Origin of the sequence: Robbsia sp. KACC 23696 (assembly GCF_039852015.1) — a bacterium.
Classification (GTDB): Bacteria; Pseudomonadota; Gammaproteobacteria; order Burkholderiales; family Burkholderiaceae; genus Robbsia.
This window is the reverse complement of the sequence record NZ_CP156627.1, coordinates 403,286-460,956: the sequence shown is the minus strand read 5'-3', so window position 1 is coordinate 460,956 and position 57,671 is coordinate 403,286. Positions and strand designations below refer to the sequence as shown.

The 57,671-nt window shown below is 60.1% G+C and carries 48 protein-coding genes (2 of these 48 running past the window's edge); 25 read left to right on the top strand and 23 right to left on the bottom strand.

Translation table 11 applies throughout. The features are described 5' to 3' along the window. Positions 1-397 carry the end of a LysR family transcriptional regulator gene (locus ABEG21_RS16800; RefSeq protein WP_347557787.1) on the top strand. It extends 476 nt beyond the left edge of the window, so 397 of the gene's 873 nt are visible here — the last part of the coding sequence; its start codon lies off the left edge, out of view; it ends in the stop codon at positions 395-397. 141 nt (positions 398-538) lie between these two features. Further along, positions 539-1,417 carry an SDR family NAD(P)-dependent oxidoreductase gene (locus ABEG21_RS16795; protein WP_347557786.1) on the top strand — a complete coding sequence of 293 codons (879 nt, stop codon included), beginning with the start codon at positions 539-541 and terminating at the stop codon, positions 1,415-1,417. Between the two features lie 60 nt (positions 1,418-1,477). Here ABEG21_RS16795 and ABEG21_RS16790 read toward each other — a convergent pair whose 3' ends face one another. From ABEG21_RS16790 to ABEG21_RS16765, 6 genes are all read right to left on the bottom strand, one after another. Beyond that, entirely contained in the window at positions 1,478-2,209 is a 732-nt protein-coding gene (locus tag ABEG21_RS16790) for a putative type VI secretion system effector (RefSeq protein ID WP_347557785.1), read from the bottom strand. Positions 2,210-2,274: 65 nt separating this feature from the next. Further along, positions 2,275-5,142: a T6SS effector BTH_I2691 family protein gene (locus tag ABEG21_RS16785; protein WP_347557784.1), complete on the bottom strand. Its 2,868-nt coding sequence runs from the start codon at positions 5,140-5,142 to the stop codon at positions 2,275-2,277. Positions 5,143-5,229: 87 nt separating this feature from the next. After that, the gene (locus tag ABEG21_RS16780) at positions 5,230-6,057 is read right to left on the bottom strand and encodes a DUF4123 domain-containing protein (RefSeq protein ID WP_347557783.1); all 828 of its coding nucleotides are present in this window, start codon (positions 6,055-6,057) and stop codon (positions 5,230-5,232) included. Between the two features lie 103 nt (positions 6,058-6,160). After that, positions 6,161-8,761 (bottom strand): type VI secretion system Vgr family protein, encoded by a 2,601-nt coding sequence (locus ABEG21_RS16775; RefSeq protein ID WP_347557782.1) that lies wholly within the window; start codon positions 8,759-8,761, stop codon positions 6,161-6,163. 1,084 nt (positions 8,762-9,845) lie between these two features. Then, the gene (locus ABEG21_RS16770; RefSeq protein WP_347557781.1) at positions 9,846-10,994 is read right to left on the bottom strand and encodes an SDR family oxidoreductase; all 1,149 of its coding nucleotides are present in this window, start codon (positions 10,992-10,994) and stop codon (positions 9,846-9,848) included. Positions 10,995-11,283: 289 nt separating this feature from the next. After that, a complete protein-coding gene (locus ABEG21_RS16765) occupies positions 11,284-12,144 on the bottom strand; it encodes an oxidoreductase (protein ID WP_347557780.1) in 861 nt (286 codons plus the stop codon). 280 nt (positions 12,145-12,424) lie between these two features. Between ABEG21_RS16765 and ABEG21_RS16760 the strand changes: the two genes are divergently transcribed. Beyond that, complete coding sequence (locus ABEG21_RS16760) at positions 12,425-13,183, top strand: SDR family oxidoreductase (RefSeq protein WP_347557779.1); 759 nt, start codon at positions 12,425-12,427, stop codon at positions 13,181-13,183. A 27-nt stretch (positions 13,184-13,210) separates the two neighbouring features. On the opposite strand, the gene ABEG21_RS16755 is transcribed toward ABEG21_RS16760, so the two are convergent. Next, on the bottom strand, positions 13,211-14,119 hold the full coding sequence (locus ABEG21_RS16755) for an EamA family transporter (protein ID WP_347557778.1): 909 nt from the start codon (positions 14,117-14,119) through the stop codon (positions 13,211-13,213). Positions 14,120-14,336: 217 nt separating this feature from the next. Between ABEG21_RS16755 and ABEG21_RS16750 the strand changes: the two genes are divergently transcribed. Next, the gene (locus tag ABEG21_RS16750; protein WP_347558059.1) at positions 14,337-15,260 is read left to right on the top strand and encodes a helix-turn-helix transcriptional regulator; all 924 of its coding nucleotides are present in this window, start codon (positions 14,337-14,339) and stop codon (positions 15,258-15,260) included. 80 nt (positions 15,261-15,340) lie between these two features. Here the strand turns inward: ABEG21_RS16750 and ABEG21_RS16745 are convergent, their stop codons facing one another. Both ABEG21_RS16745 and ABEG21_RS16740 read right to left on the bottom strand, forming a co-directional pair. Then, a complete protein-coding gene (locus ABEG21_RS16745; RefSeq protein WP_347557777.1) occupies positions 15,341-15,883 on the bottom strand; it encodes a chromate transporter in 543 nt (180 codons plus the stop codon). Continuing rightward, positions 15,880-16,488, bottom strand: a complete 609-nt coding sequence (locus ABEG21_RS16740) for a chromate transporter (RefSeq protein ID WP_347557776.1) — start codon at positions 16,486-16,488, stop codon at positions 15,880-15,882. Before ABEG21_RS16740 ends, ABEG21_RS16745 begins: the two co-directional genes overlap by 4 nt. 113 nt (positions 16,489-16,601) lie before the next feature. On the opposite strand from ABEG21_RS16740, the gene ABEG21_RS16735 reads away from it, so the two are divergent. Further along, a complete protein-coding gene (locus tag ABEG21_RS16735; protein ID WP_347557775.1) occupies positions 16,602-17,492 on the top strand; it encodes a transcriptional regulator GcvA in 891 nt (296 codons plus the stop codon). 19 nt (positions 17,493-17,511) lie between these two features. On the opposite strand, the gene ABEG21_RS16730 is transcribed toward ABEG21_RS16735, so the two are convergent. Next, positions 17,512-18,276 carry a substrate-binding domain-containing protein gene (locus ABEG21_RS16730; RefSeq protein WP_347558058.1) on the bottom strand — a complete coding sequence of 255 codons (765 nt, stop codon included), beginning with the start codon at positions 18,274-18,276 and terminating at the stop codon, positions 17,512-17,514. A 395-nt stretch (positions 18,277-18,671) separates the two neighbouring features. Between ABEG21_RS16730 and ABEG21_RS16725 the strand changes: the two genes are divergently transcribed. Next, on the top strand, positions 18,672-19,199 hold the full coding sequence (locus ABEG21_RS16725; protein ID WP_347557774.1) for a hypothetical protein: 528 nt from the start codon (positions 18,672-18,674) through the stop codon (positions 19,197-19,199). A 50-nt stretch (positions 19,200-19,249) separates the two neighbouring features. Here ABEG21_RS16725 and ABEG21_RS16720 read toward each other — a convergent pair whose 3' ends face one another. The 5 genes from ABEG21_RS16720 to ABEG21_RS16700 are packed head-to-tail and all read right to left on the bottom strand — an operon-like array spanning position 19,250 to position 27,882. After that, positions 19,250-20,137: a DUF2135 domain-containing protein gene (locus tag ABEG21_RS16720; RefSeq protein ID WP_347557773.1), complete on the bottom strand. Its 888-nt coding sequence runs from the start codon at positions 20,135-20,137 to the stop codon at positions 19,250-19,252. Beyond that, complete coding sequence (locus ABEG21_RS16715) at positions 20,134-20,583, bottom strand: DUF2300 domain-containing protein (RefSeq protein ID WP_347557772.1); 450 nt, start codon at positions 20,581-20,583, stop codon at positions 20,134-20,136. The genes ABEG21_RS16720 and ABEG21_RS16715 overlap by 4 nt, the downstream gene beginning before the upstream one ends. Beyond that, the gene (locus ABEG21_RS16710) at positions 20,568-25,457 is read right to left on the bottom strand and encodes an MG2 domain-containing protein (RefSeq protein ID WP_347557771.1); all 4,890 of its coding nucleotides are present in this window, start codon (positions 25,455-25,457) and stop codon (positions 20,568-20,570) included. Before ABEG21_RS16710 ends, ABEG21_RS16715 begins: the two co-directional genes overlap by 16 nt. Beyond that, on the bottom strand, positions 25,454-26,182 hold the full coding sequence (locus tag ABEG21_RS16705) for a DUF1175 family protein (RefSeq protein ID WP_347557770.1): 729 nt from the start codon (positions 26,180-26,182) through the stop codon (positions 25,454-25,456). Before ABEG21_RS16705 ends, ABEG21_RS16710 begins: the two co-directional genes overlap by 4 nt. Then, positions 26,155-27,882, bottom strand: coding sequence for a DUF2138 family protein (locus ABEG21_RS16700; RefSeq protein WP_347557769.1), 1,728 nt, complete (start codon positions 27,880-27,882; stop codon positions 26,155-26,157). The genes ABEG21_RS16705 and ABEG21_RS16700 overlap by 28 nt, the downstream gene beginning before the upstream one ends. Positions 27,883-28,095: 213 nt before the next feature. Here ABEG21_RS16700 and ABEG21_RS16695 point away from each other — a divergent pair, with 213 nt between their 5' ends. The 3 genes from ABEG21_RS16695 to ABEG21_RS16685 all read left to right on the top strand — a co-directional run bounded on the left by ABEG21_RS16695 (position 28,096) and on the right by ABEG21_RS16685 (position 31,178). After that, positions 28,096-28,413 carry a cupin gene (locus ABEG21_RS16695; RefSeq protein ID WP_347557768.1) on the top strand — a complete coding sequence of 106 codons (318 nt, stop codon included), beginning with the start codon at positions 28,096-28,098 and terminating at the stop codon, positions 28,411-28,413. A 398-nt stretch (positions 28,414-28,811) separates the two neighbouring features. Next, entirely contained in the window at positions 28,812-30,449 is a 1,638-nt protein-coding gene (locus ABEG21_RS16690) for a methyl-accepting chemotaxis protein (RefSeq protein ID WP_347557767.1), read from the top strand. A 273-nt stretch (positions 30,450-30,722) separates the two neighbouring features. Further along, positions 30,723-31,178: a response regulator gene (locus ABEG21_RS16685; protein WP_347557766.1), complete on the top strand. Its 456-nt coding sequence runs from the start codon at positions 30,723-30,725 to the stop codon at positions 31,176-31,178. A 19-nt stretch (positions 31,179-31,197) separates the two neighbouring features. Here ABEG21_RS16685 and ABEG21_RS16680 read toward each other — a convergent pair whose 3' ends face one another. Further along, the gene (locus tag ABEG21_RS16680; RefSeq protein ID WP_347557765.1) at positions 31,198-32,160 is read right to left on the bottom strand and encodes a DMT family transporter; all 963 of its coding nucleotides are present in this window, start codon (positions 32,158-32,160) and stop codon (positions 31,198-31,200) included. A gap of 216 nt (positions 32,161-32,376) precedes the next feature. Here ABEG21_RS16680 and ABEG21_RS16675 point away from each other — a divergent pair, with 216 nt between their 5' ends. The 4 genes from ABEG21_RS16675 (at position 32,377) to ABEG21_RS16660 (ending at position 35,970) form a co-directional block, all read left to right on the top strand. Further along, positions 32,377-33,276 (top strand): LysR substrate-binding domain-containing protein, encoded by a 900-nt coding sequence (locus ABEG21_RS16675; protein WP_347557764.1) that lies wholly within the window; start codon positions 32,377-32,379, stop codon positions 33,274-33,276. A gap of 92 nt (positions 33,277-33,368) precedes the next feature. Further along, the gene (locus ABEG21_RS16670; RefSeq protein ID WP_347557763.1) at positions 33,369-34,361 is read left to right on the top strand and encodes a UDP-2,3-diacylglucosamine diphosphatase; all 993 of its coding nucleotides are present in this window, start codon (positions 33,369-33,371) and stop codon (positions 34,359-34,361) included. A 32-nt stretch (positions 34,362-34,393) separates the two neighbouring features. Further along, positions 34,394-35,425, top strand: coding sequence for a glycosyltransferase family 1 protein (locus ABEG21_RS16665; RefSeq protein WP_347557762.1), 1,032 nt, complete (start codon positions 34,394-34,396; stop codon positions 35,423-35,425). Continuing rightward, complete coding sequence (locus ABEG21_RS16660) at positions 35,425-35,970, top strand: diacylglycerol kinase (RefSeq protein ID WP_347557761.1); 546 nt, start codon at positions 35,425-35,427, stop codon at positions 35,968-35,970. Before ABEG21_RS16665 ends, ABEG21_RS16660 begins: the two co-directional genes overlap by 1 nt. On the opposite strand, the gene ABEG21_RS16655 is transcribed toward ABEG21_RS16660, so the two are convergent. From ABEG21_RS16655 to ABEG21_RS16640, 4 genes are all read right to left on the bottom strand, one after another. Further along, complete coding sequence (locus tag ABEG21_RS16655) at positions 35,967-37,118, bottom strand: porin (RefSeq protein WP_347557760.1); 1,152 nt, start codon at positions 37,116-37,118, stop codon at positions 35,967-35,969. The genes ABEG21_RS16660 and ABEG21_RS16655 overlap by 4 nt on opposite strands. 102 nt (positions 37,119-37,220) lie before the next feature. Next, the gene (dctA, locus tag ABEG21_RS16650; protein ID WP_347557759.1) at positions 37,221-38,585 is read right to left on the bottom strand and encodes a C4-dicarboxylate transporter DctA; all 1,365 of its coding nucleotides are present in this window, start codon (positions 38,583-38,585) and stop codon (positions 37,221-37,223) included. A 78-nt stretch (positions 38,586-38,663) separates the two neighbouring features. After that, positions 38,664-39,563, bottom strand: a complete 900-nt coding sequence (locus tag ABEG21_RS16645) for a hypothetical protein (protein ID WP_347557758.1) — start codon at positions 39,561-39,563, stop codon at positions 38,664-38,666. A 14-nt stretch (positions 39,564-39,577) separates the two neighbouring features. Then, positions 39,578-40,432: an amidohydrolase family protein gene (locus tag ABEG21_RS16640; RefSeq protein ID WP_347557757.1), complete on the bottom strand. Its 855-nt coding sequence runs from the start codon at positions 40,430-40,432 to the stop codon at positions 39,578-39,580. Between the two features lie 265 nt (positions 40,433-40,697). Here ABEG21_RS16640 and ABEG21_RS16635 point away from each other — a divergent pair, with 265 nt between their 5' ends. Next, positions 40,698-42,179, top strand: a complete 1,482-nt coding sequence (locus tag ABEG21_RS16635; RefSeq protein ID WP_347557756.1) for a LysR family transcriptional regulator — start codon at positions 40,698-40,700, stop codon at positions 42,177-42,179. Here ABEG21_RS16635 and ABEG21_RS16630 read toward each other — a convergent pair. Continuing rightward, the gene (locus ABEG21_RS16630; protein WP_347557755.1) at positions 42,176-44,905 is read right to left on the bottom strand and encodes a TonB-dependent receptor; all 2,730 of its coding nucleotides are present in this window, start codon (positions 44,903-44,905) and stop codon (positions 42,176-42,178) included. The genes ABEG21_RS16635 and ABEG21_RS16630 overlap by 4 nt on opposite strands. Before the next feature lie 980 nt (positions 44,906-45,885). Between ABEG21_RS16630 and ABEG21_RS16625 the strand changes: the two genes are divergently transcribed. The 9 genes from ABEG21_RS16625 to ABEG21_RS16585 all read left to right on the top strand — a co-directional run bounded on the left by ABEG21_RS16625 (position 45,886) and on the right by ABEG21_RS16585 (position 55,008). Continuing rightward, complete coding sequence (locus tag ABEG21_RS16625; protein ID WP_347557754.1) at positions 45,886-46,497, top strand: MotA/TolQ/ExbB proton channel family protein; 612 nt, start codon at positions 45,886-45,888, stop codon at positions 46,495-46,497. Between the two features lie 55 nt (positions 46,498-46,552). Next, positions 46,553-46,972 (top strand): biopolymer transporter ExbD, encoded by a 420-nt coding sequence (locus ABEG21_RS16620; RefSeq protein ID WP_347557753.1) that lies wholly within the window; start codon positions 46,553-46,555, stop codon positions 46,970-46,972. Beyond that, positions 46,969-47,769: a TonB family protein gene (locus ABEG21_RS16615; RefSeq protein WP_347557752.1), complete on the top strand. Its 801-nt coding sequence runs from the start codon at positions 46,969-46,971 to the stop codon at positions 47,767-47,769. Before ABEG21_RS16620 ends, ABEG21_RS16615 begins: the two co-directional genes overlap by 4 nt. A 125-nt stretch (positions 47,770-47,894) precedes the next feature. Continuing rightward, positions 47,895-49,535, top strand: coding sequence for a peptide ABC transporter substrate-binding protein (locus ABEG21_RS16610; protein ID WP_347557751.1), 1,641 nt, complete (start codon positions 47,895-47,897; stop codon positions 49,533-49,535). Positions 49,536-49,613: 78 nt separating this feature from the next. After that, positions 49,614-50,534, top strand: coding sequence for an ABC transporter permease subunit (locus ABEG21_RS16605; protein ID WP_347557750.1), 921 nt, complete (start codon positions 49,614-49,616; stop codon positions 50,532-50,534). A 43-nt stretch (positions 50,535-50,577) separates the two neighbouring features. After that, positions 50,578-51,465, top strand: a complete 888-nt coding sequence (locus ABEG21_RS16600) for an ABC transporter permease subunit (protein WP_347558057.1) — start codon at positions 50,578-50,580, stop codon at positions 51,463-51,465. Positions 51,466-51,470: 5 nt separating this feature from the next. After that, positions 51,471-52,460 carry an oligopeptide/dipeptide ABC transporter ATP-binding protein gene (locus tag ABEG21_RS16595; protein WP_347557749.1) on the top strand — a complete coding sequence of 330 codons (990 nt, stop codon included), beginning with the start codon at positions 51,471-51,473 and terminating at the stop codon, positions 52,458-52,460. After that, positions 52,453-53,445 carry an oligopeptide/dipeptide ABC transporter ATP-binding protein gene (locus ABEG21_RS16590; protein ID WP_347557748.1) on the top strand — a complete coding sequence of 331 codons (993 nt, stop codon included), beginning with the start codon at positions 52,453-52,455 and terminating at the stop codon, positions 53,443-53,445. The genes ABEG21_RS16595 and ABEG21_RS16590 overlap by 8 nt, the downstream gene beginning before the upstream one ends. A gap of 306 nt (positions 53,446-53,751) precedes the next feature. Beyond that, on the top strand, positions 53,752-55,008 hold the full coding sequence (locus ABEG21_RS16585; protein ID WP_347557747.1) for an MFS transporter: 1,257 nt from the start codon (positions 53,752-53,754) through the stop codon (positions 55,006-55,008). Between the two features lie 62 nt (positions 55,009-55,070). Here the strand turns inward: ABEG21_RS16585 and ABEG21_RS16580 are convergent, their stop codons facing one another. Then, positions 55,071-55,892, bottom strand: coding sequence for an SDR family oxidoreductase (locus ABEG21_RS16580; RefSeq protein WP_347557746.1), 822 nt, complete (start codon positions 55,890-55,892; stop codon positions 55,071-55,073). A gap of 29 nt (positions 55,893-55,921) precedes the next feature. Between ABEG21_RS16580 and ABEG21_RS16575 the strand changes: the two genes are divergently transcribed. Both ABEG21_RS16575 and ABEG21_RS16570 read left to right on the top strand, forming a co-directional pair. Further along, positions 55,922-56,056 carry a hypothetical protein gene (locus ABEG21_RS16575; protein ID WP_347557745.1) on the top strand — a complete coding sequence of 45 codons (135 nt, stop codon included), beginning with the start codon at positions 55,922-55,924 and terminating at the stop codon, positions 56,054-56,056. A 29-nt stretch (positions 56,057-56,085) separates the two neighbouring features. Beyond that, positions 56,086-56,466, top strand: coding sequence for a DUF1090 domain-containing protein (locus tag ABEG21_RS16570; RefSeq protein WP_347557744.1), 381 nt, complete (start codon positions 56,086-56,088; stop codon positions 56,464-56,466). A gap of 47 nt (positions 56,467-56,513) precedes the next feature. On the opposite strand, the gene ABEG21_RS16565 is transcribed toward ABEG21_RS16570, so the two are convergent. Beyond that, positions 56,514-57,671, bottom strand: the 3' portion of a protein-coding gene (locus ABEG21_RS16565; RefSeq protein WP_347557743.1) for a trypsin-like peptidase domain-containing protein. 249 nt of this gene lie beyond the right edge of the window; 1,158 of the gene's 1,407 nt are visible here — the last part of the coding sequence; its start codon lies off the right edge, out of view; the stop codon is at positions 56,514-56,516.

Genomic DNA, 57,671 nt, shown 5'->3' with positions numbered 1-57,671 from the left:
CACGATGCCGTTTGCGGTATACGCCAGTCGCGACTATTCGGCGGCGACGGATCCGGCGACATGGGGTGTTATTGCCTATGATGCGCAATTTGCCGATATGCCGCATCAGAAATGGCTGCTTGCGATCGCCGCCAAGCGTCGAATCGTGTGTGAGCTGAGCGACATCACCACGCAGCACATGGCAGCGCGCACCGGCGTGGGGGTGGCGGGCTTGCCCGTATTCATCGGCGACAACGATCCCGTGCTGCAGCGTCTGCCATTTGATGGCGAGCCGTTTCACCGTGAGATATGGCTCGTCGTGCATGCTGACCTAAGGCATACGCCTTTGATACGCACGGTCATCGATTTCGTCTCCGAAGCGGTCGGCAGGACCTTTAACGTGGAGGGGCAGGCGTAAGCACCGCGTAGCGCTTCAGGCAAGGTGTCGGCGATGTGGCGAGCGGCCGACGATTTGTGGATCTGCCGGAAGGCGGGGGCTGCTAGACTGCAAAGACCTGCCGACAACGTGCCCATCGCTGCTTACCTGGAAAGCCACATTATGGCGTCACCCCCTCGCATTGCAGTGCTGACTGGTGCCACCGGTGGGATTGGCCGGTGGATCGCATTGGGACTGGCGCGCGCTGATTATCACCTGGTGGTTATCTGTCGAGATCGTTCCCGCGGCGAGGCGCTGACGCAATGGCTGGTACAGCAAACGTCGTCACCTGTGACGCTCGATATCCGACTTGCCGATCTGTCATCGTTGGCGGAAACACGCCAGGTGGGCGAACGAATCGCGCGCGACTATCCGTCGATCACGCTGCTGATCAACAATGCCGGCATTTTTCGCGCGGATTGGCGTACGACATCGGAGGGCCGCGAAGACGTGCTGGCGGTTAACCACTTATCGCCGTATCTGCTGAGCGATGTCTTGGAGGATGCGCTGCGAGCAGGGGCGCCGTCGCGTATCGTAAATGTGGGTTCATCAACGTCCGATAGCGGGCGCCTGGATCCGCACCGGCTCGAACGCGGAAAAAGTGCACGCTTTGCGATATGGGATAGGGTCCGCGCGTATCGCGAATCGAAACTGGCGATGATGCTCGCTACGTTCACGCGAGCGGAGCGCCTTCAGGGCAGCGGTGTAACGGCCAATGTCGTGCATCCCGGCATGGTCGCGACGGGATTGATTCGCGAGCGTGGCGCGATCGGCCTGGCTTGGAAAATCATGGCACCGTTTTGCTTGAGCGAAGAACAGGGGGCAAGGACACCCGTGTTCGCCGCCCTCGACCCAAGCTGGGCTGCGCTGACCGGTAAGTATCTTAAAAAATGCGCTGTTGCGCGCCCCAATCCTTGTTCCGCGGACGCACCGCTGAGGGATGCAGTGGAGGTGGCAACGCGTGGGTTGATAGCGGAGACGGTTGGCGCGCAGGCTCGCTGATGGAAAGTGCTTCGGGTGCGTCCGGGGCGTTTTTGTCGCTACTGATCGTTGTTGCTTGCGTTACTTCTTAGGGAAATATCGGAATAGCGACACGCCGAAAGACGGCGGGTCTCCTTCGCGCTTCATTTTCTTGACGCCACTTCGGAGGTCGACCCACTTCGGATTGGGCCAGCCGAAGGTGGTGAAAATACGTTCCGCCATGCGGACGATTTTATTGAATTTCCACGCGCCTCGAATGGCGAAAAGGGAAGTGAGACCCAATGCGACAGGCGCTGCCATCATGCCAAAGCTGACGACCTCGGCCCAAGAGTCGGTGGTTGGATAAACGACTATCATTAGAAACGCATACGATATGAACGCCACAACAAATGTCCACATCACGCAAGCCTTGACGTGTGCAAACATCCCCCGTGTACAGTGCGGATAAACCGCAGTGAGTCCGTCGGCGGGGCGGTGTATTGCATATCCTGTCCATTTCCCTTGGATGTTCTCTGCAACCACCCAAACCTCATCGCCCTCGACGAAATTCGACGCCCATACGCATACCTGGACGCTTTTACCGTCCAACTCAAAGTTGAGTATGTCCGCTCTCTCCGTCGTGATATCGGACATGCTCGACAGCGACGCTCCGATACCGTCATTACCAGAGATAAAGTCCGCTAGAACCGCAAGCGACAATTTGCGCTTCTGTTCGTCAGAAAAGAGAAAATCTGCTGATCCTCTCCTTTGCCTAAGTTTGGAAATCGTACCATGGAGGAGGGCCGTTGTTGAAGTCGGTGATATTTTGGACATAGTTAGCTACTTTTGTCGTTTACCTACAGAGGCAATGCAGAAAGCTTTGCAAGCTACGCGTCTAATTAGGTTACAGACAACGCTTTCTCAAAATTTTTATGGGAAATGGTAACTTCCTCTGCGGGATTCTTAGGGGAGGCTCCGAACGGACACTCTATCAACCAAGCCTGAAGATCGTCGTTTTTGAAATAACTGTAGAGGACGCTAACGACTGTTACGGCGATAGCGACTTCCCAGCCGGCAGCGAAGAGAGCTATTCGCGCTATCAGCATGCCTGCCCCATCTGCGGCGACGACTTCCACGCCCAGGCCAGTTGCTGCAACTCGCGCGGCTGATTCGCCCGCGTATGAAATTGATTCTTTTTTCGCAATGTTACTGAGCCCCTCGCCGGCCGAGCCTGCCAGCTTTTTCGCTGCCGCTGCCTTCGCGCTGGCGCTGGCCATTGTGACGTGTGCTTTTGCAAGGAATGCCATCCGGCCAGGTCCTACTACTGACAGTAGATATGGCGCTGCATAACAGAATGCAGTAACCAAGGCTGCTCCCGTAGTCCATCCGGCGAGCATTATTTTTGTGGCAAAGATTGCCCCGGCTGCTGGATTATGCGCAGTGTCTTTCTTTCGATGACTTACATCTAGCACAACCGAGATAACCGCAGATATGCTGCCCAAAAATCCCGAAACTGCCTTCATATTGGAAATAGAATATTTTACGGCATCCCCGAATCTTGCCTTCATTGCATCCGTCGGCACTTGAAGCAAGACGGATATAGTTGCCAGGCTACTGGTCACGATCATCGCATAATCTTCGCCGGTCTTATCGGCCTTCGCCGTTGCACATAGCAGCGATATGACCTGAAATATCGCCATGAGCCCAGCCATCTTGATCGCAAAGCGGGCTTTCTCACCATCGCTCGAATAAGTGAGATGCAGCTCTTTTTGCTTCACTAGATCCGCATAGTTTTCGTCACTTTGCACCGTGGCTAGCGCCGTGAAATAGGCGGTCTTTGCAGGGATGCCCCGGGCTCGCATAGGTTTGTAGACCTTGTTGAATCGATCTAATATCGTCGCGTCATATTTCATTGCATCCTTGATGAGTCCCACTGTGTCTGCAGAGGTCACACCGATACGTAATACTGACGCTGCTTGGAGGATATAACCACCCACTGTGGCACCGGCGAAGCCGGCACCCGAAAATTTAATGATGTCCGGACCTAGCGTAACCGCGAGGCGATCGATGCCAATCGCTCCAGTCAATCGTTCTGAAAGTGTGATTCTTTCCTTTAACGCATCCCGTTCGGCCGCGTCCTTCACCGCCTTAACGAACGACGTCATCTTGTCGACCGCAGTTTTAATCTTCGTAACCGCCGGGGCTAGCTTTTCGAGCTCTGGATCGAGGCTATCCGTTTTGCTCGCTTTAGCAGTCGACAACAGATCTTTTAACTCTATCTTTGCTGGTCCCTGATTTAGCGCGAAGGCACGCCAAAGTAGAGAGTTATCGTCGGTCGGATCCATATTATTAAAGTATGCCGATACGATTGCCGCGCCTGTTGGTTCCGACGGCATACCCAGGAACGCTTCGGCGATGACTCCTTCGAATGCTCGTCCGTCGCAGATGTCGTTGTCTCTGTAGTCGTTCAGTGTGGCTAAAAAAACCGGCGCCTTTAACCACTCGCCGACGTCAGCAGCGCGATCGCTTTGCAGATTGATAGTCATGGTTTGAAGAAGCTTGTAGTGCGTTTCGAACGCGTTCATCTTCGTCCGATCAATCTCCTTCTCATACTTAGGCCAGGCAGCATCGCCTAGCTTTTTCGCCTCTGATGGGCTGATCACCCCTGCGTCGGCTATACGCTTCTCCGTCGCCGCGTCCTCTTCGGGCGTGGTTGGGGGCGGTGCTACGGGAATCCCATCCATGCTTCCCCCGCCAGAACTGAGAAATGCTTCCCATCCAGCCCTCAAGCTTGATCGCAACTGGCTTTTGCTTTCGACCGCACCGGCACGCACGGCGTTTTCCGCCGCAGAGATACATCCAATCGTGTCGATTTGCGTTGCATTTTCCGCCATATAATGCGTCAGCATCCCTGCTGCATCGTTACGGAAGCCATTCAGTTCGTGCACGTTGCCAACGCCGTCCCACAGAGCGAGCACCATTGGGGGACGCGGGGTGCCCTGCGGATTTTGGCCCGCGTCGGTCATGACCTGTAGCAGTTGCTTGCTAGCCTCGAGTGGGGTCATTTGACGAATTTGTAGCGGATAGCGCGTATACACAGCGCTCACCCCGTTCTCATCAAAGCCACCGCGGTCGTCAGTCGATATTTTGTAGGGGTTTTGCGGTTGTAATCGATTCGCGTCGAATCCGGGATTGTATTCCAGCACTCTCTCGATTGCCCCCGTACTTGCCCGGATGGCATGGCCACTGGCGTCGCTGCCGAACGAAATCCAGTCGGCGGGATGGATGGACTGCATCCGTTTGCCGCGTAGCGCTGTGTCGTTTTTGTAATTATCAAACGTTCCTGCGTGCCATTGAAATTCTGAGAAGGCAACCCAGACTGTCCCGCATTTCTCGGGGCGTTCGATTACGATGATGTCGCTACGATTAGGTGATGCGCTAGTGTCGCAAGCGTCGGGCGTGGGCGGATTCAGCGCACTAACGGCTAATGGCATCGGGCACTTGCGGAATCGGCCCTTTTGCGAGATCGCGTAAGCTTCCCAATAGTTTACGCCTCGTGCGCCTTTTTCGTAAAACAGGTATAGCCAGCCCTCGCGCATGATGCGAACGCCGTACGAGCTGCGTGCCAGCGCAACATCGGTTATGCCTTTTCCGGTAATTCCAGAGGGCAACTGTCGCGGCACCGTTTTCGGAAACACCGTGTAGCGAATCGGAAAGATCGGCAGCCCGGTTACTTTGCACGCTTCGCAAGGGGAATGTGAGGTCATGAATATGTTGGAAATGGGTGCGTTGTAGGTTGGTCAATAGGCCTTAGCCTGCGTGACGATTAGCCGATTTCAAGCGCTAATGACCCGTCACAGCGAACTCTGCCGAATAGCCGAGATATCGCTGTCGCTCAGGACACTCAACGCCTCACTGTAAAACGTATCAGGACCGATGGCGCGCATTGCATGTCGTACGACCGGATGCATATCGAAACGGGGGTGCCACGTGAGCGCGTGCAAAATGAACAACGCTCTATCCGCCGCATCCTCGATGTCGTAAGCCTCGTATCGCTGCGCAGCCTCGACAGCAATTTCGATATCGCGCGGCAATGGTTGACGTTGCTCGTCCAGCATCATTAAACCCAACGCGCGGTTGATGTGTTCGTGTGCGCGGATTGCTTCCCATTGTGTCTCCTTTAACTGGAGATGAGCGTGCAAAGCGACGCCTCCCTGATAGACACAAGGCCTCGCGCATGCATCCAGGGTGTGCCACGTTCCCACGGGGCCCAGCAATACTTGACGCTGCCCATCGCTTAGTAACGGCCACAGCAGTGCTATTGAGCGGCTATCGTAGAACCGTAATGCATATGCGCGCTCTCTTTTGTCGTATTGAACGATCATCGAGGCCCAATAATTCGCGAGTTCCGATACGTCTGCCGCTGTCGCGATCCATCCACCAATCCGTTGTCCCATGCCGCTAGCCACCCGTTCGGGCGAGCGATCTTCAAATGCAAGTTGCACGCTGTTATAAAACAGCTTGGCATCGCGCTGCTCGTTGAGGTTAAGCACCGCAAGACGGGGCGCGTGCTCAGCGGGGAAGGATGCATGCGGCACCGGCAAAGAAACCCAATCGAGTTCATCGAACCAGGGGCGCTGCGTTGTTTCGCCTTCTAATGGCGAAGTTGACGGATCGGTCATCAGGATACATCGACCTTCATGTTGGGCCGTGTACATTCTGATCAACGATCTTGCGTGCGATAGCGCGTCTGAATCGGATAAAGCCATTGTTGCATCGTCCTCTCTAACTCAATGCGATGACCGAGGCGCTGCTCGCCGCTGCCGCTGTCGTCCGGGTTGTACACGGCACATCCACGGTGTTGATTGGGACCGGGATAATCGCGGACGCTTGGCCTTCGACGGTGAACGCCCCGCATTTTTCGAGGATCGTGCCAGGCGTGCCCGATTCGATACCGTTTGCATTTATTTTGATATAAGAACCCTTGGCGCCGATCCAAATTTCGTTTGCGGCAGTGAGCACGATTTTTCCATTGGCACTCGAAATGGTAAGGTCCTTAAGTGCATTGAGGGCCATCTCGTCACTTTGTGCTTGAATCTCGACCTTGCCCTTTGCGGCGAATAGCTTGATCCCGGCGTTTTGTACAAACAAACTTATTTTCTCAACGACGCTTGCGACTAATGACTTGCCCACCGCGAGGTGCGTGCTTTGGCCGCTGACCAAAGTGATCTGTTTGTTCGCGGCGACATGCGTCGAATCATTTGTCGCTAGAGCGATTCCTGAGGCGCTGCCCATGAGCATTACGGGACTTGAAAAACCGTTGGCGCTTCCGGTGCCCCCGCCCGCTGTATTTCCCCCGGTTCCTGTTCCGCCCGCCACGCCGTACTGTGTCGCGTTATTAAACGTCTTCAATGCGTCTTGCCCGGCCTGCAAGGTCTCCGCTTGATTAGAAACACTCGCCTGCGACAGCCGCTCGATCAATGTCTCAGCGCTTGCCAACTGGTCGGTCGAATCCGATACGGCCAGCGGTTGCGACGACGACGTCGCGTGGGTCGTGAGATATAGACCTTGCGCGGCTCGTATTGCGCCGTAGGCGTCCGATTTCAGATCAAATCCGCTTCCAAGATAGGCGCCACGCGCATTGCCTTCGTGCTCGACAAGATACCCAAGATGGAGATGCGAATTTTCCGAGCTCGAATACAACTGCGTGCGGTTTTGTCCTGTCGCATCATCCATGACGAGTTGGTTATAGCCCGTCCCGCCGTATTCCTTCGACCGATATCCTGATAAAAGCCCGTTTGTATGCCATTGCGGCGTAGCCGAGCCGTTGTACAGTCGCGCAATGATGACCGGACGATCGATATCGCCGCCGATGTAGTCAATCAGCACTTCTTCGCCAGCACGCGGTTGTTGGACGTGTCCATAGCCTGTACCTGCGTGGGATTGGGCGATACGCACCCAGCAGGAACCCGTTTCATCCTGGTTATTAATTCGATCCCAGGGAAACAAGACGCGGACACGATTCAACGAGTCAGTGTAAACCTCCTGACCGGCTTGCGTTACCACGATGGCGGTTTCGAGGGTAGCGGGTGGCTTAGGATGTTCGAATGGGCTACGGAAGGGAACTGATGTTCGTTGCGCTTCTATTTCGACAAAGTAAAATCCATCCGAACCGTTTCCGTCACCACCCCTAGCCTTGCTCAACGCCGACGACATTGCGCGTCCAAGAGTCGCAGCGCTTTCCGTTCCTGGCGTCGACTCCTGACTAGCACGTGCTGTAGCGATGGCCTCTTGTAGGCTATGCGGATAGTCTGCTCCGGTCGTTCCGACGGAAAGGTTATTTTCTATCGACCAATGCACGTCAATGATCGCAAATTCTTTTGTTCCGCTATCGTCGGTATCATGGACCGGATGATCGCGAAGGGTAAATCGTTTTCCAGCGTCCACGCCTCGTACTGCCCCTGACCCATAAAATCGCTTGGCACGGGATTCCCATTCCTCCATTCGAATACGAGATAGCGCATCGCCGCGTGTTTGAGCGGAATACGTGTAACTGCCGGTGTATTCGTAGACTTCGGCCTGCGAGGGCAGGGCGCCCTGAGTAGGAAGTGTTGGGGTTTGCGTCCCTTTTGCGCCAGTTCGCACGGCAGGATTCTTGTAATCGAAGGTACGGGTGGTGTAGGTCGTACTCTGCAAGGTGCGCGTACCGGACCACTGTGTGAAGGCATTGACGTCGGCGTCGATATCAGCACGATAGAAATTGACCGACTCGGGCGTTAGCGAATCGATACTCGTCAAAGTGTCCGTAATCACCAAGGTATGGCCGCTGCCGTCAGCAGCTTGTTGCCAAAAGCCGAACCATCCCTCGTGCTCCATCGTGCGATGGACGAAATTCCAGTCCGTTTCGTTTTGCCGGCAGTAGGATCGATTTGGTATCTCACGACTTAATGCGAACCGATAACGGCCGGCTGCTTCCGGATGCTGATCGAAAACGTCCGATAAAATATCCACCACACTTCGGTCATTCCACGTCCGCTGATCGCGTCGGAATTTAAGGAAATGCATCCAGGAAGCCGCGGTTATTTGGTATGAAGTGAGCGTGCCATCTGACCCAAGTCTTCGTGCCGTATGAACATAGCCATGCAGGGCTTGATAAGCGTTCTCTGGCATTTGAATGCCAAGGCTGATGGGTTGCGCAATGAGCGTTTTCAACGGAACGTCGGGTGTCGTCGAGACCAGATCGATCGTGAATTCGAACTGGCGCCCAAGCCGGGAGTGTCCTACCATTCGTTCAGGAATGAGTACGCCGTCGCCGAGCGGCGTCGTCAGTACCAGTAACCGTTCCTGTTGCGTTAAGGCCCCGGTCAGGTCGTCAAGTATGCTCATTGTTGCTCCTCTGCGCGTTACTTATGCTACCGCTCACTAGTTCGATGCTCAACTTGTGCGCCGTCATGGCGAATTTATACAGAAATGTATTATAGCGCGTAGTGGAGTGAGACTGAAATGTCTCTCGGGCCCGCGTATCTTCAAATATTATTCATCGTGTTTCCGTGTGGAAATCTTCCAAGTGCCTTGCACATAGGACTTCCAGCAGCAATGAAGGCAGGTAGGAGCAATGCAGGCGGTCTCGAGTGGTGTTCGAGATGGCATTGGATATTCCAGAAGACGACCCAATTTATCGCGCTGGCAGTACAGGCGGTGAGCGAGATACCGTCAGTTCATGCCGCTCATCACTATCTATTAGGCATTCGGATTGTAGAGTGTGAGGGGCCGATGTTATATTTCTCTGCATGGCACGATCGTAGGTTCATTACGCTCGTCGATGTAGTGACATACATATCCGTACAATTTTTCCAGGTGATGATGCTGTGCTAGGGAGTGGGATAAATCCCCTAAGCGAACGGGGGTGTTATTGAGATTTGAGAATGCAGGGAAGAATTTTCTACAAATTATAATATCCTCGATTTCGGTATAATCGAGGAATATATTAAGCCGCTGAAATAGCATTGTCTAACACGGTGCGATCCAGCGTCATTTATGTGCTCTCAGCGATTTGGCCAGTTTGGTCAGTGCGGAAAGGCATGGGCATTCTGACGCAGATACCCATAAAATCCTGCAAATGGTTATCGGGTCGGTAGGCGCGTCCGAAGCCATTTTCGGTTTGGTCGGCGCGGCGGCAGCGCTGCTGATCTATCAGCGTATCAAGTAGTACTAGCGGCCGCTTTCTTCGGTATTAGAGAATGTGGATAGAAGCGTCGTCGCTCGTATCGCCTCAAGGCTGGTGCGGCAAATTCGTCACGTTAAACCTCAAGCGTCGCTATTGTCGATGAAAGATCATGGGGATTATCGCGAGGGCCCGGTCAATTTAAGTTCATCAATAAAAGTAAGTTGCTTCCTTTAGATGAGAAAGGCTACGACCGTTATCGCTGTAAATATGACGTCGACGGCGGCGACCGTAACCAGAGGCCCCCTACTGCAACTCTGCCACCGCAGGTGACGCCTCAGTCGTTTTCGTCGCGACGGAATGGGGCGACGGTGTCTGCATCGACGCTACGTGCTTCCCTTTAGGGACGGTAGGCGCCCCCGCCGATCGCGCGGTCCGCTCAGAGTCCAGCGATCTGACTTTCCCGAAGCGTGCAAACCACCGCAACAAACTCACCTGCGTACTACTATCGCGCGAGATCGCATCGAAGGCGCCGCGCGATGAACAGGCCGTCTCGGACGGCGCAAACAACGTTGGCCGATGACGCGCCTTCGCGGCGCTATCACTTGCGAGCTGTCCCGCGTATCCCAATCGATGAATCGCGCGTCGCACGAGCGCGGGTACCAGCCGAACAGCAAAAGCAAACGCCGTCGTCGTGAAGCTGATGCGCATCTCGTGCCGTGCGGTCGTAGCCGCGAGATAAATCGCCTCGGCGATAACCTCGGGTTGATACACCGGTGCCATCGGCCTGCCCGGCGACGGCATATGCGAGACCGCGTGATCAAAGAACGGTGTATTCACCGCAGGAGGAAACACCGTGGTCAGGCGCACCTTGCTGCCATCTTGCGCCAGTTCAGCGCGTACAGCCTGGTCGAAGCCACGAAGCGCGTGTTTGGCCCCAGAATAGGACGCCAACAACGGCATGCCATGAAATGCCACTGCCGAGCACACGTTGACGACGCAGCCTTGATCACGCGGCAGCATCGATGTCAGGGCGACGCGCGTGCCATTCACGGCACCCATATACGTGACATCGGTGACGCGTTTGAATTCGGCGGGAGAGCTGTCGAGAAATCGACCGAATGTTCCATTGCCCGCGCAGTTCACCCACACGTCGGGTGCCCCTAGCGTCCGCTCAAGCTGCATAGCGGCGATCGCTAGCGCTTCAGCGTCACTCACGTCGGCGGGTGCGGTCGCCACCGCGATGTCGGTATCCGGGGTGTCCGATACGTCGATCGGCATTAGCGCATGCTTGACTGCTTCCAGACCCACCGCCCCGCGCGCAATGAGCCCGACGTTCCAGCCGTGCGATGCGAAAACCGCCGCCGTGCTTCGACCAATCCCCGATGAGCCACCGGTAATAAAGACGATCGGGCGACGGAACGGAGCCGCATCTACAGACGTTGGTCTTTGCATAATGAAGGTGTCGATGAGAGGCGATACGCGCCGTGTTGCAATGCGCTGGGCGACGCTTGATGAGCAATTTGCGAGCGAAGACCTCGCACGGTACGAAGGAGGGGCATTTGCAGCCTATCACCGGCCGATCGCGGTCCTGACACGGCGGTTCGCGCGGCGTGCCGAGCCCGCGTGTTTGTCTGCGAACGCGGGCCGGATCGACCGCGACGCGTCGATATGTGGAAGCCGGTGCTTGCCGCGCACGTTAGCGAGATAGCGGCGCAGAAATAACAAGCACGGGAAATGCGCCTTACGGCAACGTACCTTCGATTGGAAAGTCGCTTGCGAGCGTTGCGGTTTCCCACGTATCGAAGTCGTTTTTCAGAGACACGAGCTTGCCGCGTGCGATTTCCAACGCGGCTTTGCCCAGCACCAGACGCAGCGGCGGTTTCTCTGCTTCCACTGCCTGGATGATGGCTTGCGCCGCGCGCACGGGGTCACCCGCCTGGTTGCCGCTACGCGCTGCCGTTTGCGCACGACGCACACCCGCCGTGGCGTCGTAGTCGTCGATACGAATCGCCGATTGCTTGATCGACGGACCCGCCCAGTTGGTGCGAAACGGACCGGGTTCGACGATGACGACATTGATGCCGAGCGGCGCGACTTCGAGGGAGAGCGATTCCGATAACCCTTCCACCGCGTACTTGGTCGCGTGGTAATAACCGGTGGCCGCAAAACTAGCCAGTCCGCCAATCGACGAGATATTGACGATCGCGCCACGTCGCGCCGCGCGCATCGTCGGAAGCACTGCATTCGTCATGGCGACCAAGCCGAAAAAGTTCGCTTCGAACATGGCGCGGACTTCGTGATCTTCGCCTTCTTCGATTGCCGAAAGGTATCCGTAACCGGCGTTGTTTACCAGCACGTCGATGCGGCCGAATCGGGCGAGAGCAGCGCGCGTTGCCTCGGCGACTTGATCCGGCTTTGTCACGTCGAGCTTGAGCGCCAGCGCGCGGTCTTCGTGCCCTTTGACCAAATCCGCGACCTGGTCGGGGTTACGTGCAGTGACGACGGCGCGCCATCCGCGGTCGAGCACCAACCGGGCCAATTCCCGACCGAATCCCGTCGAGCAGCCCGTGATGAACCATACTGGATCAGCGGCGATAGTCATGCGATTCCCTCCCAAGTAGCAGTATGTGGCGCAGAATCGTTCGCAATGAAAGCAAAACGTATAGCCGTGCTGCAAGCCATGCGCCAGGCAGATAGCATTTTTAGTCTAGCGTGAATAAGGCGCACGCGTCGCTTGACCGCGGTTTTGGCTGCGCGCTTCGCACGAGGAAGCGCGGTATTGTCTAGTGATGATGCGGCGGATGATCGGCCGCAAAGGCATCGATGCCTATTGGTTCACCATACGGTGCATCGACAAAAACGCACTACATTAACGAAAACCTATGAATCAGATCAAAGTCATTCTGACCGGTCACACACGCGGATTGGGTGCATCGATCGCCGAACAATTGCTGGCGCGTGGCGTCCATGTGCTGGCGCTGTCCCGCAAGACTCATCCGACGCTGGCCGCGTCAGCGCCTGGCCATTTCGAGCAAATCGCCTTGGACCTGGGGGACACCGCCGCGTTGGCGGCGTGGATTGCCTCGGAGCGCTTGTCGCGCTTTGCAGAAGGGGCAAGCCAGATCGTGCTGATCAACAATGCCGGAACGGTGCAGCCTATCGGACCGTTGGAGACGCAGTCGTGCGAGAGCATTGCCGGCGCGGTGAGCCTGAACGTCACGGCGCCATTGATGCTGTCCGCCGCACTGATGGCGGCGACATCGACGCCCGCTTTCGCGCAGACGGATCGACGGATCATGCATATCTCGAGTGGGGCGGGGCGGAACGCGACGGCTGGCTGGAGCGTCTATTGCGCAACGAAGGCCGCGCTCGATCATCATGCGCGCGCGGTTGCGCTTGATCAGACCTTGCCTTTGCGAATCGCCAGCGTTGCCCCCGGCGTGGTGGATACCGATATGCAGGGTGAGATCCGCAGCACAGGCGTGGAGAAATTCCCTGCTTTAGGGCGTTTCGAAGCGCTAAAGCGCGAAGGCAAATTGGTCACCGCCGCAGATACGGCACAGAAGCTTCTGGACTACCTCTTCAGCGCCGAGTTCGGGGAGTCGGTGATTGCCGACGTACGAGAACTCTCGACAAAGTGATCGCACTTGATAACGCACGTCCACCTTTCACTGCACGCTCACGGCGCCTCGCCTATACGCCATGATTTTTCTTGGCGCGTCGAACGCGACGAGGTTGCCGAGGACGACCAGCGCCAAGCCGATCACGGCCAGCAGCGACCATTGGTATCCCTCGAAGACCGATGAAATGGCCAGTGCAACAAAGGGAAACAACACCGTGCAATACGCTGCCCGGACGGGGCCGATTCTGCCTACCAGGGTCAGATAGGCGGTAAAGCCAATCACCGAACCGGGAATGGCGAGATACACCAGTGCGCCGACGTAGCGCGGATCCGACGACGGCGCGAAAGGCAGGCCGGCGATGGCACTTCCAGCGGTCAGAATCGCCGCGCCGATCAACATGGCCCAGCCATTACTTTGCAAAGGATGCAAGCCCTTGGCCTGCATGCGGCTCGACAGCAGGTTGCCGGTCGAGAAGCAAAGGGTGCCCAGGCAGGCCATACCCAGGCCGAGCCAATCGCCGGACTGAGCCGACGGCCCGTGCAATTGATGAAATGCCAAGCAGGCGATGCCGACCAATCCCAATAAAGCGCCGGCGATGGCCGTGGGCTGCAACGGTTTGGACATGAAAATCCGGCCGTTGACCGCATTCAACAGCGGCGCGACGGAGAAGATCACGGCGACGAGCCCGCTAGGAACCGTGCGTTCGGCGTAGTAAAAACACAGGAAGTTCAGGCAAAACAAGGCCAATCCTTGCGCGAACAGCAGCGGCCAGGCGTGACGCGGGGGCATCAGGGGGCGGCGCATGACCCGCAGGATCAGCAAAATCACCAGCCCGGCAATCCAAAAACGCCAGGCGATCGAGACCGGCGGCGGAATCACGCCTAATTGCCATTTGATCGCGATCCAGGTGCTGCCCCAGATTAAAACGGTGAGGATATAAAGTGTCAGATTCATAGCGTCGAAAGGGTGATGGTGCGTGCCCGCAACGACGCCAGAGTCCTTGTTCGGCAAGGGCGAAGCGGGTATTGGCCAACTATGCCGCGCTTCGGCTGTCCCTGTTTGTCTGAAATTGCGCATTGTGTGTGCCGAGACTGCCGTACGGCACTGCTGGAGATTTATACTGACGGCATCGACTACGACCGGTACGGTGCCAATCCGTATCGCTGCCAGCGTGATCCCATCCAATAGTCCATTCGCCAAGTCGTCCGCCCAAACCTCGTTCGGCGTGCAGTCGGTCATCCAGACCCTGGGCAAATCCGAGGCGACGCTGGAGCGCTTTGCCTGGCTCGGCGATCAGTTCGCGATTGCCGAATGGACGCGTGCGACCGACGAGGCGCAGACGGCATACGATAAGCCCGGGCACCACACGCTATCGTGTTATCTGCAAGGGGGATATCGGACCGAACGCCAGAAGGTGCCGGGTCGCTACGGTGCCCCCACTTTTCTGTGCGCGCTCCCGGGAGAACATGAATCGCAGTGGTGGGTCCGTGGGCGTATGCATTTCCTGCACCTGTATTTCCTGCCGGATCACTTCACCCGGCGCGCGGTGCGCGAGCTCGATATGGAGCCGCGTGAACTGACGCTCGCCGATCGCACCTATTTTCAAGATGAGCAGATCGCGCAGCTCTGCCAGTCGTTACTGCATTTCGACTGGGAGGATCGCGACGATCTCCTGCGGATGAATGAGGCCGTGCATCAGACGATGTCGCTCTTGCTGCGCTCGCAAGGCGTTCGGAAGTCCGGCGTGACGCCAAAGGGCGGCCTGGCCGTCGCCACGCGTCGACGTCTCGCCGACTATATCGATTGTCATCTGACGGATACGCTGACGCTCGCGACGCTTGCCGACGTCGCATCGCTGTCGGAATTCCATCTGGCGCGGATGTTTCGCACCTCGTTCGGGATGCCGCCGCACGCGTGGATTGCGTCGCAGCGCCTCGATCGCGCCCGGGGCCTGTTACGCAGCAGTCGTTTGCCGATTTCCGATATCGCCGCCGAGTGTGGGTTCGCGAATGTCAGCCATCTCAGTCATCGCTTCAAGGATGCGCTGGGCGTCTCGCCGCAAGGGTTTCGGCAGATTATCGGGCTCGATTTGTGAGATGGCGGGGCGAGCGTCGTGCTGCACAGACGCGATGACGCCTTCCTCGCGAAAGCACGTCGCGCCTTTGCGTCACACGATCACACGAAGGGCAGTACCAGCAGGCCTGCCAGCGCGCCGCCGCCTAGCAGCCACAACGGATGGAGCCGGAAGCGGCTGGGCGACATCAGCGACAGCGACGCACAGACGGCAGTGATGATCCAGGCAAACCACGTGGTATCGGAGGCCTGCGCGATCAATAGCGCGCTTGCGCCGACCAGACCGGCGGTGACCGGAACCAGCGCTTTCTGCGCGATCTTGCGCCAGGGCCGATCCTTGTAGCGGTTCCACGCATGCAGCGTGATCAGCGTCACGATCGAAGAAGGGCCGAACTTCGCGAGTGACGTGACGAGCACGCCCCACCAGCCGGCGACATGCCAGCCGACCAGCGTCACGATCATCATATTTGGCCCCGGCGCCGCTTGCGCCAGCGCGAACAATGCACTGAATTCCGTGGCCGACATCCAGTGATGCACTTCCACCACCTGTCGCTGCATCTCGGGCAGGATCGTGTTGCCGCCGCCAAATGCCAGCAAGGACAGTTGCCCGAAAATCAGGGCCATCGATAACAAGGTCGCGATCATTTCGGCACCGCCACGGCACGTTCGCGCTTGGCCATGAGCCAGGTCGCCAGGAAGCTGGCGGCGGTCAGGACGATCATCGTCGGCAGCAGCGGCAGGCGCATCAGCGCGATCGCGACAAAACCCAGGCCAGCGATGAGCAGTGCGAGCGGCGATGTGCGTAAAGGCCACAAGACCTTGATCGACATCGCGACCAGCAAGCCAGCCGCGGCGGCGGCCAGGCCGGCGAACAGATGGGCGACGAGCGGATTGCCCTGCGTCCGTTCGTATATCACCCCCAACCCGATCACGATCAACGATGGCCCGGCGATCAGTCCGACGATGCAGGCAAGGGCGCCACGCAATCCACGGAACCGCATGCCCAATGCCACCGACAGATTGATCACATTGCCGCCTGGCAGAAACTGACAGAGGCCGAGGAGTTCGGTGAACTCGGCGGCCGATAGCCATCGGCGTTGTTCGACCACCGTCCGTCGGGCAAGCGGCAAGGCACCGCCAAACGAGGTGAGACCGAGCGCGAGGAAGCCGAGGAACAGGTCCTGCGTGGTGGGCGTCGGCGCAAGATCGGCGGCGTCGGAAGGGGGAGCGTGCGGCGAGGGGGAGGTCATGAGGCGATGTCTATTATCTGTTTCGGCGTGTCACGCAGCTTGCAAGCGTAGCGCGCTTCCCCCACCGCGCAAAACGATTTCTGGGCGCGCCTTTGTGACGTAGAATCACAAGCATGAACCGACGACTCCCGCCCTTCCATGCGCTACGGGCCTTTGAAGCTGCCGCCCGCCACGATAGTTTCACCGCTGCGGCGACCGAGCTCCATGTGACTCATGGTGCGATAAGTCGGCAGGTGGCCGCCTTCGAGAGCTGGATTGGCGTGCCGGTCTTTCATCGCCACGGCAAGCGCGTACGCTTGACCGACGCCGGTCGAGACTACCTGTCGGCGGTCAAGGCGGCGTTCGACGATATCGCCACGGCGACGGATCGCCTGCGCGATACCGGCGTCGTGCATGTCCTGCGGGTGAATGCGCTGCCGACCTTCGCGATGAAGTGGCTCCTGCCGCGCCTGTCGCAATTCCAGCGCATGGTGCCGAATGTCGAACTTCGTCTGGCGACGTCGAACGCCTCCGTGGACCGGCTCGACGACTTCGATGTCGCCGTGCGTCGGGGGCCGGCGCACTGGCCGAACTGTGCGAGCGGGTATTTTCTGGAGGAGCGCGAGCTACCGGTCTGTAGTCCGGCGTTATTGGACCGTTATCCGATTCGCACGGCGGACGACCTCGCCAAACATGTGCTGCTGCATTCCGATACGCGCCCGGACGCCTGGTTGCATTGGCTCAATGCGGCGGGGGCGAAGACGAAAGGCCGCAAACGACAGTCCTTCGATCATTTCTATCTGACACTGCAGGCGGCCGTCGATGGCCTGGGCGTGGCGCTGGGGCCGTTGCCCTTGATCGACGACGAGCTGGCCTCGGGGCGCCTGGTAGCGCCCCTCGACGGACCCTGTCTGGATGCGCGGGGCTATTGGTGGGTCGCCCGCCGCGAGGTGGCGGACGCACCGCTCGTCGTTCAGTTCTGTCAGTGGCTGGAAACGCAGGCGCGACAGCCGGCATCGCCTTGAGCGAGCCGGCGTCGATTACTTACTGTCCGGTGACCGCATCCATGCCGGTCTTGCGGATCACCGGCTGGGCTTCCGGGGAGGCCAGATAGGCTAGCAAGGCGCGTGCTTCCACCGGATGTGCCGACTCGCGCGGAATGGCGGCGGCATACCGGGTCACCGACTGGTCTTTTTCGGGAATACGGCCGACGAAAGTCACGCCCTTGACCGGCAGCAGTTCGGCCACCTGTTGGAAGCCCAGTTGATACTTGCCGGCAGCGACGGATTCCGCCACCGGCGTGCGCGGGATCATCGTCGCTTTGCCGGCGACTTGATCCGCGATGCCGAGCTTCTTGAACAGCTCATCCCGAATATAGACACCGCTGGCGCTGTCGGAATACGCGATCGACTTCGCGTGCAGCAACGTCGCCTTCAGTTTCGGCTCGGTGGAGATGTCCGGCGACGGTGCCCCTTCGCGGACGACCAGTCCGATGCGCGAATCCCCCAGCTCGACGCGCGAGCCCGGGACGATCAGTCCTTTCTTGATCAGGTCGTCGAGCGCATATCCGACCATGATGACGACGTCGGCCGGCTCGTGGCGCGCAAGGCGTTGCGGAATGGCCTGCGGGGTGGCGCCCATCGACGGCCCGAGGATCGTGTCCAAGGCCACGCCGCTATTCTGCGTAAAGGACGGGCCGAGCGCTGTATACGCTGCGGTGAAACCGCCGGACGTCAGGACGTGCAGCGTGGTGGGCGCGGCGTCGTCTGCCGCCGCCGTCGCAGGCTCGGCCGTTTGCGCGTACGCCATGCTCACGCTCAGACCCGAGAGGGCGACGGCGCACAGCACGGCACGGGCACGTCGATTAAACAGCCGTGCGGCCGGGGAAAACGTGAGGGGGGCGACAGCCAGGTCGGCAGCGCGCGCCGACTGCTTGCTTGCAGGGGAGGCCAATCGCAGCATTCCAATCTCCAATATTGTTTTTTGAGAAAACAATGATACGGCAATTATTGCTGCGGAGAGGTTTCGCCTGTTTTTTTGACGCGCCGATGGCGGACTGCGGATTACCCGAGCGCTCAATCACTTAGCGGGCTTGTTGGGTATTTACCCACACCCTTGCCAACAGAAATTGTGGATAACTTTTCGGGGTTGGATCTTCGTAAAAACCGTATATACTGTTTATATCGTTTAATGAGACTTTGAACATGACGCCTGTCAATAAAACTGCTGAGACGCCCAGCGACATCGATCCGACCAGCCCGATCCCGACGAAAAAGGCGGCCGCAAAAAAGGCTGCTCCGAAAAAAGCGCTGAAGGCGGCGCCGACTAAGGGGGCGACGAAAGCGCCGACAAAGGGCGCGACGAAGGTGCCAGCAAAAGCGCCGAAGGCTGCTGAAACGCAGGCCAAGCCGGCGCCGAAGTCGAAGGTCAAGGATGGAAAGGCGGCATCGGTAGAAGCGCTCGCGGAAGCGGCGACCGAGGCGACGACGAAGGCGAAACGGGCAAAGAAGGAAAAAGTCGTTCGCGACAGCTTCACGATGCCGAAGTCGGAATACGCAAAGTTGGCGACGTTGAAGCAGCAATGCCTGGATGCTGGCGTGGCGGTACGAAAGAGCGAACTGTTGCGCGCCGGGCTGGCGGCGCTGGCCGCGATGCCGGCCGCCGAACTGGTCGAGGCGGTAAAGGCCTTGGAAGCGGTCAAGACCGGCCGTCCGGCCCAAACCGGCGCCTGAGGATCGGCGAGCGCCTTGACGGCGCTTCCCTAACCCCCCAGCGGCAGTCGTCAGTAGGTGAAGCTGGATACCAGCGTCAGCTCGCCAGGGCGGCGCATCGGCACGACGAAGGTCTGCTTTTTTTCATCGACGGTGTTCTCATTCGTGATCACCGTCACATGCGCGACGGTGATCACCGCCGGTTTGCCGTCCGCCGAAGCGCCGCTGCCGCCGTAGTAATTGACGTAGACGAAATAGCGTCCGTGCTGCGCCACCGGCGTCTCGAATATCTCCGGACCATAGCCGTCGGTGACGTCGACATCCAGCGCGCCGCCATCCGACAAGCTGCGATTGCCGTACCAGCAGTGCTCGCCGCTCGGCGTGATCACATGCAAATCGAGGTCGGTCTGATCGGTGCTCCATCCCAGAATGACGCGGATCTTGGCCGGCGTTTGATTGGGATTGGCTTCGTAGAATTGCGCGCGGGCGTCCTGCTTGCCGTCCGGACTGCGAATCTCGACATTGTTCGCGCCGGGACCGAAGACCCAGGGGCGTGAAAAGTTGCCGCTGTCGTCGACCTTCAAAGGCATATCGATGCCGTTCACGATCAAGGTGTGCGGTGCCTGGCCCGCGTTACCAGAATTGTCGGAATCGCTGTTTTTCGCCTTCGGCGCGAGGCGGATCTGCCCGGCAATGGTCGCCAGCCGACTTTGCCCGGCGCGCGTATTCACATCGGACGACGGGTAGTGCACGTCCTGCATGAAGTTCTGCGCATTGTTGTCGAGTGCGCTGTTACGCCAGCCCGATGTCGGCGAATCGAGCGTGATGCCGGCGGCGGTGCTGTCATCGGCGGCCCATGTCGTCGACGCGGGCAGCAGTGCCATGCAGAGCAGCGTCGTCGTCAGGCGGCAGCGCCGCAAGGCAAGCAGACGGAAGGAAGCGGAACGGGAAGGGTTCATGGATGAGTGGCGATCAAGCGTCGCGCGGTACGTTCGACGTATCGTTCATCGTGACCGCTGGGAAAATGTTGAAACGCGATATGCACGTATTCGTGTGCCAACGTGATCTGGTCGTTCGTCGAATCGAGGCCTCGGACATAGACACGGTTCGTGCGATTGTCGGCAAACGGTAGGGATCCTTCCAACACACAGACGGTGACACGGTCCGGACGCTGATAGCCGCGCTCCTGCGATAGCACCGGGTCCCAGAGCGCGATATGGCGATCGAGCCAGGTCTGCGCGCCGGGCAACGGCGTGCAATGCGCGGGTCCGACACCGATATGCGCTTCTGCCGGTACGCCGACGCCGCAGCCCAATAGGGCGGCCAGCAGCGTCACCGTATGTGCCGCCGCGCGCGCGCCTGTCGTCTGCGTTATCGGCGAATAGGCGCTCATTGAATCGTCCATGCCGTGGCGCCTGCGGCGTCATACGCTTTGCTGGCCGGATCATAAACGCGGTAGTAGCGCGCGGCCGGCATGACGAAGCGCCCCGCCTGGCCAAACCGCAGCAAGTGCCGGATGACGATCTTGCCCTGAAGGCGAGACACCGGCACGAGGTAATACCCGTCGCGCGCCTCGATTTTGTCCTGGCTCAACACGCCGAGACTGTTCAACATCGGCGTGCCGTCGTCGTTCACCGGTGCGTCGTCGAGGCCATTGTCGCTGTCGCCATGCGTGCTCGACGATTTGGCTTTGAGGTCCGGCAGTCCATCCACTTCGAAGCCGTAGCGTTGCGATTCGTTCGACGCCCCGCTCGGCAGCGGCACCTCGATCACCCCTTCCCGGAAGACGCGCTTCGCATCGCTTGGCGTCAGCGTGATTTCGTCGACATAGAGTCCGTTGGCATCGAATACGGAGCCGCTCTTCGATGCGGAGAACAGGCCCGGCTTATCGCCGGCCGTCAGTTGATACACGGTGCGCGTCAGCTTCACCGGGAGCGTCGACTGTTCCGCCGCCGCGGCCCGGAAATCGATGCGCAGCAACGTGGCCGGATCGGGCACACGCGCGAACGTCAGCGCCGTCGGCACCAGGTGCGCCGCGTCGCCGCGCCATTGCCAGTTGCCACCCACGGCGTCGTCGACAAAGTGCCAGGGAGCGGCCAGGCCAAGATCGCGTGTCGCGATCGGTGCCGTCTCCTTCCGCTTTGCGGCGTTCTCCAAGGCAAGCAGTGCCATCGCACGGTCGAACGTCGGCGTGCCGTTGTCGAGCCGACCCAACAGCGCGGGCAGACGTTTCGCCAGCGCGTCGCCATCGCGCGTGTCATCGCCGCTCAGACCGAGCGCGAGCGAGGCCAATACCGGGTTCGGACTGGCGGACAAGGTGCGCGCGGCATTGTCCATCTGCGTGCCGATTGCCGACGGCAGCGCCGCACCGGCGTCGTTGCGCCCGGCATGCGCCCGGATATCGCGGAAGAGCAGCAGCGTCAGGTCGTTGTTGCTGCCCTGCGATGCGGTATTCATCAGCACGCTGCGTCGCCGATCGTCGTCGCCCGGTACGGCGGCGGTCTGGGGCGTGGCGCGGACGATGTCGTTCTGCAGGCCGGCGAGCAAGGTCTTCACCGGCAATTGCATCTGCTGCATCAACCAGATCGCCAGGGCGCGGTGCAACAAGGGCAGCGTCTTGCCCTCACGCTGATACGTGTCGAACACCCGCTGCCAGTGATCAGGCGAGGTCGCGATATGCAGACGCTGCGTCGCGCGCCAGTCCGCATAGTAGACGTAGGCGGTCAGCATCGGATCCGCCTTGGTCTGGTCACCCCACCAGGCGAAGTCCGCATCGGGACCGGCCAGGGACATCAGGCGGCCTCGCGCGGTTTCCAGCGCCGCCACCAAGCGGTTGCGAACTGCCGTGTCGGCATCGTCGCGTGCGCCGCTGCCCGATCCGGAAAGCGCGTCGAGTGCCATCGTCAGCGAGATCATCTGGCTGGCGGTTTGTTCGGCACTGCCGGAGGGCGTCGCGATCAAGCTGTCCAATACGGACCGGAAGGCTTGATTCGCGCTGGACACCGGACGCAGGGTGATTGCGCTGGCATCGGCGGGAAGCGTCAACGGATCTGCGGGATGCACGACGACGCTGTCCGGCGCGTTCCAGCCGGGCGGATCGACCTGCAAAGGCACGTGAAGACGATCGAGCATGCGTTGGCCGTCCTTGAGTTGCAAGTCGACAACCGTGTCGTGGCTGGCCGTGAACGGCAGATCCAGGTAGTTCTCGCCGGGCCGCAGCGTGACGGTCCGGTCGAGGGCCGTCGCACCGAGATTCCCCCCGGCGTTGGCCACACCGGTCGCCCCGACAGTGGAAGCGCTCGATGCCGTCGCTACCGCGCTAGCCCTATTTGTGGCGGGTGAAGCAGCTAAAGCAGTTGCCGCGGTTGCAGTACTTGCGGCGGTCGGTGCACTGGCCGCGTTCGAGGCGACCGTTGCCGCGCTTGCCGCTGCCGCGCCGACACCGCTTGCCGTGACGCTCGGATTCGCCGTGGCGGCCGCGTTCGTCGCGGGTCGACCCGCATCCAAGCCGCCGATATGCAACTGCGCCGACACGGGCGCCGTGGTGTGATTCACCACCAGCAGCCCGACATGGGGCGCATCGCCGGCCCGCCAGTGCGTGGGGCCGCTCCATCGGAGATAGACCGGCTTGCTCGACGTGACCGAGGCGGTCTGCTGTCCCACCACGCCTTCGGACGTCATGCCGCGCGCGGTGATCCGCCAGCGCGACAGCGAGTCCGGCATGATGAAGCTGAAGCTGACCTTGCCGTCGGCGCCGGTGTGCAAGGTAGGTTGCCAGGCGGCGGTATCGATATTCTCACGACGCGGCCGCGTCAAGACCTTGAAGGCGCGCTGGTTGTAATCGAACTTCGCGCTGTTGGCGACATTCGGCGCCCAGGCCAGGTCATAGCCGTAGAACGTCAGGCTCGCCGTGGTCCGCACATTGTCGCGCCGCGGATGGTAGAAGAAATCGAAGATTGACGGCGCGACTTCCGGTTGCAGCGTGAACACCATTTCGTCGACGACGGCGGCACTGACGATCGCGCTGACCGGTTTGCCCGACACGCGCGTCGTCAAGTCGACGGTCACCTTGTCGCCCGGTTGATAGTCCCGTTTGTCCGTGCGGATCGCGACATCAACTGACGGGACGACCACTTGCAGTCCGGCATTCTGGAAATTGAAATCGCCTTGCTTCACGTACAGCAGCGAGAACGTGATATTCGGGCCATAGCTTTCCTTGACCGGAATGTCGGCCTGCCAATGCGTGCCATCGACGCGCCGCAATGTCAGCCAGTCGGCGCCTTGGCGCAGCAGCGCGCGCGCCTCGACCTTATCGCGCTCCAGCGTCAGCAAGGCGTCGTCAACGGCATCCGGCAGCGTGATCGCGAGATGCGCGATGTCGCCCACCTGATACTTGGGCTTGTCGAAACGCAAGCCGATGGCGCCTTGCAGCGCGGGCTGCGCCTGTTGCGTCGATGCGGGCGGCGCCGATCGATTCGCTTGGGTAGGGTTGGGTGCCGGTCCGCTAGCGGACGGGGTCGCGTTTGTCGTGGCGGACGTTGCCGTATCGGCGGGCTGGACCAGCGTTTCCTGGTTTGCGCTGACCGGGAAGACGCCGTGGTCGCTGGCGACGGCTTGCAGGAAGTAACGGCTTGCCACGGCCGCTGCCGGCAACGTGAAATGTACGACGCCTTGACTGTCGGCCTTATAGCTTTTCGACAGCAACTGGCGCGGGAAGGTATTGCCGTAAGCACTGTCGCCATTGCTGGCCGCCAGTGCTTGTCGCTTGACGTCGAGCGCGACTGTCGCATTCTTCAGCGGCGAGCCGTCCGGATAATGCAAGGCCACGCTGCCGCTCAGCGTTTCGCCGACAACGAAGGTCCGATCCAGATGAATCGCCACGTCGAATGCCGGCTTTGCGTAATCGGCGACGCGGAACATCGCGCTGTATTGCGCGCCCGCGTAGGCGAATTGCAGCGTGTAACCGCCCGGGTAGGCATTCGCGGGGAGCGTGATCGACGTGTCGCCGCCGGTACTCGCGTCGATCGACAAGGGCTGCGAAACCAGCACATTGCCGGCCGGGTCGATCAGTTGGACCTGTGTGCGGGCCGCGTCCACCGGATGCGAATGGCGCGCGTCGTCGAAGGCGCGGCCGTACAGCTTCATCCGCACCGTGTCACCCGGCTTATACAGGGGCCGGTCGGTGAACAGATAGAGCTTGCTGTTGTAGATCTCGCTGTCGTAATAGAAGTTTTCCGATACGAAGACGCCGCCCTTCTGATCCTGACCGATCGTATAGCTGCGCGAGGGCACCGCCCGATCCATCGCGACAAAACCGTCCGCGCCGCTGCTGCCGGTCTGCAAGGTGCCGTTGCCGTCGGTCCAGGCGATGTCGACGCCCTTGACCGGTGTCCCGCTGTCGCGTTGCACGGCCCAGACCAATACGGATTTGCCGGACGTCTTACTGACCGCCACCGTGTCCGAGACGAATACCAGCGTGGTGGCGCGATGCGCGCCGACATAGGCCTCTACCAAGTAGAGGCCGGGCGGCAACTTGCCCAGCGGCACATAGACGTCACCCTGTTGCGGCGCGATAAAGTCACTGCTGCTGCCGGCAAGATGGAGATCCGAAGGCGGCGCAATCGGTTTGCTGTCCGCGATCGGATAGCGGAATCGTTGCAGCAGGGTCAATTGCTTCAGCGGCCGGTATTGCGGCGATGGGCGGAACGTCGTCGCGTAGCTCGCCGGTGCGGCCTGCTTCATCGCCGGCGCGACGTTGGTTACGGCGCTGCGGGCGCGCTCGGTGAAGATCTGCTGAAACACCATGCGGGACTTCTTGAACCAGGTGTCCCAGAGGAAATTGACGGTGTTCTGCAGACCGTCACCGCTGTAATTGCCGTCTACCTGAATGCGGTGCAGGTCTTTCTGCTTTTTCAGGAAATCGAGCGGATGCGGAATCTGGTACAGCACGATATCGACGCCGCCATATTCCGCGAAGGCATCGGGATCGCCTTCCACGCGCACCCGCGCCGTCTGGCTGCTTGTGAAGCCGCTGTCGGCGAGCAGGAAGAACGGTGCGCCTCGAACGGGACCGGTATAGCCGCTCTGCAGCATCTGCGCCGATGGCGAGGCGTTGGCATCTTGCGCTTCGCTGGCAGCCGTGGTCGCGCTGGCGGCGTCGTCGGCGGCATAGGCCGGTGCGACCGAGCCGATCGTCATGGCCAGCGCGACAGCGATCGTCAGCGGCGCGGCGCGATGCGGGCAGTGCGGGGTGGGGACAAGCGGGGTCGCTGGGTTCATCGCGTCAGGTAACGAAGGCGAAACACGCCGATAAAATTCGGATTGTCGATGCGTGGTTGCCACCGAACGTCGCTCCATGTCAGTAATTGTTGTACGCCGACTGCGCGCAGTCCGGTGTCGTCTTCACGGCGCGTGCCGTTGTGATAAGCGATGTAGTCGCCCATCCAGATCATCAGATGCTGATCGTCGCCCTGGTCGTAGAACAGCAGATCGCCGGGGCGGGCCATATTGATATCGCGCGAGACCAGGGCGCTGTTTTCCTGCACCAGCACGCTCGCCGTGACGAATGCCCCTTGCGAGCCATCCAGCCGCGTCCAGCGCTGGCGCCAGGCGGCCTGTGCCGGTGTCAGGATCAGCGGCGGCGGCAACCGGCGCGTCGTCAGGCCATTGGCCCGACGCCAGGCAAAGTCGTGCGGCCGCAGTGTTTCATCGACGGCGAAGCGCACCAGGCCGGCGCAGTCTCGGTGATACCACCGCGGATTCGGGCCGCGACGCAATTGCTCCGAGACCAGCAGTACGAACCACGCGCGGAAACGCGCCGACTGTTCGCTGTCCAAAGCAGGCGCGTCGCTGTCGGCGGCCGCCGCCGTTGTCGTGTCATGGGGCGGGTGCGACGTGCCAGCCTGCGCCCAGACCCTGCGTGAGAGCGCCAGGGAAGACACGCCGACGGCCAATCCCGCGCGGGCGGCCGTCCGCATCAATGCGCGTCGCTGAGCGTTTGCCATTCGATCGGTTGCCATGTCCGGGTAGAAGGAACGCTGTTGGCGAGATTGTCCGGCAATATCAACGCGACGGGCGGGAAGTCCGCGATGGCCTTGATGCGCGGCAGCAGGCGGTCTTGCGCGGCCGCGCGGAGCAACGGTTCCTGATGCTGCGGCAGATCGCCGAGCACGGCCTGTTGCAACAGCACGGAGAGCGTGCGCGGCGTGATGACCATTTCGGCCATCGGTCGGTCCGACGGCACCGTATCGGCGAGCGCCGGCCGTTGCTTCGCCCAGACGGCAAGCGCATTGTCCACCAAGGTGCCGCGCGGCGAGAAGGCGAGCCAGTCGCCTTGCCGCGCCAGCGTGACGTTGAAGCCGCCGAAGTCGGTGCGCACCGTGCGCTGCCATTGCCGCGCGGTCGCGTCGGCGCTCGATTTTGCCTTGGCGTTGGCCTTGGCCGCGCCGCCGCCCAGCGCGCTGACATCGCTCGGATGCGTCTTGTTGCCGATGGCATCGGTGAACAGATGCTGCAGCGCTGCATCGACGGTGTCCGGCGCGCCGGTCTGGCCGTCGCCGCGCAGGTGGGCGACCAGCAGCGGGCTATACAGGCCACCGTCCGGATACCAGCACAGCGCCGCGGGGGCATCCAGCTGCCGGGTCAAGGCGCTCGCCCAGTCTTGCACGGCGTTTTGATCGTTCGCGGTCTTGCCGCCGAAAGCGCGCATCAGTACCGGCGTCAGGCGTGCCGGATCCACCGGCATCGCGCTGCAGAAACTTGGGGCCGCCGGCACGTGCTGCCAGAGGTGCCGCGTATCGAGCACCGACGGTGCCGTGCCGCCCGCAACGCGGACATAACTGGTCCAATCCTTGCCGTCGAAGTCGAAACGAAGCGCTTCCACCGACGGGAAGAAATGCTGGTAATGGAACGACAGATAGGCGGTCTCCCCGACGATGGCATGCTTGCCCGTGAAGTCGCCAAGACCGAAGTGCCGACGCAGTGGACTGACCTGCCAGTGGCTATCGAGCAGCGCTTGCCAGACTTTGTTCCGCTCGGCCGGGTCGCCGTAGGTCGGATCCTTGGCATCGATCATGGCGAGATCGGAGAACACGACCAGTTTGTCGCCCTGCCCGGCAAAGTACAAGGTGCGGCCGGCCCCATAGCGCAAGGCATAAACCGGGATGTCTGCGGTGGACGCGGCATTGGCGTGCAGGGTACCGGCCAGCGTCAGTTGCGTATCGCTCGCCACCACTTGCGCCGCCGTCTGCAACAGAGCCGTCACGCCGGAGCGTTGCGCATTGATCATCCAATGCGCGAGTCTGCCACTCGGGTCTTGCCACAGCGCGATATCGGCCGGTTGATCCAACGCCCATGCGATGACTTCGTCGCCGAGCGTCAGCGCGTGTTCGTAGGCGATGCGCCGCAACGTGCCTTTCAAGCCGAGCAGGCCGTCGTTGTCGTCGTAATAGAACACAAAGTCTTCGGTCGCCAACGCTTTCAGCAGCGGAACCGCCAGCATGTCGCGCGGCAAATCGCGCAATCGCGTGCTGACGAGCATCGCATCCGGTTGCGCGAGGCGGATCGGCGCGATGTCATAGAGCGCGGCCGGAATCGGCTTGCCGATACGCTGCCGATGCGCGATGGCGTGCCAGGCAAAATAAGCGACGGCGCCCAGTGCGATGACGGTGATACCGGTGATGACCCATTTTGCCAATGACGACATCACGCCTTTTTGCCGCTGTTTTTTTAAGAATGGCATGCTCGCCCGTAAGCACTTGTCTGGCTGTGGTGCCGCCATTAGAAAGGAGGTGCAAGGCAAATGTCAATGAGAATGCCCTGTCTCGAAGAAACAGGGGCGCCTGCAGGCGTTGCCGGGCGGTCCCGCTTGGCTAGGCGATGCCGACCAATGGCGACGTTTGGGCCGGCGTAGAATGGCATGGCGACCAGATCGCCCCTGCAATCAACCCTTTGTCCTTTTTTTCGCATGCAACAAGACGCTTTTCTCGCCCTTTTGGCCCAGGACGGTTTCGCGCAGACGGTCGTCGTCGAGCGCGAGTCCAATGGTACGCTGGACTGGCACGCGCACCCCTTCGAAGCGAAGGCGCTCGTGCTGGAGGGCGCGCTGACCATTGAAACCGACAGCGACTCCCGCACCTATGCGGTGGGGGACATCTTCCATCTTGCGAAGGACGTGCGTCACCGGGAGTGGTTCAGTGCCGCAGGGGTGCGCTATCTGGTCGGGCGAAAGCCCTGACGCGCTCTGAAAAATTGCCTAGGCAGTTTCATGCGGCCGGCGCATTCGATCTCTGCCTGATATATCAACGTCGCACCATAAAGGAATGGCGCGATTTATTCGAATGTTTGTTCAGTGTTCGCGAGAATAATGGTCGGTTATAAAAACAGTGAAGGATGAATAGAACGGAGCGCCGGGATTTCACGCGCTACAAAACCGTCGACCCGTCATGTCGATGACGGCTAATCCTGTTGGCAGGTGTTGTTTGCCGTCACGTAGTCGGGGCTGGGATCGCACATCGCATGTCGATCGGGAGCGCCGTGCGCGGCGCACGCCTGCTATCGACATTCGAACCGAGGCCATCGATGCAGCCATTTGCCATTCCTCAAACGTCCGCACGGGGGCAGCACGCGGACGCCATGCCGTCATCTCTTGGCGCGAAACCGCCACAAAAACCCGCTCAACGAGGAAAGCAATCGACGCGGCGTGACGGCGTCACCGTGAAAACCTTGTTGCGCTTTGCCTTTCTGCTCGTTTTGTTGGGCACGCTCGCCATCGGCGCGATGTCGATCTGGCAGGTGGGCCGCCTGAATCAGGCGGTAGGCGTGGTGTATGAGCAGGGGCATCTGGCAACGCGATCGGCCGAGGAATTACGCGGCGCGGTGCTGTCCGCCAGCCGCTCGCAGAAGATGCTGCTGACGGCGACGACGGCGAACGAACGGTTGGAACTCGGCAACGACATCGAGAAATCGCTGGCGATCATCGCCACCGAGCAGACCGCGCTGCAACAGTTCTCCGCCGGCGATAAGACCTTGGTCGATGCCCAGAAGACGCTCGGCGACGCCGTCTCTGCCTGGCGCGATCACTTGCATACCTTCGTCAAGCTGGTCCAGGCGCAATCGCTCGATCTGTCGCAGATGAATTGGCAGGTCGGCACGCAGGACGTCGCGCTGTTGCTGGAAACGGCGAAGCTCGAAAAACAGGTTGGCGTCATCGTGACGCATCAGGGCGATTTGGCGAAAGCGACGTTGGGCGCGGCCAATACCGTCTATCGTTCGTCGTATGTGACGCTGATCATCCTGACGATCGCGATGTTGGTGGTGGCCTTCCTGGTCAGCGAATGGGTCGTTCGCCGACTGGCGAAGCAATTGGGCGGCGAGCCGGCCTATGCCAAACAGATCGCCAGCCGGATCGCGACCGGGGACTTGTCGGAATCGGTCGCGGTCAAGACGCGCGACGAGAGCAGCATGCTGCGCGCGCTGTCGAATATGCAGACCGGACTGGTCACGACGGTTGCCGGCATTGCAACCAGCGCTGAAGCGATCACTGTCGCATCCGGTGAAATCGCGATGGGGAACGCGCATCTCGCGACGCGCACCGAGCAACAGGCCAGCGCGCTGGAGCAGACCGATGCCAGCATGCAGCGCCTGACCGCGGCCGTGCGTCGCAATGCCGAACATGCGCAGCAAGCCAGTGCGCTCGCCGACGAGGCATCGCACGTGGCGCAGCGTGGCGGCGAGGCCGTGCAACGCGTGGTGACGACGATGGAGCGCATCGCATCCAGCGCGCAGGATATCGGCACGATCATCGGCGTCATCGAGGGGATTGCGTTTCAGACCAATATCCTCGCCTTGAACGCCGCCGTGGAGGCAGCGCGGGCGGGCGAGGAAGGGCGCGGCTTTGCGGTCGTGGCCGGAGAGGTTCGCAATCTGGCGCAGCGTTCGTCGGCGGCGGCGAAGGAAATTAAGACGCTGATCAATGCGTCCACGTCGTCGGTTTCCAGCGGTTCGTCGATTGCTGGCGATGCGGGCGCGACGATGCACCATATCGTCAAATCGGTGCAAGGCTTTGCCGATATCATGAACGATATCGCCGCGGCGTCGCAGGAACAGCGCGCCGGAATCGATGAGGTTCACAGCGCCATGCAGCGGATGGAAGAGGGCACGCAACAGAATGCCGCGCTGGTGGAACAGGCCGCGGCCGCGGCGCAGTCGCTCGACGATCAAGCCAAGGCCTTGAAGGACATGGTGGACCGGTTCCGTCTGACGCCGCATTGAGGCGTGCGGTTGCATCGAGGGCGATGGCGCGTCATGCGTCGGCCGGTGACCACGGGCTATCGCCGGATTGCGGTGCGTTACAACGGCTTGGAATTGAAAGAATAGGCATCGGTGCGGATATCGGTCCGTCCGACGCCGTGCCGTCAGTGCCCCAGTAATTACGGGGCCCAGTGCAATGAAACAACGCTCTTGGACTGCTGCGTATCAAGCAGGTACGGGACTTGCTCTATTAGCCTCATGAAACCCGCGCCCTCACAAACGCTTGAACGTTTTATGACAGTCATCCACCGGTTCCCGAACAAGGCGACGATTCTCGTCGTCGATGACGAGTATTCCGTGCGCGATGCGCTGGTCGGCATGCTCGAAATCGAGGGCTATTCCGCACTGTCCTGCGAGAACGGGCAGGCGGCGCTCGATCTGATGCAGCAGCATCGGCCGGACATCGTCGTGACGGACTTCATGATGCCGAGAATGTCCGGCCTTGAGCTCGCGGTCGAAATGAAGGCGCGCCGTGCGCTGCATGATATCCCGGTGTTTCTCGTCAGCGGCGCGCATGCCGCCCTGGCCGAGCGGCAATCTCCGCTCTTCACGGCCATCCTCGAAAAACCCTATCGGGCCGAGACGCTGCTCGCGTTGATCGCGCGTCATCTGCGCGCCGATGCCAGTGCCAGTGCCGATTCAGCCGCATCCCCGCGCCGTGCGCCATTGCAGGCGGCGCGAAGCTCTTAACTGCCGGCATTTGCGTGGACTACGCGGTGCATCGACGCCGCCGCAGGGGCAGGCGAAAACGCCATCCCAAACGGGATCCGACGGTCGCCACGCCAATCAATCCCAAGCCGATAAAGTCCGCGACAGACAGCGGGTGGTGATAGCAGGTCCAATCGATGACGATCGCGACCAGCGGATAGAGAAAGGCGATGCCGCTGATAATCGGCGCGCTCAGTTTTGGGTAAGCGGAATACGTCAGCGTGTAGGCAATGCCCGTGTGGATCACGCCCAAGCCCACCAGCCAGCCGAGTTGTTGCCACGACAGCGCGTGATGGAGCGTGGCAAGCGGTGCGAGCAACAGCACGCCCAGCAAGGACTGGCATAAGGTCGTGAACGGCGGTGGCGCCAGCACACCACGCGACAGCATGATGCCGGCGGCGTAGGCGAGGGCCGCGCCCAGGCTCAGGCCGATACCGAGCAGATGCGCATGGCGAGCGCCGGTATCGTGCGTCGCGCCGCCGGTGCCGCTCGCGAGGATGAGGCCGACGAAGGCGACACCAATCCAGCCTAGTTGCGCCATCGGAATACGTTCCCGCAGCACGACGGCCCCGATCCCCAGTATCAAAAAAGGATAGACGTGATAGACGATCGTCGTCGTCGCCAGCGTCGTATAAGAGAAACTGGCGAAGAACGCGACCCAACTGACGATCTGACAGAGGCTGACGGCCAGGATCCGGCCGCCCTGAGCGGGCCGGGCGCGGATCAAGGCGACGCCTGCCCGGAATTCACCGCGCGCCAGCGTCCACACCATCAGGAAAAGCGCGCCAAAGACGCAGCGCCAGAATACCGAGGTCACCGCGTCCTGGCCTCCTTCGATGGTGAAGGCGCCCACCGTTCCCAGAATGGCCATTGCAGCGGCCAGGCGAAGTGCCGGCCCGCGAGGGGACTTTTCGGCGGCCTCAGCACGGACAAGGGTAGGTGAATCGATTCGATGCTCTGCCATGGTGGCGGCTTCCAAAAGAGTGCGACGGGACGACCGTTCATCGCCGTTGCCTGGCCGCGCCCGGTACGCGCGTCATGCGTGCATCAGGAGATCGGCTCGTTGCAACGGTTGTCGACGGCATCGGCATAGCGAGGCGTCGATGACAGTGTCGGACTTGCTGGAGGTTCAAGCAAACGAATAGAATTGAACTTATCTATTCGATTTGTTGATATGGCGATGAACACTCCCTTGGATCTCGATCTAGTGCGAACCTTTGTCGCCGTTGCCGACACGGGCAGCTTCACGACGGCCGCGCTGCGCGTGCACCGCAGCCAATCGGCCATCAGCATGCAGATGCAGCGACTCGAGCAGACGGTAGGAAAAACCCTGTTGGATCGCAGTCCGCGCGCGGTCAAGGCGACCGCGACCGGCGAGGCCTTCCTGGTCTACGCGCGCCGACTGCTAAAGCTGTCCGACGAAGCGTGGGCGAGCGTCACGCGTCCAGAGGAGACCGGCTCGGTCCGTTTCGGTGTCCCTGACGATTACGCCGCATTCGTTCTGCCGGGCGTGCTGGCACGATTTGCCGCCGCCCATCCGCTGGTCACCGTCGAGTTGATCTGCGCGCCGTCGGTGAAGTTGTTGCGCGCGATGGACGAGGGCAAGATAGATGTCGCCGTGGTGACGCGACTGCCGACGCAAGCCTTCGCGGTCTCGCGGTATGAACCGTTCGTCTGGGTGGCCTCGCCGCAGTATGTCGATTGGGACGCCGACCCGTTGCCGATCGCCTTGTTCGATGGCGGCTGTGCGGCACGACGCAACGTGGTGCAAGCGCTGGGCGAGGCCGGACGACAGTATCGCAGCACCTATTCCAGCGAGAGCCTGCTGGGACTGTCCGCAATCGTTCAAGCGGGGCTGGCGGTGGCCGGCCTGGCCCGTTGCAGCGTCCCGCCAACATTGCGGATCGTTGGTGAAGCCGAGGGGCTGCCGCCGTTGAAAGCGCTCGAACTGAGCGTCGTCAAACGGGAGGAGTCCGAAGGGGCGGCCACGCAGCGACTGGCCGCATTCCTGCATCGCAATCTGGCGGGGCCGCCGCGCGATATCCCCTTGCCGGGCTCGGTCAATGAAGCGCGCGTGTGATATGTGCGCGTGTCATCGTTTCGACTTGAAATTGCCATGACCCTGACGCACGCAAGTGGCGCAATGCGGGTACTGCCACTCGAGCGCGCGCCATGGAACCGAAATCGTTCGCGGCATCCTTGCTGGGACCGCATATGCGTGTCGACAGCCTTATCGATGCCCCCATCGCCGCACGCACCGGGGACGTCGTCCCCGACGCCTTCGGCAGAACATCACCGGACGCGATCGCCGCCCCGCCGCGGCAGCTTCGCGATCCGGATCATGGCATCGCACGCCCGGAAGCGCCACCGGAAGAGGCGGACCCGCCGCTGCATCACTATCGCACGATCTGGCTCTCCGACATCCACCTCGGATCCAGCGGCTGCCAGGCGGACTACCTGCTGGATTTTCTGAAGTACAACGAATCGGAAAGCCTCTATCTGGTAGGCGACATCATCGATGGATGGCGTCTCAAAAAAGGCTGGTACTGGCCGCAGGCGCACAACGATGTCGTGCAGAAAGTGCTTCGCAAAGCACGCAAGGGCACGCATGTCGTCTACGTCCCGGGCAACCACGACGAGATGGCGCGGCAGTTCTGCGATATCGCCTTCGGCGACATCCTGGTACGCCAGGAGGCTTTCCACACGACGGCTGCCGGCAAACGGCTGTGGATCGTTCATGGCGATCTTTTTGATGGCGTGATCCAGCACGCGAAGTGGCTGGCCTATCTGGGCGACACCCTGTATTCGGCGATCCTCGTACTGAATCGCTGGTTCAATCGCATCCGCAACAAAATGGGCTTCGGCTATTGGTCGCTGTCGCAATACCTGAAGCATCAGGTAAAAAACGCGGTGAATTTCATTTCGGCGTTCGAACAGGTCATGACCGATGAAGCGCGTCGTCGCGGCTGTGACGGCGTGGTGTGCGGGCATATTCACAAGGCCGAGATTCGCGATATCGATGGCGTCTTGTATTGCAACGATGGCGACTGGGTCGAAAGCCTGTCGGCCTTGGTGGAAACGTTCGAAGGGGAGCTGAAGATCGTCTACTGGACCGTCAAGCACTCGCCTGAAGCAACCGTGCATGCCACGCAGGTGGCGGCGTGACCTTGAAACCGCGCGTAGAGGATGCTGAGTCGATGAAGATCATGATCGTGACCGATGCTTGGGAACCGCAAGTCAACGGGGTGGTGCGTACGCTCAAAAACACGACGCGCGAGTTGATCGCGCAAGGCCATCAGGTCGAGCTACTGACGCCGCTCGAATTCCGCACGATTCCCTGTCCGACCTATCCCGAAATCCGTCTCTCTTTATTTCCGAAGCGCCGGCTCGAAGACCGTATTCGACGTTTCGCGCCGGATGCGCTGCATATTTCCACCGAGGGCCCGCTGGGAATGGCGGCGCGTCGGTACGCATTACGCAACGGCCTGCCGTTCACCACCGCTTACCACACGCGCTTCCCGGAATACGTCCATGCGCGTTTCGGGATTCCGATCGGATGGACGTATCGCTTTCTGAGCTGGTTCCACGGGCCGTCGGAGGCCGTGATGGCGCCGACCCCGGTGGTGGTCCAGGACTTGGAAAATAACGGTTTCCGCAACGTCGTGCTGTGGACGCGCGGCGTCGATCTCGATATTTTCCATCCACAGGACGCGCATGCGCTGAACACGGCCCATCCCATTTTTCTGTATGTGGGCCGCGTGGCGGTGGAAAAGAATGTCGAGGCGTTTTTAAAACTCGATTTGCCTGGGTCGAAATGGGTGGCCGGCGACGGACCGGCTTTGGCCGATCTGAAGGCGCGCTATCCGCAGGTGAACTATCTCGGCGTGTTGTCGCAGCCGGATCTGGCGAAGGTCTATGCCAGTGCCGATGTCTTCGTCTTCCCCAGCCGTACCGACACCTTCGGCCTGGTCTTGCTCGAAGCGCTCGCGAGCGGCACGCCGGTGGCCGCTTACCCGGTAACGGGGCCGATCGATGTGCTCGCCGACGGCCCCGCCGGGGCGATGCGCGAGGATCTGCGCGAGGCGTGTTTGGCTGCCGTGGCGATCGATCGATCGACGGCGCGTGCCTGGGCGGAGCGCTTTTCATGGCCGGCGGCCTCGCATCAGTTTGCATCGCATCTGAAGCCGGTCGCTCCGACGTCGCCACATGACGTGCACCAGGCAGCCTGATGCGCAGCGTGCATCGCGGACCGCCGCGTGACAACGAGAAGGCGTCCGGCGCGCCGGGAACGGAAACGGCCGATGCGCCGCGCGTGCCACCGTCGACGCCGACGCCGCTGCCCTTCAATCCGTACAAGGGAAATCGCGGCCTGACGCGCGCCTGGCACGCGATGAAAAATTCGATTGCCGGCGTCAGGGTGGCGATTCGCGAGGAAAGTGCTTTCCGTCAGGAGTTGACGCTGGCCGCCATCCTGCTGCCGATCGGCGTCTTCCTGCCGGTGGAACCGATCGCGCATGTGCTGTTGATCGGCTCGGTCCTGCTCGTGCTGATCGTCGAGTTGCTGAATTCGGGCGTGGAAACGGCCATCGATCGGATCTCGCTCGAACATCACGAGTTGTCGCGGCGGGCAAAGGATCTGGGGAGCGCCGCCGTGATGTTGGCGCTGGGTCTGTGCCTGATGACCTGGGGTGTGCTGGCGGGGCCGCTGCTCTGGCATTGGTGCCGTGAGTGGGGGAGCGATAGCGTGCTCGCCCGCCTCGCGGCGCGGTTTTAGAACATATGATCGATGCCGACGGTGGCGCCGATCTGCGACTTCTTACCGCTCGTGTTCAACGTGGAGACCACGCTGTGCTTGAAGCGCGTGTAATCGCCTTCTGCATAGACTGTCGTCCGCCGCGACAATTGGTAGGCCAGCGAGGCGATCGACAAGGCGCGGCTCGACGCGCGATCGTTCGAGACGTTCGTCTGGTAATAGCCGGCGGTGAAGGAAAGCGCATTCGTGAAGTGATAGCTCGCGCCGCCGAAGGCATTGCGGGTCACCGTATGCGTGGTGGTCGGATTGGCCTGACTCTCCGCCATATAACCGCCCGTCACTTCGAACTTGCCGAACTTGAACTTTGTGCCGGCCATATAGTAATCATCGGATTGGTAGCTCGTGCCTACCAGCACGGTACGGTGTTCGACCAAGCCGCCGGCGGAGACCGGTCCCTGCGAGTAGCTCAGCCCGAGCCCGCGCGCGGCGCCGCTGCTGAAGGAGCCCGCCACGCCGCCGAAGGAATTGTCGGCCTCGACGAGCATCGGCCCGAATCGGCCCTTGTATTTCGCGTCGTTGTTGAAGCGCGTGCCGTCGGCCGCCGTTGTCAACGGAATCAACGGCGTGAAGTGGAAGTGGAACGGGTCGTAATACGAAATGATGTCATGGGCGATCGTGTACTGACGGCCCAAATCGATGCTACCCCATTGATTGTTGCCCAAACCGACAAACGCCTGCCGGTTGAATTCGATGCCGGTCGTGTTGTCGTAAGCGCCGTTGGACAGATTGAAGCCGTTTTCCAAGGTGAAATGTGCATTCCAACCACCCCCCAAATCTTCGCGTCCGATGAAGTCGATCTTGTTCGAGCTGTAATAACCGTTCGAATTCATCGTCACGACATTGCCACCCGTCGTGTTGCCGTTCGTCAGATAGCGAATCCCGCCATCCACGGTTCCTGACAGCGTGACCGACGACTGGGCATAAGCGCCCGAGGCGAGGCACAACATTGCCACCACCGAGACGGGCCGTGCCGCGAAGCGCAGCGCGCGCACGGAGGGACGCATGCCCGCGCGTGTCAGGCCGGGCGTCGTGATATCCGTCATGGCGCTGGGTACACGGCTTCGTGTACGCGCGCTGGACGAGTCGGGAAAGAGTGCGATACGGGTCATGACAGGTCTCCTTGGGCGTGCCTTTCCCTTGCCGATCGCTGGAGTGCGATGCGGCCGGGTCGGCTTAGTGCTTGGTGTATAGGTACTGCGGTACAGGCCGGATTAGTGGCCGATAGGGTGCGTCGGACGATCGAAACCTTGCGCCTCTGCTGCATCGGGTGCCAGCGGTTTATAGCCCCGATTCAGTTCATCGGCGAGCGTCGTGCGATTCAGTGCCTTTTCCCACGCGGCCACGACGATGGTGGCGACGCAGTTGCCGGCGATATTCGTGAAGACGAAGGCGGCGGACATGGCGCGATGGATGCCCAGGATCAGGGCGATCGACGCGACGGGAATGGTATGGCTGGCAGCCAGCGTCGCGGCCAGCACGGCGATGGCGGCACCGGACACGCCTGCCGCGCCTTTCGATGTCAGCAACAGCACGGCGAGCAGCAGCAGCTGGGCGTGCCAGTCCATCGGCACGTCGGTTGCCTGGGCGAGGAAGATCGCCGCCGCGGCAAAGTAGAGGCAGGTGCCGTCGTGGTTGAACGTATAAGCGGTGGGAAGCACCAGACCGACGACCGATTTCTCGCAGCCGAGGCGTTCGAGTTTGTCGATCAATTGCGGGAAGACCGTTTCCGATGAACTGGTCCCGAGCACGAGCAGCAACTCAGCCCCCACATAGCGCATCATCTTCCACAGGCTGAAACCGGTTACGCGCGAGATCGGCCATAAAATGAGCAGGAAGAACAAGCCGCAGGTCAGATAGAACTCGAGGATCAGCCGTCCGAGCGACAGCAGCGTGCCGAAACCGAATTTACCCACCGTGAACGCGATCGCGCCGAATGCCGCGATCGGCGCCACCTTCATGACCAGGCCGATGATCCAGAACAGCACTTGCGAACAGCTGTCGATGAAACGCAGTGCTGGTTGCGCGCGTTCGCCGATGGCGGCGAGGCCGAATGCGAACAACACCGAGAAAAACAGCACTTGCAGGATATCGCCGCTGGCGAACGCGTTGAACGCGGTGTGCGGAATCACATTCAGCAGGAAGGCGCTCGCGGAGACCGGATGCGCGGCCTTTCCGGCAATCGCATCGCTGCTGGGCAGGCTGCTTACGTCGACGTGCATGCCGACGCCCGGCTTCATCACGTTGATCGTCACCAGACCGATCACCAAGGCCAACGACGTCACTACTTCGAAGTAGATCAACGCCTTGACCGCGACGCGTCCCACCTTCTTCATGTCGTGCGCGCCGGCGATGCCGGTACAGACCGTGCAGAAGATGATCGGTCCGACCAGCATCTGAATCACGCGAATAAAGGCATCGCCGAGCGCTTGCATCGACACGCCGACGTTCGGGAAGAAATAGCCGAGCGCAACGCCCAGCACCATCCCGGCAAAGACCTGGAACGACAGGTCGCGGTAAAAGGGCTTGCGCCGCGATGATGCGGGCGCCTGCTTCTTGTGAATATCGGGCAATGTCATGACGTCTCCTATTTACTGCCGATGCGGCGCGGATACGTTGTCCACGCCTGCGTTTTTTATAGGTACTTTCGAAACCGATCAGGCGAGCCCGTCGAGCAGGGCGCGGCTTTCGGCGAACAGTGCTTCGACGGTGATGGGTGCAGGCAACAAGCGCTGTTCATCGCAGAAGGCGAGGATTTCACGCATCGGGCCGGTCAACGCGTCGATTCCGATCGGATAACGATCGATACCGTCGGCACGCGGGGGCGCCGCTTCCTTGCCGCGCTTCAACAGCGCGTACACGGCGCGATACGCTTCCGGGTTTTCATGCGCGATATCGCTGCGCATGACGACCATATGGTTGATCGGCACATAGCGATGCGTTGCGTACCAGTCGCGGTCCGCTTGTGCGGCATCGGCGATGACCGGTGAGAACGTCGGATCGTCCGGCAGATCGTTGCCGTAGATCGCGGCGTCGAGCGTGCCGTCGCGCAGCATCTCCAGCATGTCGGCTCCCTTCGGCGCGCGCGTCACCCACGCGGGATCTTCGTATTCCTGCAAATGGGCCGGCTCGAATGTGACCCATTCGATTGACTGCAGATCCACGCCGTACGTCCCGGACAGAATCGCGCGAATCCACATGCCGGTGGTCTGGGTGTAGGCCCGTACGCCGATACGGCGACCACGCAAGCCGGTGACGTCGAACGGACGATCGGTACGCCGGATCAAACAGCCTTGCTGGAAACGCGCCGCGACGACTGCCGGGAACAATACCAGCGGCTTGCCGTATGCCTTGGCTTGCAGATAGGTAACGATCGCCATTTCACTGACATCGAACGCCTGCTCGCGTGCCATCGGCGCGAACGCCCGGTGAATCGGCTCCACTTCCTGGATGTCGAGCGATACGCGCGGATCGTGCAATCGCCCTTCCTTGATGCCGGCGGTATGCGGATACGTCTTCAGCGCGATGCTGAGGCGCGGCTGCGAAAGGTTTGTCATGGCGTCACTCCGAATCAACGTGCGGCCAGTGCCGGATACAGCTGCTGGGCGGTGCCGCCGAACAGCGCTTCACGTGCTGCGGACGGAACGGCGGCGGTATCGGTCTCGGCTTCCTCGCGCAGCGCGGCCAGCGTCCCTTCGGCCGCCGGGAAATTCGAGCCCCACGCGACGCGGTTCGGGCCGAAGCTCGCCAGCAGCTTTTCCAGGAAAGCGGCCGGCGTCGACGCCCCACGTTTGGCTTCCGCCAGCGTACGGTTCGTCAATTTGAGATAAACGCCGGGGAAGGACGCCATGTCGAACAGCGGCTGCGCGGCGGCGTAGGGCGCGCCGTCCGACAGGTCCGGCCGTGCCAGATGGTCGAGCAGGACGCTGATTTCCGGGAAGCGCTGCAGCATGCCGCGCAGCGCCGGCAGCCCTGCCATCGTCATCTGCAGGCAGATTGGCAATTGTGCCTTTTGCGCGTATTCCCAAGCCGGGAAAACACGCGGATCGTCGAGCCAGTCGGCCTGGCCGGGCATCGTCGTGCCCGTCATGAAGAGCCGCAGACCGCTGAGGCCTTCGTCTTGCCAGTGCTTGATCTGATCGACGGCGTCCGGTGCGAGGACATCGACGGAAAACACGCCGATGAAGCGATTCGGATGCGCGCGGACGGCATCGACGACGAGGCGATTGTCATGGCCGTAGACGGTGGAAGCCTGCACCACGACGGCGCGGTCCACGCGCGCTTGCTCCATTTCGGCGAGGAGACCGTCGACGTCGACGGGCCGCTTCGACGACCATTCCGAGCGATGTCCACCGATCGGTCCCAGCGGATAGCGCGTGGTGTCCGATGCGATCACATGAGTGTGTGTATCCACGACGAGTGACATTTTTGATGCTCCGGTTTCGAGATAAGGCGTGAATGCGGCGTCGTTTCGCTTGTCGCTGTCAGGTTGCGCGACCGTTGCAGCGGTGACATCGCCGTCGATAGCGCACACTGTAAGCGTGGCTCGGGCGTCGCGCGTCATACGATTTGCGTTGTCGGCCATTCATTTTGGTAAAGCTGGTGGTTAACCTGGATGCCGTAATGCAAATGAGGCGCGCAGAATCCGGTTGACCCGAGGGATACGCCTTCGCCGAGAGGAAAATGCAACGATGGCCGAGCCTTCCACCCCGCAGAACGGCGCGCCGTTTCACTGGCGCCAGTTACTGGCTTTCGAAGCCGTATGCGAGGCCGGTGGCATCGGACAAGCGGCGGAACGGATGCGCCGCACGCAGCCGGCGGTCAGTCAGGCTATCCTGAAAATGGAAGCGTCGCTCGGTGTCTCGCTGTTCGCGCGTGGACGGGAGGGCAGTGCGCTGACCCGAGCCGGCGATATTCTGCATCGACGGGTGCGGCGGCTGTTCGCGCAGATCGAATTGGGTTTGTCGGCCGTCATGGGCCGTGAGGTGGCACCGGAGCAGGCGACGTCGCTCTGCCGTCATTTGAGCGATGCGCAACTGCGCTGCCATCTTGCCATCGCGCAACATGGATCGGCGGCCGCGGCGGCGGCGGCGCTCGGCGTCTCCCAACCGGCCGTGCATCGTGCCGCGCGCGAACTCGAACGCACGATCGGTCTGCCGCTCTATCACCGACGCGTGCACAGCGTGCAGGTGACTGCCGCCGGCGCAACTTTCGCGCGGCATGTGGGGCGTGCGCTGCAGGAGCTGGCGCAGGCGCGCGATGAAATCGCCGAGTCCGTCGGGCTGGGATTGCGCGCGACTGCCGATCGACACGGCGACGGCGCGGCAGGCATCGGCGCGGCCGTCAGCGTGCGAATCGCGGTGGGCGTCCTGCCGATGTGTCCGCCGCGCCTGATCGCGGATGCCACGCAACGGGTGGTGCGGCAGTTTCCCTCGGCGCGGATCGTCGTACGCGAGGACGATCGCACCGCGCTGATCGAGGCGTTGCGATATGGCGAGTTGGACGTGATCGTCGGCGCGTTACGGGACCCCGATAGCGATGCTGGGCTGCTGGCGCGCCCGTTGTTCGACGATCCTTATGTGATCGCCTTGCGCCAAGGTCATCCTTTATTGCGTGGCGGTCGCGTCACGCTGGCGGATCTGGCGCGCTTCGATTGGATCGCACCGCCGGATGGCATGCCGCGCCGTGCGGTAATCACGGCGCTATGGGCGCAGATCGGCGAACAGATGGCGCGCAACACGCCGCAGGTTGCGCGGGAACGCGTCGGCGCGGGAGAGGCGCGGGGGACGATGCGTATCGTCGCCGAAACCAGTTCCCTGGCGATGATGATTGCGATGTTGTGCGAGGGCGATGCGGTCACCTTGCTGTCGCGTTCGCAGGTCCGGCACCCGCGCTACGGCGACGCGCTGGCCGCGCTGTCGCTGCCGGAACTCCCCGCCACGCGCGTGGTCGGCCTGACCGTTCGCGAGGACTGGCTGCCGACGGCGGCACAGTCCGCTTTCCTGCAGGCACTCGACCATGCGGCAGCGCCTTACGCGGGGCCGGTGGTGCTTGGCGACAGCGGCATGGGCGTGGTGGAAAGTGACGCCATGGACAGGCATGGCGTAGCGGCCGTGGGCGGCAGCCCCTTTGTTGCGCCGCAGCCCGCGGCCGCGCACCGCTTCACAGCTTAGAAGCGATACGTTGCGCCCACCTGAAATGTACGACCCATGTCGGTATAAAGCGACTGATCATAGCCGGTGTAATCCGGATAGCCCTGCCATTCGACGTCGAACGGCGGCTTCTTGTCGGCCAGATTCGAGATGCCACCATAGATCGTCCAATGCTTGAAGCCACGATAGGTCGTGAACAGATTGAACTGACTGTACGACGCGACCGCTTGTGTGCCGGGATCGCCGTACTCTTCGGCGATCGCATTGGTGTAAGGTCCTGTATATTGCCAGGTCAGCGTCGTGACGAACTGCTTGAAGCCCCACGTCAACGTGGTCGTGCCTTTCCAACGCGGGTTACTGGCGCCGAACGGCTGGTTCAACGCATAGTTATTGCCGGCGAAGTCTTGCACGCTTCCGTCGGTGTTGTGCAACTTATAGTGCCAGACGTAGGCCCAGTCGCCCGCCAGCGTGAAGGTCCCGATAGGCGACCCCATCGTTTCGCGGAAGTTCATGTCGAAGCCATCCGTGTCCAGCGATCCCAGATTCGTGAACGGCTGATTGATGTAAGCGATCGCGCCCGTCGACGTTCGAACGACCGACGCCGGATCGTTCGCGACAATGAGCGCCTCGGGGTCGGCGGTGCCGATGACGTTATCGATCACGACCTTATAGAACGCCGCACCGATATCGGTGTTTTTGTTCGGCGACAGCTCGAAGCCGATGTTGTAATTCTTCGTGCGTTCGGGCTGCAGGTTCGGATTGCCGTTCGTCTGTTCGGTCGTGAACGACGTTGCACCACCACCGGGTGCATACGGATCGTACAGGTTCTGGTGACCGATATAGGTCGCTTGAGAATTCTCGACGAGCGTCGGGGCGCGGAAGCCGCGTGAATAAGACGCATACGCCGTGATCGATTGGACCGGCTGGAAGCGCAGCGCGAAACTCGGCGAGAAAGCACCACCGAAGTCGCTGTAATGGTCGTAGCGTCCGGATTGCGTGAATACCAAATTACGCAACAGCGGGAACTGCGCTTGATAGAACACCGCCGCCACGTTACGCGAACCGTCTACCGTCTGGATGGCGGCCGGCGCCGTGATCCCCAACGACGAATACGTCTGGGCATTCACCGTGCTGCTTTCATGGCGGAATTCGGTACCCAGCCCCAAACCGACGTCACCGGTGGGCAAGTGGAACAGATTCGTCGTCGACGTGGTTGCCTGGATCGAATCGAGCTTCGAAATGGACTGTTGATAGTCGTTCTGGAAAAGCCCGTTTTCGCCATTTGGCGTCAGGCTGGGATTCTGAAAATCGAGCGTGCCGTTGTTGATGACGTTGTTGAGTGCCGCGACGTTGAAGTCGTTGTAGTAAGTGGTGTCGACGGTGCTTTGCGAATGTCCCGCATCGACATTCCAGTCCCAATCCCCTGCCTTAGGCAATGAATACGATCCTTTCAAGCCCGCGGAGGTTTTCCAGTACGTCGAGACGGTATCTGTGCCGACGATGGCATTCGGGAAGGTGTAGTTAAGCGTCGACGGCACCCCGTACGGGTTGTACGGATTGCTGGCCGGGACGACGCGCGAGATCGGCGCGACCGAATTCGTCGTCGGATCATAAGCATTGGTCGAGCTGGTAAGCGCCTGATACCCGCCCCACTGCTGCGTTTCGTTACGGCTGGCCCACACGTCCACATAGGCCTGCGTGCTGTCATCGATGCGGAACGTCCCTCTCGCCTTCGCATTCAAGCGCGTGGTGGACGGCATCAGCGAGACGGCTTGGCTGTTCTTGTAGGAACACGACGCGCCGCTGGTCAGCCCTGCCGAACTGCCGGAAGGACAGGGCGCCAAGGCCGAAGTTGAGCCGTCGGGGAGCGTGAAATACGACGCCCGTTGGTTCGGCGGGGCGTTCGAGCCGCCGGGGTATTCACTGAAATCGCCGTTCGCCGTCATATCGCGGTCCGCAAGGGACGAACCCGAGTCACGGTACCAACTGGCCGCTCCGGTGAAGTTCCAGCCATCGGTGTTGACATTGCCTTTACCGGCCAACACGCTGAAGTTGCCGACCCCGTCGCCGGGATGTTGTGCCTTGCCGAGGTTGCCGTCGATCTGCAAGCCTTGGAAATTCTTTTTCGTGATGATATTGACGACGCCTGCGATAGCGTCCGACCCATATTGCGAGACAGCCCCCGTCTTCACCACTTCGATGCGATCCACCATGTTCAAGGGGATCGAGTTGATGTCGAAGAAGGTATCGGTGAAGTTGACCGCTTTTGCATAGTTCGCGACGCGCTGACCATCGACCAGGACCAAGGTGTACTTCTCGCTCAGTCCGCGCAGGGCAATACCGGCGCCCCCGGGGGCCGTCGTATTGGCGGCCGACTGTGACCAACTGCTCGCGGAGTTGGCCGACATGCTGCGAAGATAATCGGCGACGGTCGTGTAGCCAGACGCCTGAATTTCGCGAGCCGTCACGGTTTGCACTTCGGTGTTCCCAACCTTATCCGAGGTACGAATCAAGGAGCCGGTCACTTGCACCGTTTGAAGCTTGCTGACGGCGGGTGACGCCGCGGTGCTGTCACTGGCGCCAGATGGGGTTGCTGCACTTGTTGCGGCGAGCGTACTGCTGTCGGCACTTGTCCCCGTTGCCGGAGGCGTGGTTTGCGCATAAGCCACCGACGCCATCGCGGCACCGAACAGCAATTCCGCGTAGAGAATGCGCTTGATCGCCGTAACCATTTTCTTCTGTCTCACGTACCACCCCTTCTGATGATCTCGCAATTTTTTGATCGACCTCAGCCTGGCCATTTCGCCGTTTTTCGGACGTGGCCTGGCAACGTCGGCGTATGTTTTCACCCATGATTCATGGGCTATTCGTGAATACCAACGCTGCCTCGCTGGGGAACCGCACCCATGGCACCCATGCTTTCTCGATCGTGTCGAGTGGATGCGAATCTTTGAAGCGGTCGCACCTAGAGCATGAGGTGTGCCATCCAAGAGGCTGCCGATCTGGAATCCTGATCATTTACGGGGTTTGTTTTCTAAGTAAGTGAATGAAATATATGGCGATAACGTCGTTAGAAATATTTCGATTCATTCATCCAATCCGTCCTGAAAACGAGCGTCGTTACCATACGAAAATTGCGATAAAAAACTATTTTGTCGTGACGTATTTAATCTTCCATTGATATGTCAGCACCGTTTTGTTACGTAATAGTTACGTAATATTTATCACGATCAACGATTAAAAAATTAGAAAATCAACCCAGATCCTTTCATTGAAAGTAAATTGAAATTTCGTAAATATGGCAAGTCGTCCGAATGAAATGTCAATCAAATTGTTGATTTATAAAGAAATTTATATATTGCTGAAAGATTGTGAAAGTGCTATTTCACGCTTACGGTGCATTTCGTAATGTTGAACCCGTGATGCACCAAATTGGAATGCCTATTTCCTAATTTCATCGTTATCAAATAAATAGCGATGATGCGTTGGACATCACTGGTCAAAAATTAAGGGGGTCTGAATAATAAATATTCGGATAGTGAATGCACTGTCGCGCCAAGGACTTGCGAAAAAGGTAAGGAAAGTCGGTGTTTTGTAATCATGCGATCTGGCATGGACGATGCTTTAGACGGCCGCCAAACGACGCACCCTATCCCCGTCGTTTTTAGCGATGCGCGACCTTCACGCATTCGCATTCAGTCTGAACCAGTCCTAACCGGAGTCTGCAGTGCTGCACAACTTGATCGAGTATTCCGCCCAATCGATGGGCTTGATTCCCGTACTGGCGTTGATCTTCCTGTTGGGGATCGCCGTCATCATCGAACGATTAGCGTTCTTCTCTCGTGCGGTATTTAGCGGAAAGACGATTGCGCACGACCTGAAGTTGTTAAGCGAAAACAATACACAGGATGCGGAAAAGCTGATCGCGCACTACGCAAGCGCAGTGCAGACGGAACTCGTTCGTTCCGCCGTCAAGATGAATGGTCGCGCGGAAGAGGCGGTGGAACGTGAAATCGAGGAGACCATCATGTTTCAAATGCCGCGTCTCGATCGCAATCTATGGATCCTCGACACGGCCGTGACACTGGGGCCGTTGCTTGGCTTGCTCGGCACGATTTTTGGGATGGTGCAGTCGTTCAACGTACTCGGTGCAAGCGGCACGTCGAATCCGAATGGGGTGACAGGGGGTATCGGACATGCTTTGACGTCGACTGCCTGCGGACTATTGATCGCGATTATCTGCGTAATCTTCCTGAACTATTTCAACAAGCGCATTCGTATGACGGTCAATCAATTCGATCTGATCAAGTCGATGCTGGTTTCTCGATTCTCTGTTTGAGTTCGCCAAGCGACCACAGCACAGAAGCCGAACCATTGAGATAGAGAGGCCGTAGATGCGAAATCACCGCAGTCATTATTTGGGCGCGGAGGAGAAGGCGCGGATCGAGATCATTCCGATGATCGACATCATGATGTTCCTGCTCGTTTTCTTCATGCTGGCAACCTTGAAGATGATTCAGGGCGCTGGTATCAAATTGGATTTACCCCAGTCAAGCACTGCACAGCCTTTGCAGAAATCCGTCAAAGTATCGATCGGCGTCACGAAGGCGGGCGACTTCTTCATGGATGGCAAACCGGTGGACGCCACCGCGCTCGACGCACAGTTGAAATCGCTAGAAGCATCGAACAAGGAGGTCGATGTCGCGATAGCCGGTGACGAAGGCGTGGACTATAAAAAGATCATTGGCGTGATGGACATCGTCCGCACTGCGGGGATCAGCTCCGTGGCGCTGGTCACGAACCCGGCACCATGAGTCGACCGCACACTATGAGCGACTCGTCGCGTGGAAGCGGACAACGAATGGGCGGCGCGCTGTGGGCGTCGCATGATCAGGCGCCGGGCCACAGCCGTCGCACGATGGTCCTGGCCATCATCGGCGCATTGATGGTGGAAGGCTTGATTGTTTTTGGTGTGTCTCATATTAAAGCCGAGCCCCCGCCGCCGCCGCCGCGGACCATGCGTATTACGATGCCTCCACCACCGCCGCCTCCGCCTCCACCGGAAGTCAAGAAGCTTGAGCCGCCACCGGCACCGAAGCCTTTGACGCCGAAGCCGCCACCGCCGAAGCCGCCACCGAAAGCGCCCCCGGCTAAACCAGCGCCTGTGCCGAAACCCGCGGTGATCCCCGCTGCGCCGCATCCTGCGGCCCAAGCGCCGGCATTGGCTACCGCGCCAGCGGATGCGGCGCCGGCCGCTCCGACGGTAGCGGCTGCACCGCCGGCGCCGGCCGCTCCTGCTGCGCCACCCGCGCCACCCGCGCTGCATGGTGTCGTCGACGGTCGCGGGCATTGTCAGTCCGTGCAGCCGACTATTCCAAAAGCGGCATTGCAGCGCGGCATCTCGTCCGACGTCACCGCGCATCTGACGATCAATCCGGATGGCAGTGTCGGCGATGTCACGATCGTGCGGGCTTCGCCGCCGACAACGGTGTTCAACGAAGCGGTGATCGCCGCGGCGAAAGCCTATAAGTGCCAGAAAAACGCGACGTCGTACGTGGGTGAAGTGGTGTTTTCATTCAAGACCACCTCGGGAAGCGACGACGATCAATGACTCGGCTAGGCGATCGCGCGGGTCTGCAAGCCCGCTAAGTGAGGGCGTCCTTCAGACGGCGCCTGCTTGGAGGAATCGGTACGACGCCGAGCCTCAACGTGGTGGGAAAATCATGGAAGAGTGGTATGAATAAGAGTGTATTTCGACGGAAGAACAGGGCGGGTTTTACCGTTGCCCTCGCAACAGCGCCGTTATGGATGGCCTTGTACCACCTCGCCGAGGCGGCAGCGATTCCGCCCGGCACGCAGCTCGCCGCACAACAGACCCTGGTGCGTAATATAGGCAGCGAGGTGGAAACGCTCGACCCGAACACGGCCGAATCCGTGCCGGCGCATACCGTCACCGAAGACTTGTTCGAGGGCTTGACGGCGAATGACAGCCACGGCGGTACCGTGCCGGGGATGGCTGAAAAGTGGGAACAGAAAGACCCTGATACCTGGATTTTCCATCTGCGCCCCAATGCGAAATGGTCCAACGGCGCGCCCTTGGTGGCGGGCGATTTTGTCTACGGCATGCAGCGCCTTGTCGATCCTAAAACCGCCTCGCCCTACGCAACCGCCTATGGCGTGTTCCTGTTGAACGGACTCGATGTTGCTGCAGGCAAGAAACCCGTGTCGGCCTTGGGGGTACGCGCAATCGATGCGCACACGCTGGAGGTCAAAACGCCGAACCCGGTACCGTTCCTGCCGTCGCTGATGGCGAACTCCAATCTCGGGCCAATCAATGCGGCGGTCGTAAAGCAGTTTGGCGAGAACTGGACAAAGCCCGGGAATATGGTCAGCGACGGCGCCTATATGCTGAAGTCCTGGGCCGTCAATGATCGGATCGTCGTGGTCAAGAATCCCTATTATTGGGATGCGGCGAATGTGCAGTTGACCCAGGTGACCTATCTGCCCGTCGAGAACGAAGACACCGATGTGAAGATGTATCAATCGGGCGCAAACGACTGGGTGTATCAATTGCCACCTGGGTCGTACGATCGCATGAAGCAGCAGTTCCCAAAAGAAATTCACAACAACCCGATATTGGGTTTGCGCTACTTTTCATTGAACACCGCCGATTCGCTATTGAAGGATGTGCGTGTTCGCGAAGCGTTGTCGATGGTCATCGACCGCGATCTGCTTGTGAAAAGGGTCATGGCGGATGGGCAAATTCCGTTATATGGCGTGATCGTCCCGGGGACGAATGGCGCCGACGTAAGCCGTTACGCGTGGGCCGATTGGCCAATGCCGAAACGCGTTGCCGAGGCGAAGACACTGTTGAGCGAAGCAGGCGTGGCTGCGGGAACGACCTTGCATATCGCGTATAACACCAGCGAAATCAATAAGCGCATCACGATATTCCTCGCGTCCGAATGGAAAAGCAAACTCGGCTTGAATGCAGAAGTCGATGCGATGGAATTCCGCGTGCTGATGAAACAGCGGCATACCGGACAATATCAGGTGGCCCGCAATGGCTGGGTGGGTGACTACAACGATGCGAGTACCTTCCTGACCTTGATCGCCTGCCATTCGGATCAGAACGACTCGAACTATTGCGACCCGAAAGCGCAGAGCCTCCTTGATAAAGCGTCCGCGTCGAACGATCCGGTCGTTAGAAAGACGCTGCAGACGCAAGCGGCCACGGAAATCATGGAGGGCTATCCGATTATTCCGCTCTCTCAAATCACGATACCGCGCCTGGTCAAGCCTTATGTGGGCGGCTATACCGAAGACAATTTGCTGGATCGATTTCGTGGAAAGGATTTGTACATCCTGAAGCATTGATCGATTAATGGCATAACCCTGACAGGTCTGCACGGCGTGTAACCCGCGCCGGTTTGCGTCTGTCTGCTGGAGGCGTTCATGTGGTCTTACACGTTGCGGCGCGTGCTCTTCACGGTGCCGACGTTGCTGATTGTCATCACGGTCTGTTATCTGTTGCTACACGTCACGCCAGGGGGGCCGTTCGACGGCGACCGCAAGGTCTCCGCCGCGGTGCTGGCCAATCTGCAAGCGAAATATCATCTCGATCAGCCATTGTGGAAGCAATACCTGCTTTATCTGTGGAGCTTGCTGCACGGTGACCTGGGCGCTTCTTTCCGCTACGCGGACTGGAGCGTGAATGCATTGGTTCGCCAGGCGTTACCGGTGTCATTGACGGTCGGAGGGACGGCCATGGCCATCTCGATCGTGTTCGGCATCGCCTTGGGCATGTGTGCGGCCTTGTATCGTAATAGCCCGGTCGATTATCTTTTGATGATGATCAGCAATGCCGGCAGTGCGTTCCCCTCGTTCGTCATTGGTCCGGTGTTGATACTGTTTTTCGCCATTTTGCTGAAGTGGTTTCCGGCAGGGGGGTGGGATAACTTCAACGTGCGATACATGGTGTTGCCGATCGCCTTATTGACCATCGTCAATATCGCGACGATCGGACGGGTAGCCCGTGCCAGTTTGATCGAGGTGATGAATACCGACTATATCCGCACGGCCTTTTCCAAAGGCTTGTCGCGGCGCACCGTGGTGTTGCGACATGCTTTGCGACCAACCTTGATTCCGGTGGTTTCCGTGCTTGGCCCGTTGGCGATCGGATCGATCACCGCGGCGGTGGTGACGGAATCGGTCTTTTCCTTGCCGGGTTTGGGGAAATTGATCGTGAATGGCGCAGAGAATCGCGACTACACCTTGGTCTTGGGCCTTGTCGTATTGGTCACCGTCGTCGCGGTGCTGCTGAACCTGGCCGTCGATCTTGCCTACGCCTGGCTCGATCCGAAGATTCGTTACTGAGGCCCGGAGCACGATGAAACCTCATGCAAAACAGCGCGCGGCGATGCCGGCGCTGACTGCCGCTGCCGGTGCGTTGCCGGTTGCGGGCCGGAGCCCCTGGCAAGATGCACGCCGTCGCTTTACGCGCAACCGCGCAGCGGTCGTCAGCGTGGCAGTGCTCATCGTCATGACGCTCTGTTGTATCGTCGGACCGATGTTGTTGCCCAATGATTTCGATACGTCGGACTGGAATGCGATTAACTCTCCCCCCGAGTGGACCGCCTGGCATCTTTTCGGTACTGACGAGAATGGTCGCGATCTCTTGGTGCGGTGTTTGATCGGAGGCCGGATATCGTTACTGGTCGGCGCCTTGGGCACGATCACCTCGGTGATACTCGGCATCATATGGGGTGCGGTCGCCGGCTTCATCGGTGGGCGTCTCGACAACGCGATGATGCGTATCGTCGACATGATGTATGCCATTCCCTATTTGCTGATCGCCATCCTGATGGTGACGCTGCTCGGACGTGATTTCTACCTCGTGGTGCTGACCATCACGGTCTTTTCGTGGATGGACATGGCGCGCGTGGTCAGGGGACAGACGCTCGCGATCAGATCGAGGGAATACGTCGAGGCCGCCCGTGCGATCGGTGTGTCGACGCCCGGCATCATCTGGCGGCACGTCATTCCGAATTTGCTTGGTATCGTCGCGATTTACACGACGGTGACGGTGCCGGGTGTGATTCTGACGGAATCGGTCCTGTCCTTTCTTGGATTGGGCGTGCAGGAGCCGATGACCAGTTGGGGCGTGCTGATTCAAGATGGAATTGGATCGATGGACGCCGCACCGTGGGCGCTGTTGTTCCCCGCGTTGCTGTTGTCCGCTACCTTGTATTGCATTAATTTCGTCGGCGATGGGATGCGTGATGCGCTCGACCCGAAGGAGCGATGAGCGCCATGACTTTGTTGAAAGTGCGAGACCTCGCCGTGAGATTCACATCGCACGATCGCTCCGTGCAAGCTGTAAACGGGGTGAGCTTCGATCTGGAGCCCGGTAGTACCTTGGGGATCGTCGGTGAGTCGGGGTCCGGGAAAAGCCAGAGCGTTTTGGCGATGCTCGGCTTATTGGCAAGCAACGGCAAAGCGAGCGGAACCGCTTTGTTCGAAGGACAGGACTTGCTGACGATGCCGACGAAGACCTTGAACGGTATTCGCGGCAACCATCTTTCGATGGTTTTTCAAGATGCGATGACGTCGCTGAATCCCTATTTGACGATTGAACGCCAGATGACGGAGGTCCTGCAACTACACAAGAAGATGACGCGGCGCGAGGCCAGGCGGCGGTGCATCTCGATGCTGGAAGCGGTTCGGATCCCGGAAGCGGCGCATCGTATCGGACAGTATCCGCACGAGCTGTCGGGCGGCATGCGTCAACGCGTCATGATCGCGATGGCCTTGTTGTGCGAACCGAAGGTCCTGTTCGCGGACGAGCCGACTACGGCACTCGATGTGACGGTGCAGGCACAGGTGCTGCAACTGATGCGCGATCTCCAGCGCGATTTCGGCACGGCCATCGTCTTGATCACACACGATCTGGGTGTCGTCGCCGGCTTGTGTGAAAAGGTCATGGTGATGTATGGCGGCCGCGTCATGGAGCACTGCCATGCAGGCGAACTGTTCACGCGGCCTTCGCATCCCTATACCGTCGGATTGCTGAAAGCGTTGCCCCGTCTGGACCGACCCGACGACGCGCTCGTTGGTATCCCCGGTAATCCGCCCAATATGGCCGATCCGCCCGCAGGATGCCCGTTTCAAGCGCGGTGTGCACTGGCGATGCCGCATTGCGGCGAGTCGCAGCCGCCGCTCGCTGCGCTTCCGGACGCCCCGTCCTGGCTGCGCGCATGCTATCGACCCATTTCTGAAGTGCGGGAGTGCCATCATGCGTGACGCCGCCATATTGAAAGTGCGTGATATCCGGGTGCATTTCAAGGTCAAGCCGAAAGGCCAGCTACCGTGGGCGCTTCCGAAGCAATTGAAGGCGGTGGATGGTGTCAGTTTCGATTTGTATGCCGGCGAGACCTTGTGCGTGGTCGGGGAGTCGGGATGCGGAAAGTCGACGTTGGCGCGTGCGATCTTGAATCTGGTACCGCGCACCGCGGGCACCGTTGCATGGATGGGCAAGCCGCTCGACGTCGGTGCGACAAAAGCGTGGCATGACGCCCGAAGCGCCATGCAAATCATTTTTCAAGATCCGCTAGCGTCCCTGGATCCCAGGATGACGATCGGGCAGATCATCGCCGAGCCGCTGCAGGTGCATCGCCCTGGCATGTCTAAGGCCGCGAGGTTGACGGCGGTCAGGGCAATGATGGCCAAGGTGGGTCTGCGAGAGGATATGGTGAATCGTTATGCGCACGAGTTTTCCGGAGGGCAATGTCAACGTATCGGCATCGCAAGAGCGTTGATTATCGAGCCTAAGCTGGTGGTCTGCGACGAGCCCGTATCGGCGTTGGATGTCTCGATTCAGGCACAGATCGTCAATCTCTTGAAGACCTTGCAAAAGGAGATGGGACTGGCGTTGATCTTTATCTCCCATGATCTGGCTGTCGTGAAGCATATAGCGGATCGCGTCGTGGTGATGTATCTCGGCCGGGTGATGGAGATGGCCGACAAGGAGGCGTTGTTCCGCGAGCCGAAGCATCCCTATACGCAGGCCCTGATATCGGCGATCCCGATTCCCGACCCGTTTGCCGCGCGCGGTCAGGTCGTGAAGATTCTTTCAGACGACATTCCCAGCCCGATCAATCCGCCCAGTGGCTGCGTCTTTCATACACGTTGCCCTAAACGGGAGGCGCGCTGCGCGGTCGAAACACCTTTGCTGCTCGACAAGGTGTCGGAAAAGACTGCGTGTCGCGTGGCCTGTTTGCTGGTCTAGGCGGCTCAAGCGGCGCGATAGGCACGCGGCCCGGCACGACGGCGTCTCGTGGTTTTTGTGGATAAGGGCCTCTTGCGAATTCTTTTTCGGTCTATCCCTTCTATTTATCGGAAGGCATAAGCCGCGGAGCCTTTGTCTATCGGCTTTTCGATTTTTGGGATCGATACCATCCTTATCCCTTCGGGCTTTTCGCGGTCATCAATACATTGACCCTTCGCATCCCTCCTATCTATGCTCTGCCGAGGCATGAATCAGAACAATAAAGTCCCGGGCCTGGCGACGACGCCACCGGGATCAGGAGGCAAGATGCGAGCGTGGTTACCGTGGTATGGCGGGATGACGGGCAGCGAGAAGCGGACGTTCTGGGCCTGTTTCAGCGGCTGGGGTCTGGATGCGATGGACACGCAGATGTATGCGCTGACCATTCCGACTTTGATCGCTCTTTGGGGTATGACGCGCGGTGAGGCCGGTATTCTCGGAACTACCGTTCTGATCATGGCATCGATCGGCGGATGGGTTGCCGGCGTGCTATCAGACCGTTTCGGGCGCGTGCGTATTTTGCAGATCACGATCGCGTGGTTCTCGCTGTTTACGTTTATCTCGGCCTTCACAGACTCCTTCTGGCAATTGCTGATTACGCGCGGATTGCAGGGCTTGGGCTTTGGCGGCGAATGGGCCGTCGGTGCCGTGCTGATTAGCGAAACGATCAATCCGGCGGTGCGCGGTCGCGTCGTCGGCGCGCTGCAGGCGGGCTGGGCGATAGGCTATGCGGTCGCGGTGGCCTTGTGTACGGCCTTGTTCGACTTTCTGCCGCCCAACACCGCGTGGCGCGTGTTGTTCGCGGTTGGCCTGATTCCGGCACTGCTCGTCATCTGGATTCGCCGGAACATCGATGAAGCTCCGGTGTATAAGGCGCAGCAGCAGGCGCAGGCCCCGGGGGATCGGCCGTCGATCTGGGCAGTGTTCCATCCTGATATCCGCATGACGACGTTCAAGGCAATCCTGCTGACGTTCGGGATTTACGGCGGCAACTACGTAATGATCACCTGGCTGCCGGCGTATCTCAAAATTGCGCTGAATTTATCGATCAATAACATCGGCGGCTATCTCGCGATCAACATTCTGGGCTCTTTCGCCGGCGCATTTTTGAATGGCTGGTTGGCCGACGCGGTGGGTCGACGCAAGACGTTCATCATCATTGCGTGTTGCCAAGCGGTGGCGGTGGCCGTCTATACAATGGCACCGATCAACCTGGCCGTCACCCTGGTATTGGGTTTCGTGCTCGGGACGCTGCAATCGGGCACCGCGGCGGGAACCGGCGCGTATATCGCCGAACTCTTTCCCACGGCGATTCGGGGCTCGGCGCAGGGCTTGTGCGGGAATGCGGGCCGGGCCATCGGCGCGATCATGCCGACTTTGGTCGGCGTGCTCAGCGCGAAGATGTCGCTGGGACCTGCGATGGGGCTGTGCGCCGCTTTGGCCTATGTGATCGTCGTTATCGCCGCGCTGATCCTGCCGGAGACGCGCGGACGCGATTTGTCCGACGTGCACGTCGGACACTGATCGACGGTGTAAGAGGAAACGGGCGGGAAGCGTTTTGAAACGACGCTCCCGCCGCAAAGTCCTTAGATGGTCGCTACCGAGCCGCCATCGACACGATAATTGCTGCCGTTGACGAAACTGGCGCGCTCCGAGCAGAGGAAAGCAATGGCTGCCGCCACTTCCTCGACACGGCCGCGACGCTGCAATTCGATAAAGGGCCGTTCCTCCTTGAGGAAGCTCTGCACGGCCTCGTCGAACGACGTGCCGTTCTTCTTCGCCCGCTTTTCCATCATCGCATCCGTCATCGGCGTCTGAATATAGGCAGGCGACACCGCGTTGACCAGCACACCGTGCTTCGCATACGTCTTCGACAGCCCCTTTGTCAGGCTCAGAATGGCTGCCTTTGCCGCGCAGTACGGCAACTCATCGACATAGGGCTGTACCGCATCTTCCGACGCGGTCAGGATGATCCGTCCCCACCCGCTATCGCGCATGCCTTCTACAAAAGCCTTCACCAAGCGCACCACGCCGAAAAAGTCGACATCCAGCGTATTACGCCAACCTTCCTCGTCGATTTCGTGAAAGAAACCGGTCGCGCCAGTGATGCCGGCGCAGTTCACCAAGATCTGCGGCTGGCCGACTTTTTTAAGCACGGTGTCGTGCAATGCTTTGACAGACGCGCCGTCGGTCAAATCCGCGGCGACCGCGAATACGTTCGGCTGCGACGCTGTCTCTTCCTTTGCGAAACGCTGCAACTTCTCACGGGCGGCTTCGATCGAATCGCGATCCATGTCGCTGACGATCACCGTCGCGCCTTCTTCGAGTAACATTTTTGCCGATTCGAAGCCGATTCCCGAGTCGCCGCCGGTAATCAATGCGATACGCTTGTTGATCCCTAAATCCATGTTATTTCTCCCGTCGCGGAATGTCTGTCATGGCGGAAGATTCGCAAGAAGTGGTCCAGGCTGGCGGCGCGGTATTGGGCGATGGACTTGCCGTCGGACATCGCCCGCCTTACCATGCCCTGGCCGGACGCTTTCATTTCGATGGTCTGGACGATAGGAGATAGGGGTTTATCGCCTGCAACGGGAGTACGCGATGAGGGATTGCTGGAAGGTTCTGTTGGCCGGTGCGCTGTGCTTACCCGTTTTGGCGTTCGCGCAAGCCGCGAGCTGCGATGCAAAACGCGCGTCGGTCGAGAAGGAAATACAGTTTGCGCAAACGCATGGGAATGCCAATCGGGTTGCCGGTTTGGAGACGGCGCTCGCGTCATTGAATGCCAATTGCACCGACGCCTCGATGCAGTCCGCCCGTCAGCAGAAAGTGGCCGACGCGCAGAAGAGGCTGGCAGAGCGCGAGAGTGGGCTACAACAGGCGAAAGCCGAGGGCCGTAGCGCCAAGAAAATACGCGATCGGCAGCGTAAAGTCGACGAGGCGCATGCCGATCTGGAGCAGGCACAAACCGAGGCGGCCCAGTAAAGCGCGATCAGCGCCCCGCGGCCAGGTCTGTATAGACTCCGTGTCTCCTATCCGCGGTCTCCGAAATAATGAGACACCGACGGATAGAACTGCGAGAAGTCCGCATAGTGTCCTGCGCGAAACCAGGTGTCGAGACTACCGCCTGAGCCCCCGCTCAGATTGCCTCGGAAGACGTAGCCGTTTCCGCCATTAGTAAATAATCCTGATCCGGACGACCCGCCTTCGACGCCGCCATCGCCATAATGCACCATGATGTCTGCACGCCGATAACCGGGAAGACGTCTACTGACATAGCCATCGGTGTATTTCTTCACATCGAAACTGGGATGGTGCAGGGCCACGACGTCCTCCGAGTAACGGATCGGATCCGATCGCCAGCCTTGATAGTTGGCCCCGATCGGCGGGCGGCTGTTCAATTCCACCAAGGAACTGTCCAGAGTGGCGTGTGCCAAGAGCAGGCGCGCGCCACTGTTCAGCGTCACGGCGCGAGGATTGACGGTGGACGCACCGCCGCCGCAGACGGTCTGATCGTAAAACCAGACGGTTTGCAGGGAGCGTGCCGAGGCTTGATCCTCGATGCAGTGCTTTGCGGTCATGAATAGCGATCGTTTTGGCACGTTGCGGTTATCGAGCAAGGTGCCGCTGCACCCATACGACCAGCCGTTCGCATTGGTGTAAGTCATCTTGGCGACGGCGGCGCTTAGCGTTTTCAGGTCCTGCGTCGGCGGCCGGCAGACAACGTCGATCTGCCCATGATAAGACGAGCCGAAACCGTTGCTGTACAGCGCTTGCATCGCGGGCTTCGGGAAATAGGATAGACGTGGCAGGTCGATGCGCATCGCATCTCGGCTTGCGCCGACAGGCAGGACGACTTCGACGTAGAGCGTGTCGCCTTTGATGAGCGGCGACCAGAAGTTATCGTTCTCGATAATCTCTTTCGCGCTGCTTTCGTACACTTCGCGATTCGCTCCGCCGAAATGGAACCGCGTCTCCGAGAGAACAGCGTCCGGCAAAGCAGGCCCACCGTCCGCCGACCGGATCCGGAGCGCCGCCCGCAAGCCGCCGGCCTCGTCGGCCTTGATCTCGAAACGACCGGCCCACCGGTTGTCGGGTAGACGCTGCCACTGAAGCCGGGATGCATCTACTTCCGCATGCGCAAGGGCGACCCCTTGGCCGAGCTGCATCGGCGCCAAGCCGTCCGATGG

Excerpts from the sequence above, each read along its gene's own strand:
- ABEG21_RS16690 (WP_347557767.1), top strand. The coding sequence starts at position 28,812 with ATGCCGTCATCTCTTGGCGCGAAACCGCCACAAAAACCCGCTCAACGA.
- ABEG21_RS16640 (WP_347557757.1), bottom strand. The coding sequence starts at position 40,432 with ATGTCACTCGTCGTGGATACACACACTCATGTGATCGCATCGGACACC.
- ABEG21_RS16575 (WP_347557745.1), top strand. The coding sequence starts at position 55,922 with ATGGCGGAAGATTCGCAAGAAGTGGTCCAGGCTGGCGGCGCGGTATTG.
- ABEG21_RS16665 (WP_347557762.1), top strand. The coding sequence starts at position 34,394 with ATGAAGATCATGATCGTGACCGATGCTTGGGAACCGCAAGTCAACGGG.
- ABEG21_RS16745 (WP_347557777.1), bottom strand. The coding sequence starts at position 15,883 with ATGATCGCGACCTTGTTATCGATGGCCCTGATTTTCGGGCAACTGTCC.
- ABEG21_RS16585 (WP_347557747.1), top strand. The coding sequence starts at position 53,752 with ATGCGAGCGTGGTTACCGTGGTATGGCGGGATGACGGGCAGCGAGAAG.
- ABEG21_RS16680 (WP_347557765.1), bottom strand. The coding sequence starts at position 32,160 with ATGGCAGAGCATCGAATCGATTCACCTACCCTTGTCCGTGCTGAGGCC.
- ABEG21_RS16705 (WP_347557770.1), bottom strand. The coding sequence starts at position 26,182 with ATGGCAAACGCTCAGCGACGCGCATTGATGCGGACGGCCGCCCGCGCG.
- ABEG21_RS16765 (WP_347557780.1), bottom strand. The coding sequence starts at position 12,144 with ATGACTATCGCCGCTGATCCAGTATGGTTCATCACGGGCTGCTCGACG.
- ABEG21_RS16615 (WP_347557752.1), top strand. The coding sequence starts at position 46,969 with ATGAGTCGACCGCACACTATGAGCGACTCGTCGCGTGGAAGCGGACAA.
- ABEG21_RS16710 (WP_347557771.1), bottom strand. The coding sequence starts at position 25,457 with ATGAACCCAGCGACCCCGCTTGTCCCCACCCCGCACTGCCCGCATCGC.
- ABEG21_RS16645 (WP_347557758.1), bottom strand. The coding sequence starts at position 39,563 with ATGACAAACCTTTCGCAGCCGCGCCTCAGCATCGCGCTGAAGACGTAT.
- ABEG21_RS16795 (WP_347557786.1), top strand. The coding sequence starts at position 539 with ATGGCGTCACCCCCTCGCATTGCAGTGCTGACTGGTGCCACCGGTGGG.
- ABEG21_RS16770 (WP_347557781.1), bottom strand. The coding sequence starts at position 10,994 with ATGCAAAGACCAACGTCTGTAGATGCGGCTCCGTTCCGTCGCCCGATC.
- ABEG21_RS16715 (WP_347557772.1), bottom strand. The coding sequence starts at position 20,583 with ATGGACGATTCAATGAGCGCCTATTCGCCGATAACGCAGACGACAGGC.
- ABEG21_RS16735 (WP_347557775.1), top strand. The coding sequence starts at position 16,602 with ATGAACCGACGACTCCCGCCCTTCCATGCGCTACGGGCCTTTGAAGCT.
- ABEG21_RS16730 (WP_347558058.1), bottom strand. The coding sequence starts at position 18,276 with ATGGCGTACGCGCAAACGGCCGAGCCTGCGACGGCGGCGGCAGACGAC.
- ABEG21_RS16685 (WP_347557766.1), top strand. The coding sequence starts at position 30,723 with ATGACAGTCATCCACCGGTTCCCGAACAAGGCGACGATTCTCGTCGTC.
- ABEG21_RS16635 (WP_347557756.1), top strand. The coding sequence starts at position 40,698 with ATGGCCGAGCCTTCCACCCCGCAGAACGGCGCGCCGTTTCACTGGCGC.
- ABEG21_RS16660 (WP_347557761.1), top strand. The coding sequence starts at position 35,425 with ATGCGCAGCGTGCATCGCGGACCGCCGCGTGACAACGAGAAGGCGTCC.
- ABEG21_RS16605 (WP_347557750.1), top strand. The coding sequence starts at position 49,614 with ATGTGGTCTTACACGTTGCGGCGCGTGCTCTTCACGGTGCCGACGTTG.
- ABEG21_RS16595 (WP_347557749.1), top strand. The coding sequence starts at position 51,471 with ATGACTTTGTTGAAAGTGCGAGACCTCGCCGTGAGATTCACATCGCAC.
- ABEG21_RS16740 (WP_347557776.1), bottom strand. The coding sequence starts at position 16,488 with ATGACCTCCCCCTCGCCGCACGCTCCCCCTTCCGACGCCGCCGATCTT.
- ABEG21_RS16610 (WP_347557751.1), top strand. The coding sequence starts at position 47,895 with ATGAATAAGAGTGTATTTCGACGGAAGAACAGGGCGGGTTTTACCGTT.
- ABEG21_RS16570 (WP_347557744.1), top strand. The coding sequence starts at position 56,086 with ATGAGGGATTGCTGGAAGGTTCTGTTGGCCGGTGCGCTGTGCTTACCC.
- ABEG21_RS16775 (WP_347557782.1), bottom strand. The coding sequence starts at position 8,761 with ATGAGCATACTTGACGACCTGACCGGGGCCTTAACGCAACAGGAACGG.
- ABEG21_RS16600 (WP_347558057.1), top strand. The coding sequence starts at position 50,578 with ATGCCGGCGCTGACTGCCGCTGCCGGTGCGTTGCCGGTTGCGGGCCGG.
- ABEG21_RS16590 (WP_347557748.1), top strand. The coding sequence starts at position 52,453 with ATGCGTGACGCCGCCATATTGAAAGTGCGTGATATCCGGGTGCATTTC.
- ABEG21_RS16580 (WP_347557746.1), bottom strand. The coding sequence starts at position 55,892 with ATGGATTTAGGGATCAACAAGCGTATCGCATTGATTACCGGCGGCGAC.
- ABEG21_RS16675 (WP_347557764.1), top strand. The coding sequence starts at position 32,377 with ATGAACACTCCCTTGGATCTCGATCTAGTGCGAACCTTTGTCGCCGTT.
- ABEG21_RS16780 (WP_347557783.1), bottom strand. The coding sequence starts at position 6,057 with ATGACCGATCCGTCAACTTCGCCATTAGAAGGCGAAACAACGCAGCGC.
- dctA (WP_347557759.1), bottom strand. The coding sequence starts at position 38,585 with ATGACATTGCCCGATATTCACAAGAAGCAGGCGCCCGCATCATCGCGG.
- ABEG21_RS16755 (WP_347557778.1), bottom strand. The coding sequence starts at position 14,119 with ATGAATCTGACACTTTATATCCTCACCGTTTTAATCTGGGGCAGCACC.
- ABEG21_RS16655 (WP_347557760.1), bottom strand. The coding sequence starts at position 37,118 with ATGACCCGTATCGCACTCTTTCCCGACTCGTCCAGCGCGCGTACACGA.
- ABEG21_RS16700 (WP_347557769.1), bottom strand. The coding sequence starts at position 27,882 with ATGTCGTCATTGGCAAAATGGGTCATCACCGGTATCACCGTCATCGCA.
- ABEG21_RS16720 (WP_347557773.1), bottom strand. The coding sequence starts at position 20,137 with ATGAACCCTTCCCGTTCCGCTTCCTTCCGTCTGCTTGCCTTGCGGCGC.
- ABEG21_RS16670 (WP_347557763.1), top strand. The coding sequence starts at position 33,369 with ATGGAACCGAAATCGTTCGCGGCATCCTTGCTGGGACCGCATATGCGT.
- ABEG21_RS16725 (WP_347557774.1), top strand. The coding sequence starts at position 18,672 with ATGACGCCTGTCAATAAAACTGCTGAGACGCCCAGCGACATCGATCCG.
- ABEG21_RS16785 (WP_347557784.1), bottom strand. The coding sequence starts at position 5,142 with ATGACCTCACATTCCCCTTGCGAAGCGTGCAAAGTAACCGGGCTGCCG.
- ABEG21_RS16620 (WP_347557753.1), top strand. The coding sequence starts at position 46,553 with ATGCGAAATCACCGCAGTCATTATTTGGGCGCGGAGGAGAAGGCGCGG.
- ABEG21_RS16760 (WP_347557779.1), top strand. The coding sequence starts at position 12,425 with ATGAATCAGATCAAAGTCATTCTGACCGGTCACACACGCGGATTGGGT.
- ABEG21_RS16790 (WP_347557785.1), bottom strand. The coding sequence starts at position 2,209 with ATGTCCAAAATATCACCGACTTCAACAACGGCCCTCCTCCATGGTACG.
- ABEG21_RS16695 (WP_347557768.1), top strand. The coding sequence starts at position 28,096 with ATGGCGACCAGATCGCCCCTGCAATCAACCCTTTGTCCTTTTTTTCGC.